Here is a 55,961-nt window from a genome sequence, read left to right on the forward strand (position 1 = left end):
CTCGTGGAATGGAACGTTAAACAATCACACATAAGACTTACATGTCACAGCCATGCTTCCTCAATCAATATTAATTTCCTGATACCCTTTAGTTTACGCATTTTGGAAATAAATACTTCCATGATAATAATCGTAGTAATGGGGAATAAAATTTTGTGGTCTTTGATATTATCCAACTCAAAGACAATGAAGCGTTTATGCAGCAAATCAAGTTCCTTGTCGGAGTTCAGCAGGTAGTCGTATTCGCCCCCTTTGTAGTAAGGTTCTAATACATTCAGGAAGTTGTCTATATCGAAATCCTTTTCCCGGACGTTCTTTTCTTGCAGGTGCGCCCGGTAGTCATTCCTCACATATTCATAGAATGTATTGAAGCAGGGAGTAACCGAACTATCCTTAGTAATCAGTTCGATATAGGAACTTACGGCGTTTGACAAAGCCACTTCTTCCGCCCGTGTGGGGGCTTCATCGTCCCTTTTCCACAGGGTCAGGATAAGCGTTTTGATACTCTCTTTCTTTTCAATATCGAATACCCCATCTTCAACATAGAAAGGATTAAACGCTATCGGGTTTTCAGTGGTATAGGTAAAATATATCCCATCTTCCCCGTGCGTTTTCCGGTTAATCATTTCACATAGACCTAAGTAACTATTTCCGGTATCAACCAACAGGACGTGCGCATTTTGTTCGTAATACTGGCGCACCATGTGATTGGTAAAAAATGACTTGCCGCTACCACTCGGCCCAAGTATGAACTTGTTGCGATTGGTAATGATACCTTTTTTCATGGGTAGGTCTGAAATATCAATATGCAACGGCTTTCCTGTGACCCTATCCCCCATCTTGATACCAAAGGGAGAAAGCGAACTTTTGTAGTTCGTTTCTTCGGTGAACAGGCAAAGAGCCTGTTCGGTAAAAGTGTAGAAACTTTCTTCCGCCGGAAAGTCCGCCTGATTGCCGGGTATGCCCGCCCAAAACAAGGTCGGTGTGTCGGTGGTGTTATGACGTGGCTTGCACTCCATAAGTGCGAGCTGTGACCCCACATCATTTTTAATGTGTTTGAGTTCGTCCCGGTCGTCACTCCATGCCATGATATTACAATGGCATCGCACGGAGATAAGCCCCTGTGAATGTGCTTCGTTCAAATATTCCTCTATCCAAGCCTTGTTTATCTGATTGGCACGGCTGTATTTGGAAAGCGAGTGCATATTGCGAGCCATCTTTTCAAACTGTTTCAGGTTCTCCGTATGGTCGTCAATGAAGATGTACTGGTTATAGATATGGTTACAGGAGAGCAACACGCCCACCGGAGAAGCAAAAGATAATCTGCAATCGCTCCGGTCGGTGGATAGCTTTTCATAGCGGGTATCAGTTCCCACCTTGCCCGGCATATCTTCCGCATCCGAAAGAGTATGCAAACAAAGAATATCGTCACCTATCCGCATATCTTCGGCGTTCAGTTGAATATCTTTCAATGTGGTAGTGTCTGTTTGTGAGAGTGAAAAGTATTTTTCCACGATACCCGCCGTTTCCTTTGTCCCGGTGATTTCGTCCGAAGTCAGGCGGGTAAGGGTAATGAAACCGCTATCATTCATAATGCTTTCAAACTGCCCCACCGCTTCGAGGAACTTTGTAACCGTTTCCTTGTCCTTTATCTCTTTGGGGACAAGGAAGCCCCGGCAAAGAGTAGAAAAATTACTCTGCATCCGGCTACGTTCCTTTGTCGTTTTCGTCAGAAACAAATAGCAGGTATGGTTTAAGAACGGTCTTTCATTAAAATGCCGTTCAAAGGAACGGGAAAGGAAACTCAAATCATCCTTTTGGATGTCAGGCGCATAGTTTTCTTTGATGAACCAGTCCTGTTTATGAACGATGCTATAATCGGGCAGCACCTTTACCGCCTTGTTCCAAGCGGAATGTATCGCTTCGTATTCGGCTGCCGTGACGGTGAACAGTTCCGGCAGTTCCACCCGGAACGCCACCGTTATGTCGGCATCTTTGGAAACGATACAGCCGTTTTCCACCATGAACAGTGGAAACTTGTTTTCCAGCGTAGTAGCTTTTAATATATTTCTCATTTCGATGCTTGTTTTAAATGGAATAATCGGGATATGGCTTTTCGGTTGATGATATGGAAAGGGTGGCTTTTGCGTGCGGACAATTTCATTAACCCGTGTGTCCCGTACTTTTCGTTTAACCGGAATGTGAGCCATACAAGCAGCGTTGCCGAAGTAACGCCGAAGATGATGCACACCCACTGGTTAATGCCTACCATGTACATGATGATGAAAAGCACGAACAGGGCTAACAGCCCGCCCGCAAAAATGAAAAGATACTGACTTTTCAACCCTTTAAACTCAACTGGCTTGCCTATCCCCCTGTTAATCGGATAGTCTGCCATAGTCCATTTCTTTAGAGGAAGAATGAACGTAGGATAGTGGCAGCGACAATCAAAAAGATACAAGCACCGAACCACGAAGCCGCCGTTTTACTGGTGTCAGGGTCGCCCGAAGAAAACTTGCCATAGACTTTCACGCCGCCAATCAAGCCCACCACCGCACCGATGGCGTAAATTAATTTTGTCGCCGGGTCGAAATAGGATGTTACCATGTTGGTAGCTTCTGTAATACCCGCCATGCCGTTACCTTGTGCAAAAGCAGAGGATGCAGCCAATAGAGCGACTGCCGAAAAGAGAACTTTCTTTTTCATTATAAATACATTGATTTTTAAATTGCCGGGCGGTTGGATAGTCCGCCCGGCGGAGTGATTAATAATTGAATTTTTGTGGTTGTGGGGAGTGTTCCCCAGTGTTCAGAAAGGTTTGTCTTAACCGTAATCTCTCTGTTTCATCATCTTATTATTTAAAGTTTACCATTAAAGAAAATCGTTCATGTCAAAGTCTGCCATTTCACTACTTCCGGCAGCCGGGACGGTGGCGGGTACGGGTATCTCATGCTTTTGTAAAAGTTCCGCTACCCGTGACCTGCCCCCGTTAATCTGCTCCACCAGCGAGTTAAACAGGTTTGTTTCCGTCCGGCAGATGGTCTGAACGGCTTGCCGTTCTTCCGTGTCGGACGCTTGTTTTACCTGAATGACCTGTACCATTTGCGCCAGTTCCCCCAGCGTGATACCCTGCGCCATTTCAGGCTCACCGCCGCCCATGTAACAGGCTATTTCTTCCGCTTCGATTTCATCGGGCGAAACGTCCGTTTCTTCTGCATCTTCTGTTTCATACTCCATTTCAAACTCGGTTTCAATCGCTTGCGGAGCAGGCGTTTCTTCCACCGTTTCACCGCTTTGCGGGACAAATATAGAAGCATTATCAACCCCTTTTGAAAGGTGTCCTAAGATGTCCCCGTTTGTCCTCATTTGTCCCACCCGGTAACGGCTTTCACCTACAAGACAATCCCCGTTTCCGGTTTTCACGGTCGGTTTTTTATCCGGTTGTTCCGGCTCTCTTTTCTCGCCCGTGAACCATGTTCCCAAGCTATCCCGGTATCGCCATAAGAGAACGGCGTAATACAGGAGTGTTCCGATAATAAACCATTTCAACATATCAGAACGGCTTTTCAAATTTGCTTTCGTACAGTTCGTTTATCTCGTCCTGAAACTGGTCGAAATGCCGGAGCAGGATATTTTCTACATAGCTGCTGACGGTTGCCTTGCGTCCGCCGATAACGGTTACTATCTTCATTAGCTTTTCGTGGGTGGTACGGCTGACATATAACGGTTGGCGGTCGGTCAAGTCCACCCGCATGAAATAGGTTTCCCGGTAATCGCCCGGAGTGTTCTTTTTCCGGCGGGCAGGTTCTTTCACCGCCTTTTCTTCCTTTGGTTCTGCCTTGATTTCTTCCTTATCCACCGTTCCCTGCTTATCCGGTGTTTCCACCGCCACCGATGGCGTTTCCTGTTTCTTCACGGGCAAGCCCTGTGAAATACTCTCTTTCATAAAATCCTCGTCAATTTGCGGTTTCCCGCCGCTTTGCTTTGCCATATCGTTACAGTTTAATAAGGTATGCGATTTCGGTTATCAGTTCTTCCATGTTGCTGCCTTTTACCAGCCGTTTGTCTGCCGGGAACAGCGTAGAACGGAACACAGTTTTGCGTTGTGCGTCCAGTTCTTTCTTGAACCGTTTTGTGTCCGGGATAAATACTTTCATAAGCGGTAGTTCCAGTTCCCCTATGGTCTGTTCATACAGGGTGTACAGGTCTGTTTTTTCTCTGCCATCTACCATGTTCCAAAACAGGTGCAGCCCTTTCAGTCGGCACGCTTCATTCTTTACCAGCAGTTTATGAATTGCCACCGCAAAGGAAAGGCTACTTTCCAATACCACCCGGTCGGCGGCTATGGGAGTGAAAATATAATCCACCCCTGAAAGGGAGTTTATAACACCCTCACTGTTCACCGTTCCGGGCAGGTCGAAAAAGACCACATCATAATCCATCCCGGCAGACGCAAGATATTCATCCGCCGTTTTAATCGCTTCGTCCGGTGAACTGCAAAGCACCGGGTAGGCTTTCTTCCCCAGTGTTTTGAACTGGTTGAAAGCAAGCTGTTTGTAATAATCGTCACCGTTCACCTGTTCGGCATCCCGTTTGCGCATGGCACTGATACTGTGCTGCGGGTAGTCGCAATCCACGACCGCCACGTTATACCCTTTCAGGTAATACAGGTAACTTGCCACCAAGACGGTGAATGTTGTTTTGCCGACCCCGCCCTTTTGGGTGGAGAAAGCCACATACAAGGTTTCTTTCTTCATTGTAATAATTCTTTTTTGTGATACATCTTTATTTCATTCCATCCGTACAGATTAACGGATGGTTTTCTTTCGTGCCATGTTGAAAGCTCAAAAGCCGGAATGACTTCTTTTTCTCTTTCCTTGTTTCTTGCTATCTTTCTACAAAGGCAGGTTGTTTTCTTCCTTGCTTTTTTGTTTTCATTCATTCCACAAAGACAGCTTGTTTTCTTTGCAGACCGTTTGCTTTCCCGATTGCAAGCCTGTTTCCTTTCAATCATTCCATCCGGTTTGCTTTCCTGCTTTCTTGAAAGATTGCAATCTTGAAATCTTGTTTTCAAGTTTTCAAAACCGCTTTCTTTCCGTCCGCTTTCCGTTACATATTTCCATCTATCCATATTGCTATCTTTCTGAAATCCGGGACAAATAAACGTAGAAAAACAACCCCTTTCGAGATGTGTCCTCAAATGTCCCCGTTTGTCCTCATTTGTCCTATAACCCGCTATTTCACAGCATTTTTAATACCCGTTACTTTGCAACCGAAAGGTATCGGTCAGGCTAACCAAGCCCCCGCCGCCGGGAGCGTTCCAATATCCGCTAACTCCAATCCGTCCGTAGGCGGATTTTTATTTGCACTGGCAAATAGCAAGGTGTGTTCTGCGCTGCTTGAAATTCTTTCAGCAGCTTTGAACGCCTTGCCCGGACGAAGCCGGGATAGGGTCACTCCGAAGTCGTAACCCTTTAAAAAAATGTAGCATGAAACAGAAAAATGAAAATGCGCCCCGTCCGGGTGGCGCAGGACGCAAGCCCAAAGCAGACCCGGCAGTGTTCCGGTACTCTATCAGCTTCAATGCGATAGACCACGCCCGCTTTTTGGCATTGTTCGACCAGTCCGGTATGCGCACCAAAGCGCATTTTATCACCGCCCGTATCTTCGGCGAACCGTTCAAAGTGATTAAAATCGACAAGGCGGCGGTAGAATATTATACCCGGCTGACCGCCTTATATTCCCAGTACAGGGGTATCGCCGTGAATTATAATCAGGTGGTAAAGGCTCTCAATACCAATTTTTCAGAGAAGAAAGCACTCGCATTTCTCTATAAACTGGAAAAGGCAACGATAGAACTTGCCGACCTGAACCGCCAAATTATTGAATTGACCCGTGAATTTGAAACAAGATGGTTGCAAAAATAAGTGTGGGTAGTTCCCTGTTCGGTGCGCTTTCCTACAACCAAAACAAGGTGGATGAACAGCAGGGAAAGGTACTTTTAAGCAACCGGATGTTTGAAAGCGAGGACGGAAATTTCAGCATCCGGCGATGTATGGAATGTTTCGATATGCACCTGCCCGCAGACCTGAAAACGGAAAAGCCGATTATCCATATCTCCCTGAACCCGCACCCGGACGATGTGCTTTCAGACAGCCAGCTTGCGGACATCGCCAAAGAATATATGGATAAGTTGGGGTACGGTAATCAGCCGTTTATGGTGTATAAGCACGAAGATATTGCAAGGCATCATATACATATCGTTTCCATCCGGGTAGATGAAACAGGCAAAAAGATAAACGACAAGTTCGAGCATATCCGCAGCAAACAAATCACCCGTGAACTGGAACAGAAATACGGGCTGCATCCGGCAGAGAAGAAACAGGCAGCAGACCGCCCCGAACTTAAAAAGGTGGATTACCGGGCAGGGGACGTAAAGCACCAGTTAGCCAATACGGTGAAAGCCCTTGCCAGCAGCTACCGTTTCCAAAGTTTCACGGAATACAAAGCGTTGCTATCTATATATAATGTACAGGCGGAAGAAGTGAAAGGGGAAGTGAACGGCAAGCCCTATAACGGCATTGTCTATTCGGCAACCAATGACAAGGGAGAAAAGCAGGGAAACCCGTTCAAATCTTCCTCTTTGGGTAAGTCGGTAGGTTACGAAGCCATCCAGCGACACATCAAGAAATCCGCAAAGGACATTCAGGACAAGAACCTGAAAGAGCGTACCCGCCGGACGGTTGGGGCAGTAATGAAATCCGCCCATAATCGTAAGGAACTGGAACAAGAACTGAAAAAGAAAGGTATAGATGTTCTTTTCCGGCAGAACGATACAGGCAGGATATACGGTGTAACATTCATCGACCACGAAAACCGTACCGTCCTGAACGGTTCACGGTTGGGAAAAGACTTTTCCGCCAATGTGTTCAATGACCTGTTTTCCGGCTCCCGTACTTTGACGGGAAACAGTAAACAGGAAACGCAGGAACAAAAACCGGAATATAACCCGACCGGACATCTTGAAAATACAGGAAAAGCCATTGCGGGACTGTTCAGCCTGTTATCCGGTGGGGACGATACGCCACCCGACAACAGCCAAGTTCCACCACCCAAGAAGAAAAAGAAGAAGAAACAAAGACGTATTTAATAACTATAAAAATTTCAATTATGCAGAATGAAGATGATTTAAGAGGACTTGCAAAGGTCATGGACTTTATGCGGGCAATCAGTATTTTATTTGTAGTGATAAACATATACTGGTTTTGTTACCAGTCGTTCCGGGAATGGGGTATCAATATCGGGGTAGTCGATAAAATCCTGTTGAACTTCCAGCGTACCGCCGGGCTGTTCTCCAATATCCTATATACCAAACTTTTTTCAGTGGTATTCCTTGCGCTTTCCTGTTTGGGAACAAAGGGAGTGAAAGAGGAAAAAATCACATGGAACAAGATTTATGTATTCCTGACAATCGGTTTTATCCTGTTTTTCCTGAACTGGTGGTTATTGGTTTTACCGTTGCCACTGGCGGCAAACACGGCATTGTATATCTTTACCATGACAGCCGGGTATCTTTCGTTATTGGCAGCCGGAGTATGGATTTCCCGCCTGTTGAAAAATAACCTGATGGACGATGTGTTTAATTTGGAAAATGAAAGTTTCGCACAGGAAACACGCCTGATAGAAAACGAATATTCCGTAAATCTTCGTTCTCGTTTCTACTATAAAAAGAAGTGGAACGATGGATGGATAAACGTTGTAGCAATTTTTCGTGCGTGCATCGTTGTTGGAAATCCGGGCAGTGGGAAGTCTTTTTGTGTCGTAAATCAATTTATCAAACAGCAAATAGAAAAGGGCTTCGCAATGTATCTGTATGATTACAAATTTCCCGACCTTTCGGAGATAGCCTACAATCATTTACTTAACCATTCGGACGGGTACAAGGTGAAGCCCAAATTTTACATAATCAATTTTGACGACCCACGTAAGAGCCACCGATGCAACCCGATAAATCCGGCATTTATGACGGACATATCGGACGCATACGAAGCCAGTTATACAATCATGTTAAATTTGAACCGCAGTTGGATAACCAAACAGGGGGATTTCTTTGTAGAAAGTCCTATTATCTTACTGGCTTCTATCATTTGGTTTTTGAAAATCTATCAGGGTGGAAAGTATTGTACATTCCCGCACGCCATTGAATTTCTGAACAAGAAATATGCCGACACGTTTACAATTTTAACCAGTTATCCCGAACTGGAAAACTACCTTTCACCGTTCATGGACGCATGGGAATCCAATGCGCAAGACCAGTTGCAAGGGCAGCTTGCAAGTGCTAAAATCCCACTTTCAAGAATGATTTCACCTGCCCTGTATTGGGTAATGACAGGGGATGATTTTTCACTGGATATAAACAATCCGGAAGAACCTAAAATTTTGGTGGTAGGCAATAATCCCGACCGTCAAAATATCTATTCCTGTGCTTTGGGACTGTATAATTCCCGTATCGTGAAGCTGATAAACAAGAAGCACCAGCTAAAATGTTCCGTAATCATTGACGAGTTACCGACCATCTATTTTCGGGGACTGGATAACCTGATAGCAACGGCACGAAGCAACAAGGTAGCGGTCTGTTTGGGCTTTCAGGATTTCAGCCAGTTACGCCGGGATTATGGGGATAAGGAAAGCAAAGTTATCGAAAATACGGTAGGTAATATTTTTAGCGGTCAGGTGGTTTCTGAAACGGCAAAAACGCTTTCAGACCGTTTCGGAAAGGTCTTGCAGAAACGCCAAAGCATGACTATCAACCGGAATGATAAATCAACCTCAATCAGTACGCAGATGGATAGTTTGATACCGCCCAGTAAAATATCTAACTTAACGCAGGGTATGTTTGTGGGTGCGGTTAGTGACAACTTCGATGAACGCATCGAGCAAAAAATATTCCATGCGGAAATTGTGGTGGATAACGAGCAAGTGAAACGGGAAACTGCCAACTACAAGAAGCTGCCCCAAATTATAGATTTCAGGGACGAGGACGGGAACGACCGGATGCAGGAAGAAATACAGGCGAACTACAACCGGGTCAAGCAAGAAGTCCAGCAGATTGTCACGGACGAAATGGAACGGATTAAGAACGACCCCAATTTGCAGCACTTAATAAAAACAGAAGAATAGAAGATTTTTCAGACAAACGGCAGCTTTTTACAGGCTGCCGTTTTTATTGGCAGGGACAAATAAGGACAAACAGGGACTAATGAAGCCACCTATTCCCAAAGCCTTAAATATACTCTATTTCATCCTTACTTTTACTTCCGAAAATTTATTTACTCACTAAAATTCAAAACATTATGGATGTAAACACAGCCAGCCAATCCACCACTGACGAACAGATGATGGATATTCTTCTTGTACTGGATAAGGAGAAAAAGACAATCAGCGCAGTAAAAGGCGTAGATGAAAACGGGGAACTCCAAACCGTACCGCCGGAGAACAACAGTGAACTTTTGAAATTCGACCGTCACGGTGATTTCTTTTCCAACTTCTTTTCCAACATGATGAACCAGTTGAAGAACCCGACCCGTTTTAACTTCTTCAAAATCCCAAAGATTGAACTTCCCAAAATCGAGCCGATAATCAGGGATAATTTCAATCATCCGACACCTGAAAACGAAGCGGGCATAGAGCGTTACCGGGTGACACCTGAAACCGTGAAGCAGGAAGCGAAGAAAGAACAACAGGAAACCCAAGCCCAACAACCACAGCAGCCAGCCAAAGAAGCGGGAGCAATGGCGCAAACACCGCAGCAACCCGACAAAAGCAAGTATGTGATTGACCCGGATAAAGTGGACTGGGAAGCCTTGAAGAATTTTGGTCTATCCAAAGAACAGCTTGAAAAGGCAAAGGCTTTAGAACCCATGTTAAGGGGCTACAAGTCGCCCGGAGCGTTTACCATCGCCGGAAACTACAATTCAGCCATTATGAAACTGGACGCACGTTTATCTTTCCGGCACGACAAAGACGGGAATGTAGTTTTGGCGATACACGGCATCCGACAAAAGCCGGAACTTGAACGTCCGTTCTTCGGACATGAATTTTCCAAAGAAGATAAAGCCAATCTTCTTGAAACGGGAAACATGGGACGGATAGTAAACCTGAAAAACTATATCACGGGAGAAATGATACCCTCTTTCGTCAGCGTGGATAAGGTAACAAACGAACTGGTTTCCATGCGTGCAAGCAGCGTCCAAATACCCGATGAAATAAAGGGTATCAAACTGAACAAGGAACAAAAGGAAGCCTTACGGGAAGGAAAAGGAGTATTCCTTGAAAATATGATTTCCAACCGTAAAAATCCCTTTTCCGCAACTGTTCAGGTCAATGCCGACAAGAAAAGTCTGGAATTTATCTATCCCAATGCCAAACAGTCACAGGAGCAAGGGCAGAAACAGACGCAGCAGAACAGCCTTGTCACCAGTGACGGTGTAACCATTCCCAAAAGCATTTCAGGAATAGAGCTATCCCGCCAGCAACAGCAGGATTTACTCAATGACAAGACCATCTATGTTGCCGGGCTGAAAGACAAGCGAGGGGTCGAATACGATGCTTATATTCAGGTGAACCATGATAAGAAGAAGTTAGGCTTTTACAGTGACAATCCCAGCTTTGACCGTTCCGCCGTGAAAGAGATTACCCCCGCCAGCAAGAACCGCACACAGGTAGCGGTCAATTCGGAAGGCAAGACCAACGAAGCTACCAAGAAAGTGAAAGAACCCTTGAAAAAGGGTCAGGACAAGCCCACTGAAAAACAAAAGACCAAGCAGGATAAAAAGGAGAAGCAGGAGCAGACGGACAAACCCAAACAGAGCAGGGGACGCAAAAGATGATAGCGGTATTAATCCTTATCCCGGTTGTCGGTTTCGCCCTGTTTACCCTTGTCTGTTACAAAACAGACTGGGAAGCCATAGACGAGCAGAACCGACAATATTATATAGATGGCTATCACATCTATTATGACCGGAAAATCCTAAGACAAAAAGAAGTGGAACAATTAAAATCAAAATTAGAATGATTGCAGTAATCGGAGAAAAACCAAGCGTGGCAAGGGATATTGCCCGTATTTTAGGAGCGAGTGAAAAACAGGATGGCTACCTTTCAGGTAACGGGTATCTCGTTACCTGGGCGTTCGGCCATCTTGCCGGTTTGGCAATGCCGGAAGCATACGGCATACAGAGTTTCCGCCGGGAAAGTCTGCCCATCATCCCGGATAGTTTTCAACTTACACCCCGACAAGTGAAAGCGGAAAAAGGGTACAAGGCAGACCCCGGCGCATTGAAACAACTAAAGGTAATCAAAGATGTATTCGACCAGTCGGATAAGATAATTGTCGCTACCGATGCAGGGCGCGAGGGAGAACTTATCTTTCGCTACATCTACCAGTATATCGGATGCAACAAGCCCTTTGTCCGTTTATGGATAAGCAGCCTTACCGACAAGTCAATCCGTGAGGGACTGCAAAACCTGAAAGCCGGCAGCCTGTATGATAACCTTTTCCTTTCGGCACAGGCACGCAGCGAAGCAGATTATTTAATCGGCATAAATGGTACACAGGCTTTAAGTGTGGCAGCCGGACAAGGCATTTTTTCTTTGGGACGGGTACAGTCGCCCACGTTGGCGATGATATGTACCCGCTTTTTAGAGAATAAGAACTTTATCCCGCAAAAGTATTGGCAACTAAAATTACAGACAACTAAGGACAATGTAGCTTTTACGGCACTATCCACAGAAAAGTACGATATGCAGCAGCCCGCCATCGACACGCTGCAAAGGATAAAGGAAGCGGAAACGGTACAGGTGAAAACCGTAGAGCGTAAGGAAGTAAACCAAGAACCGCCATTGCTCTATGACCTAACCACGCTCCAAAAAGAAGCGAATACCAAATTGAATTTTTCCGCAGACAAAACCCTATCCATCGCACAAAAGTTATACGAGGGTAAACTAATCAGCTACCCCCGAACCGGAAGCCGTTATATCTCACAGGACGTGTTCGAGGAAATCCCGGAACGTCTTGTCAATTTGGAACAGTACACCCGTTTTGGCGGATATGCCGCCGGGATGAAAGGCAAAGCCTTAAATTCCCGTTCCGTGAACGATGGCAAGGTAACAGACCATCACGCCCTGATTGTGACGGAAAACCTGCCCGGCAAACTGGAAACGGACGAACAGGCAATCTACGAACTGATAGCCGGACGGATGTTGGAAGCCTTTTCTGAAAAATGCGTCAAAGACGTTACCAGTGTAACGCTGGAATGTGCAGGGTCGCTTTTCACGGTCAAAGGGTCTGTAATCAAGTCCGCCGGATGGCGTGCCGTATTCGGCGAGAAAGAGGACGGAGAAGATAACGCCACTTTACCCGCCATGCAGGACGGAGATAGTTTACCGCTTTCCGGCATTGAATTGTTGGAGAAACAGACCAAGCCCAAACCGTTACACACGGAAAGCAGTTTGCTTTCTTCAATGGAAACAGCAGGAAAAGAACTGGAAAACGCCGACCTGAAAGCCAGCATGAAAGATACGGGTATAGGCACACCCGCAACACGGGCAGCCATTATCGAAACGCTGTTTTCCCGCCAGTATATCGTTCGGGAGAAAAAGAACCTTGTCCCGACCGAAAAGGGACTTGCCGTTTATAATATCATCCGGGACAAGAAGATAGCAGACGTTGAAATGACGGGAATGTGGGAAAATACGCTTGCCAAAATAGAAAGCGGAGAAATGAACCCCGACACGTTCCGCAAAGGCATCGAAGTTTATGCACGGCAAATCACGGCTGAACTTTTGGATGTTCAACTTTCTTTCGCTTCGGGCAGTGGTTGTATCTGCCCGAAATGCAAGAGGGGACGCATCCTTTTCTATCCGAAAGTCGCCAAATGTTCCAATGTGGATTGTTCCGTTACCATCTTCCGCAACAAGAGCGACAAGCAGCTAACGGACAAACAGATTACTGAACTGGTGACTACCGGGAAAACCGGGCTAATCAAAGGCTTTAAAAGCAAGAACGGCAAAGTCTTTGATGCTTCACTTGCCTTTGACGAGCAGTTTAATGTTACTTTCGTGTTCCCTGACAAGAAAGGCAAACCGAAGAAATAAGACGGAAATAGTTATATTTGCCACAGAAAGTTTCATTATAGATAGATTTATAATTGAAATTTTTGTGGTTGAAGCACCCGGAGGGACACCGGGTGCTTTTTTAAATCATTCTCCTTTATACTGGTAGGTCAGGTAAACGACCTGATTGTCTATCACCCGGTGTCCGGTCAGTTCCCACTTCGACCCGAAAGTCTTTCCTATAAACTTGATACCGTCCCCAAGCATGACCGGAACGATATACAGCGTTATTTCATCCAGCAGGGACGCTTCAATCAGCGAGGTTATAAACTTACCGCCGCCAATGACCTGAATATCGGTTTCCGAACTTGATTTAAGTTCATTGATTGCCCGTAAGGGTATATCGGTAAGAAAGGTTACATTCTCCTTTTTCGTCACATTGGTGTCGTAGTGGGACACTACAAAAGTCTTTTTACTTTTGTACGGCCATCCGCCCCAACGTTTAAAAATCATGTTATAGGTATTCACTCCAGCAAGAAATATACCGGGTTGTTCATAAGCTGCCGAAATTTCCTTTTTAACGTTTTCCGGCATCCAGTCCAAATCATTATCTTTTCGGGCAATGAAGCCATCGAGAGATACGGCAATACAAGTTTTTAAATGTTTCATAAGTTGGTATCAAACAGTTTTTAGTTATAAACTGTTCGCCAGTACGTCTAAAAAAAGCGTGAACTCACACTATTCCAACGTAGAGGCACTGGTACGCCTAAGAGAAGAAACAGGCAAGCCCACGCTATACAGAAGTATAGCATGAACATTGCGCATAAATCTCTTCTCTTTGAAAATTACCAGTTTTCTACGTTGAGACGTTCTGCGAACGCTATGTTATATATAAAAGCAATCGGCTTTTCAACCTATGCTGTTATTGTCTTATGAAACTGTTGCAAATATACTGAAAGTCCCGGATATACCCGAACAGGAAAAAGAAAATCCTGTTTTATCTCACGACAAAACAGGATTAAAAGCTATTAGAAAAGAAAAAATTAGTCGGTTTTTTCACGGATTAACTTGTGTACGTCCGTGGCACGGTAATAACATCTACCATCCAACATAAGGAAAGGGAGTATTCCTTTTTTTCGATAACGGGTCAGTGTTCGAGGGGCTACTTTCAGAAGCAAGCATAAATCCTGATTATCCAGTAGTTCTTCACCATCCAAACAATTACGTCCTTTTATCACCCGGTCTATTTTCTTGTCCTGCATATCGAACCTATCCATGATACGCTCCATCCATGCGGTAAAATCGTCTTTATCTATATACATAAGGCTACCTGATTAAATTAAACCAATCATAAAATAACTTTGGTTGGACGGGTCTTTAATGATAATATCCCGTTCCCGCATGAAACGAACATAGCTTTTGGCAGTACGTTCTTTCACGTCCAAAACCTGCTGCAACTGTTCGCACAGGTCTATATAGGTAATATGTGTCTGCCGTCCAAAAATATCACGGGCAACGCATACCAGTTCCTTTTCCTTGCGTTTCTCTTTTTCCTCTCGTGGCTTTTCCCCTTTATAAAGGTGCATCCCGGCTGCTTTGTCCCAAGCAAAAAGCATCAAAGGAACGTCCAAAGGACTACCGTCACGGACTTTCAGGGCTTTTACCACCGATTGTGTAGGTTCTTCGTCCTTTTCGATGGAAAGGATAGTTGCCGCTTTGCGCTGTAATTCCGAGCCTAAATGCCCCCGGAGCTTCAATCCATTGGGTACGAAATGCAGCACGCAAAGAATACAGGTATTATAAATTCCTGCCAGTCGGTATAGTTCATCTATCACCGCCACACTTTCCGCTTCATCATTGGCACTTTTCACAAGGTCGGCGATACCGTCTATCACTACTAACTGTATGCCCCCATATTGGTAATAGAACTTATCCATACTCTGAACAATGGCGTGCAGACGTTCTTTGCGGGACATCCCCGTCAAACAAAATGCTTTCAGTTCTTCCGGTTTGTCCGGTTGCTTCGCACGTGCCAACAGGTTACTTACATTCTTGAACAGTTGTACTTCGGATTGTTCCGTATCGTAAAGTAATACCGCTTTGCGGTTACTGTTGGCAGTAATTTGTATGCCGAGAGTATCAACTTCCTTATTCGGCTGGCAGATGCAGCCTGCCAACATAGCAGCGATATAATTACTTTTACCTGTTCCCTCGCCACCCGTAATGCCGAACAGGTTTCCTTGTGTCCCCAGTGGAACGTCCCCGGCAGAGATTATCACTTGTGCTTTTACTGGGGGATTATTGAAGTCTATTTCGCACGATTTAAGCATAATCAATGTATCACTATATAGGTTGTCTAAAAATTCAATAAACAGTTTCAGGAAATCTTCACGGGTATTACCCGCTTTAAAATAATCGGAAATATCCTTTTCTTCTTTTGTACCGGAAAGCGGTAAAAGCAGCCGTTTTACTGAAAATTCTTCCAATTGCTTTTCCTGTTTGCGCGCGCTTTCCTTCCCCGTTTTATCGGTATCATACAATAAGATGATGTGCTTAAACCGGAAAGTCAGTTTATAAATCAGGGTAGGGGGAACAGTCACCGTTTCACTATTGAAGCAAATAGCATGGAAACCATGTGCAGCCAATGACATGACATCTTTTTCTCCGCCCGTAATAAACAGTGTATCACCTTTTGCGGGTAGTTGTTCCAAACCGAAACAATAATTATCTCCGAAATTACCGCCATAGAGGAAACGAGTTTTTGAGAATGGACGATACAGTTTTATATATCGTTTACTTTTATATCCGTACATTGGTTCTGTTACGGATGAAGTATATGTGAATGGTGTTCCATCCGCCGTTACACTCTGAAAATCCCGTAGGGAACAGACCTTGTACAGTTCCAATATTTCCGGTGTGATACCATACTGTTGCCAGTACATTAATTCGGCAAGCTGAAATTTCTGTTCCCTGAACTGATAAGGCTTACTTTCTTTTTCAGGTGTTTCTTCCAATATATTATCCACCACACGGCAAGAATTACGGGTAACAGGTATCGGGTTACCTGTTGCCAGTCCTAATCCCAAATCCCGGTCGATGGTTTCCAGTATCTCCACAAAATCCATCGAATTATTGCAGTCCAGCCCTTTAAGTTGTCCCACGAAAAAGAAACAATCGCCGCTATAACTGTCATTTCCAAAGTCTTTCATTTTATAGATACCACTTCGGCGGTCGAAATAGATGTTACAGGACGCTTTATTATCTTCATAAAGCGGATTTAAGAAATTTCTACCTATCCGCCAATTACCGGGTACATAGTGCTTGAACACGGATAGCCCGTTACTTGTCCTTTCTAAGATTTCTTCTTTCCTTAACATATAGGTGGTGGTTGGTTATCAGGTCTTGAATATTCTCTTTATTGCTCTTTATCAGTCGTTCTTCCAGCATCCGTTTTACTTCGCTTATTTTGTAGAAGTAACGCCCCCGAATATTGGAGTAGGCAATAGTTCCAGCCACTCGCAAACGTTGCAGTGTCTTTTCACTGATTTTCAAAAATGTGCAGACCTCGTAACTATCCACCCAAATTTCATCTTCATTGGTACTTTCCGCTTCCGTGTGATTGAATATGTAATCGGCGATAGCGGTAATTTTGTTGTCTAAATCCTTGTAGGCTTTTGACTCGAATGTTATTATCTCCATTTTGCTAACTAATTGATTTGCTGCAAAGTTGAAGCATTTGAAAAAATAAATCTTCCAACCTCTTTCCAAGTTGGAAGATTTATTTTTTTGAGGATTTTAGCCTAAAAACCATCTGTTTTGAGCTGAAAAGTAAGAAAAAATGGGTGAAAACGGGTAAAAACAAAAACAACCAAGTTGGTAGATACTTGGTTGTTTTTGTGCTTTTGTTTTTTATAAGTTGTCGTCTTCATCCATTTTCTTCAGCAAACACTTTATTAGGTTACTAAGAAATGAAGTCCGGTCTTTCTTCCGGTCTTTTATTGTTATATAAGTCCGATAGTAATCCCCTAAATCAACTTTGAAAGATGCTTCTAAATAAGTCATAATCTCTTTAATATCTGCTTTACCATTATTCAAGACACACGCAGCATAAATAGAATATCCAAGTTCTACTAATGCTATCTTTGGAGCAGTCCATCGAAAAGGGTGTTCAGAAAGAAATGCTCGACTTTCTTCAATGATTATTTGCTTATCTACATAATGTAGCCTTTTATTCAAATAAATGCTAAGCATATCATTTGCTAATATTTGTGCTGCTTTGTGGTCGTAGCAAGTTGAAAATTCCGGGTCACGGTCATAAGGGGTACAATTCGGGCATAGTTTAAAATCAATATGCCCCCTTACAAAATAATGATTATCTAAATGTGTCGCTTTGGAACGGTAATATTGATAGAAGTCTAAATTACTTTCAAAATAGGAGGTCAGTTCATCCAATCTGTCGTTGTAGTGCTTCTTTACTACCTCAATGCTACCATTCGGTTTTCTCATTTCAGCGTTATACACATCTGTGAAGTATAATAATCGTCCCAAGACTTCCGGTTTTATATATTTGAAAAAATAAATTTCCTCTTCTTTACTTTCAAACGGATGCTCAATAATAATTGTTCTTAATTCTTCGAGTGATTTTTGTAGGAACTCTACTACTTCAAATATTAAGTCTATTGAAATATTCCAATTATCAATATCTATTTTATCATAGATTACAAGGTCTATGTTCTTTATAAAATTCTCATATTCGATTTCGCTATTCATGTCATATATTCTTCTGTCATTTATATTGCAAATAGAAGTTTATTTTTATATTTTAATATACAATAAATAAATGTAGAAAGTATGTGAGCATACTTCCTACATTAGATAGCCAATTAAAAAATTGTATTAAGTTAGTTTCCTTTCAAACAGAATATTGATGAATGATTTTAGCCACAGCATCCGCAAGAGTTACCTTGATTTTCACTCGTATCATTCTTTTCTGATACTTTGGTTTCGTCCTTTTTCAAATTCTCTGACGGATTTCCATCTTCTTCTACTTCCTCTATTTGCACTCCGCAACTACATTTACAAGGTTTCGGAGCAAATAGAGAGGCAAAAAAGCCTTTCTTCTTATCTTCCTTTTCTTCCATAATTGAACTATTTATTTTTAAGTGATTATAAAAACAGGTTAAATACATAACCTGCGATAACTGCCGTTAAAAAGATAACTGCCACTATCATGCCTACCAGTTTTTTCTTGAATATACTGGCAAGCATACTCATTTCGGGAATAGCCATTCCTGCACCACCGATAACGAGGGCAATAACCGCCCCGATGCTCATACCTTTGCCCATCAATGCTATGCCGATGGGGATAGCTGTTTCTGCACGGATATACAGAGGAATACCCAATACGGCAGCCACAGGTATAGCGAGAGGATTGTCTGCACCTGCTATTTTCAACACAAAATCTTGCGGCATATAGCCATAAATGCCAGCACCGAGAGCAACACCTATCAGTAAATATATCATAATAGGTCTAAGGCTCCCCCACGCATTTATAAAAGCAATCTTTATTTTTTGGCGGAAAGGAAGCAACCTTTTGTTTTTAGGCTGTTCGCTGCCTGAACAATAACTGGGTTTCACCCGAACATTTTTCACATACTTTTGTGCGCCTATTTTTTCGAGAACATATCCAAATGCAACGGAACAGATAAAAGCGATGACAAAATAGAAAACCATTGCCTTAAATCCTACCAAAGCTCCCAACATACCTATAATGATAGGATTGAGTAATGGAGAAGCTATCAGAAAGGACATTGTAGAACCAAATGGAACTCCTGCATTTAGAAAACCTACTGTCATAGGAATGGTAGAGCAAGCGCAGAAAGGGGTTAATGCCCCAAATCCGGCAGCTATGACATTGCCCATAATACCCGAACCTGATAGCTTTTTCCGAATCGTTTCTTCCGGGATATACATCAGTATAATTTCTACGGCTGCGCTGATTAACATAAATAAGGCTATCAACTCAATCGTAATAAATACGAAGTATTGTAATGTGTCTAATAAAGTATTCATAATCTATTGAATTAAAAACTATTTATTAATTAAATGTAGTGTCACAACAGCTTTCTTCCTGTTCAGGTTGTGGCTGTGTTCCGCAACATTTCTTTTCTTCTGGTTGCACTGATTGTGTGTTTGCCGGGCAGCATCCGCCACTTTCATTGCTTTGGACTGTTTGATTTTTATTTCCAATAAACAGAACGAATACAAGTATTGCCACACCTAACCACAAGAAGAATTTTTGGAAAGACTTTGATTTGGAACGTCTTTTCAGATTTGTTTCTGAAACATTCGTTCCACATCCACAAGTTTCTTTTTTGAAATAAACTTGATAAAAGCCAAAGAGTAGGGAGATGATGGCAAAGCCAATAAACCAACCTTTATACTCTGCAAAAAAACTAAGTTGTGACGCTCCAATTCCTAATGTTGCTAATATTCCGGCTAATATAGGTAGCCCACAGCAACTTATTACACCTAATAAAGCAAGTAATGGTGATATTACACTTGCTATCATCGACCAAATTGTTCCTGACTTGCCCATTCTTATTTTACTTTAGGAAACCAACTTCTTGTATTATTGGCTATTTTTACTAACATAAGCATTACTGGAACTTCAACCAATACGCCTACTACGGTAGCCAGTGCAGCACCGGACTGTAAGCCGAAAAGAGAAATAGCCACCGCCACCGCCAACTCAAAGAAGTTACTCGCACCAATCATTCCGGCAGGTGCGGCGACATTGTGGGGTAACTTCCACCACTTTGCCCAACCGTAGGCAACAAAGAATATCAGAACCGTTTGCAGGACAAGCGGGACGGCAATCAAGACAATATGTAACGGATTGTTCAGTATCGTTTCCCCCTGAAACGAAAACAGGATGATAAGCGTTAATAGCAATCCGCCAACCGTATAGTTATCGAACTTGCGGACAAAGACGGTATTGAAATAGTCTATTCCTTTTCGCCGGATAACCGTTACACGGGTTACTATTCCGGCAGAAAGTGGAATGACAACAAACAGTACGACCGAGAGTATAAGCGTGTCCCACGGGATAGAAACGCCACCGACACCCAACAAAAACGCAACGATAGGAGCGAAAGCAACCAATATTATTAAATCATTGACTGCCACTTGCACCAATGTGTAAGCTGCATCCCCTTTGGTTAAATGACTCCATACAAACACCATCGCCGTACAGGGTGCAGCACCTAACAGAACTGCCCCAGCTAAATATTCTTCGGCTAATCCGGCAGGGATTAATGACTTGAAAATAACGTAGAAGAATAGATAAGCTATTCCAAACATGGTGAATGGCTTTATTACCCAGTTCGTCACACAAGTAATGACAATCCCTTTCGGACGTTTGCCTACGTTCTTGATGCTCTGAAAATCTACTTTCAGCATCATGGGATATATCATTAACCAAATCAGGATAGCCACAGGTATAGACACGTTGGCATATTCAAATTTGCTCAATGTTTGCGGTATTGCCGGAAGATATTGTCCGATGGCTATCCCGATAACGATACACAAGGCTACCCAAATAGTCAGGTATCTTTCAAAAAATCCAATTCCTTGTTTCTTTTCCATAATGACTGCCCTTTATTTTAATTGCGGTTTTAATTCTTGCAGGTAAAAATCATAGAAACGCATTCTTATTTCATCCCGTACCCGAAGAAATTCACTATTTATAAACTCCGGTGTCCCGGTCGCTTCTGATGGGTCGTCAAATCCAATGTGCAATCTGTTTTTTACCTTGCCTGTAAACATAGGGCAGCTTTCATTTGCGCTGCCACATACCGTTATCACATAGTCCCATTCGTGCCCTAAATACAGGCTAACGTTTTTAGGGGTATGGTTGGTAAGGTCTATTCCTGTTTCAGACATAACTTTTACCGCCATCGGATTAACCTTTTCAGCAGGTTTTGTTCCTGCTGAAAAGACATCCATGTTTTTATCGAATGACTGTAAGAAACCGTGTGCCATTTGGCTACGGCAACTGTTACCAGTGCAAAGGATTAAAATCTTCATATTCTTATAAGTTTTTCCATTCAATCAGGGCAGTATTGCCCTTTGACAATTCTTCTACTTTCTTAATCCAAGTCAATTCACTTTGCGCTTTTGCTTGCAAAAATGAATTTGCTGTATTTGTCAATGACAAACAGGCATTTACTACCCACCATTTGTTGTTAATCCCGGCACGCTGCAAATCCATTTGTAGGCGTTCTGCTTCAAAAACAGGTGTTGCTTCGGGTAAAGTGACTATTACTACTTCCGTTTCCTGTGGATTGCGTAAACGGGGTAATAAATTGGCTACTGCTCCGGTTACTTCTCCCTGTGTACGTTCTACTTCTTTGTGATAGCTTTGGGTAGCATCCAAAAGCAACAAAGTATGTCCTGTTGGTGCAGTATCAATCACTACGATTTCATTCTCCGCTTTATCTACAATTTCAGCAAAAGCCTTAAATACGGCGATTTCTTGCGTACATGGTGAACGTAAATCTTCCTCTATATATTCCATATCTTCGGCAGTCATGGTTTCGGCAGCTTTGCTACGAACTTCATTCTTGTACTTTTCCAGCACTTCCGCTTCGTCTATATGGCTTACCGTAATACCTGATTTGATGGCAAAATCATAGTTCAGGTGATTTGCCGGGTCAGTAGTGGTAAGATGAACCTTTGCACCGAGCTTTGTTAATTTCAAGGCTATTTCTGTGGCTAAGGTCGTTTTTCCTACGCCACCTTTTCCCATTGTGAACACTACTCGTTTACCGGAAGTATAGAGGTCATTTACCAATTCATCTATACTTTTGCTATCAGTTATCGGCTGATAACGAATTTCATTCGTAATACTATCACTGTATAGCATACGGCGGATATTGGCAATATTGGATAAATTGTAAGAACGCAGAGGAACGCTATACATGGGATATTCAGATAATGCAATAGGCATACTTTGTAACGCCTTTTGCTGCCTGTTATACAGTTGTTGTGAAACATTGTCTGCTTCATCTAATTGCTGTAAAACACCATTTATCACCAATAGCTGATTTTTAATTCCCAATAGTTGTAATTCATGCGAAGAACGGGCAGCTTCTTTCAACGGTGCTATTTCAGGACGGCTTACCAATACTAACCGGGTTGCGCTTGTATCAGACAATGTATCAACCGCCTGTTTATAGATACCTTTCCTTTCTTCCAAGCCTGATAATTGTCCTAAACAAGATGCGCCATGTGTACTTTCACTAATAAATGTACTCCATGCCGATGGAAGCTGCAACATTCGCAATGTGTGTCCGGTAGGTGCTGTATCAAAAATAATGTGGTCGTATTCCTTCGCTTTATCAGCATCGGTGATAAAGTCTGAAAACTCATTAAAGGCAGCGATTTCTACCGTACAAGAGCCTGAAAGTTGTTCTTCCATATTTTGAATAACGCTTTCAGGTAATTGTCCTCTAAAAGGTGCAATCACACTTTCCCTGTACTCTGCTGCTGCCTGTTCAGGGTCAAGGTTTACGACCGTCAGCCCCGGTACTTCTGAAATAGCTGTACCATGTCCGTTTAGGGTTTGATTGAAAACATCTTGCAGGTTAGAAGCCGGGTCTGTACTGATAAGAAGAATTTTCTCCCCTTTATCAGCTAATCCCACTGCCGTAGCGCAAGCAATAGAGGTTTTTCCTACTCCACCTTTTCCTGTGAAGAATAAGTATTTTGTTAGTTCTATATCGGATAAATTAAATGCTTTCATTATTCTGTATATTAATTTGTTCAACGATTATTTAACGGGCATCAAGTCTAAATTAATTCCTGTCCATTCACTCATTTGTTTAGTTGTGGGATAATCTTTAGAAACTGCAATTTCACCATCCACCAAAGTAATAGGCAGTGCTTCTGCACCATTCTTTTGAAGATATTGGTTTACAGTCTTGTTACTTACATAAACTTGCGGTTCGTCCCGCAAATTATGACGGGTAACAACAACACCCTGTCTTTTCAATGTTTCGATAACAACGGCTATCCTCATTAATTCAGGATTAATATTAGTTCCACACAAACCCGTAGGGCAACACATTGCCGGGTCAAAAATTTCTATTGTTTTCATACTGTCTTTTATTTTAATTAATACATTGTTTGTTTATAGATAAAGAATGACCGCATAATAAATTCCTATCGCAATAAAGAGGATAGCAACAATTTTGCGAAACCATTTTTCAAAGATTTGTACTCTGTTATAAAACTTGCCTAATCCGGCAACACTGTACGCCAATATCCAAGCAACAAGGATTACAGGTAGCCCCGTAGCAATAGCATAAATTACAGGTAAAAGATACCCGCCTGTTTCTGCTGCTGACAAAGGTATAAGCATACCGAAATAGAAAACCCCACTTGTAGGACAAAAGGCGAGAGCAAATAAAACTCCTAATAACATAGCTCCCCAACTGCCTTTTGTTTTCTTCTTTAGACCCTCTCCGCCAATATTGACTTTTGGTATATTCAGTTTTATAATATCAAGCATGAATATTCCGATAATAATTAAAACCGGAGCAATCAACATTTCACCGTATTTACTGACTGCCTTTTGAACCATGAACATACTTGCACCCTCACGAAGAATAGGAATAAGAATGAAACCAAGTGCTGTATAAGTTACTATTCTGCCGAATGTATAAAGCAATCCGTTTATAAATATACGGTGATGGTTCTCTATATCCTTACTGATAAATCCTATTGCCGTTATATTAGTAGCCAAAGGACAAGGGCTAACTGCCGTTAAAATCCCTAAGATAAAGGCTGTAATAGCAGGAATAGAACTATTGTCTAATAGTGATTGAAGAAAGTCCATCTTACAATGTTTTTAGTAATTCGTCAATCTTGTTTTTTATTCCCTCTTTAAATTTATCCGGTTCATTTCTTGCATTGGAGAAACTAAACTCCGTCATGTTATTTACATTCTCTTTACTGTCTTTCCAGCCATTCACAAACAAAGACGACCATGTAACTTCGTATTTATCTGCAATTTGCTCATTTTCCTTTTTGGATATATCTATCACCTTGAAGATGATTTTACCGTCCGCCTGTTCTTTGGAATAAAGGCTATCTAAAAGAGCTACCGTATTGGCTTCTATTGCCCGGCAGGTTATGCAACGTTGTGCACCGTGAAAATATAGAACTTCAACACGGTTAGTTTGATTTTCTTTTGCTATGCTGGTTTCTGTTTTATTCTTTGAACCATTACCACAGGAAATTAAAACGATTGTTGCAATCAGTAGATAAAATAACTTCTTCATAGTAAATAATTTATTTAGTTATCAATTCTTTCACTTCTGATAAGGATAATCTTTTTCCGGCAGATATGACTTTACCATCAATAACCAAAGCCGGGAGACTTAAAATATTATACTCCATGATTTTTAATAAATCTTCTTCCTTAATTAGAGTTGCATCGCAGCCCAGTTCTGAAATAGCTTGTTTTGTGGTTTCGTACAATGCCTTACAGCTTGAACACCCAGTTCCTAATACTTTGATTTCCATTTTCTATTCAATTATAAAGTTAATATACTAATCGTAATTCGTAGAACTACGAACATCATTCTCAAAAAAAGGTGCTGTTATCCACAGCACGATGTACCCGTACATTTACAATCACCCAAAAATGCAGCAAATAATTTACGGGCAAGTTCCCAATTCTCTCGGTTGATACAATACCGAACTTTTGGTGTTTCTATTTCCCCCTGAATTAACCCTGCATCTTTCAGTTCTTTTAAATGCTGCGAAACGGTTGCTTTAGCAATGGGTAGTACTTCGTGAATATCTCCGAAGAAACAACTTTCTTGTTTAGCTAAGAAACTAAGAATTGCCATTCGTGCCGGGTGACCCATAGCTTTAGCAAAACGAGCCATCTGTTCCTGTTCCTCTGTGTACTGCTTAGTTTTCACTTATATATCTCCTTTCTTGTTTGTTGTTCGCAAAACTACGAACTATTTTTAAATTGGCAAAATAAAACAGATGATATTTTTTAGATTAAACATTTTTTAGGTGCAAGGTGCAAGTATATATCTATATATATAGCTTGCACCTTGCACCTACATGGTATCTTTTATATTCAGGCATTTGCGTAATTCGGAAAAGAGTTGTATCTTTGAACCCGTGAGATAGGCAGACAAACAGCGGACAAAGCCGGACAAAAGCGTTAATAAAAATCGTTACTGTTTCGTTACCTATTTGAAATATTGGAAAATAAAAGACTGATTTATAGGCGGTTGGGTGTTTGGGTTCAGTACCCTATCTCTCCGCTGAAAAACGGAAGTCCTTGCAAGTTGCTTGCAGGGATTTTTTGCGTTTAAGACATTGTGTCCCCGGATTGTTTCGGGCAATCCGGGAATACAGGAGGGGAAGTGTTTATCTCCTCCGTCTTATATCTTTACCGCTTTCTCGAACCGTTTCTCAAGACATACGCTGAGGTCGGTGGTGACAAACTGCCCGTTGTGGAAAAGCGTGAATATGGTGGCCGGGGTGGGGGCAGCCTGTGCCTGCTCCAGCGTCTCCAGTTTGATTATTTTCAGCGGGATTCCTTTGCTTTGGGCTACATCTGCCAGCGAACCGAGGACGTGGTATTCTGTGTACGGGCAGCGGTTGGTGAAGTAAACGACCAGCCCGTTTTTCTCCTCGCATTCCCCACTTTTCGTGCAGGCCTTGAAAGAGGGCTCGGGCGCATCGGACATCAGTTTCAGAACCAGCAGGCTGAAACCGTTGGGGAGTTTTTCCACCGTCTGGAAACCCTGGCGCAGAAGCCATTTGGTGTCGCTCATGAAATGGAATTTGGATGTACCCGCTACGGTGACCAATCCTGCTTTTCCCTGCGACTGGGCATCGTCGATGGCGGATTGCAACAGCGCCTTGCCGTGTCCGCATCCCTTGTATTGTCCGGATACCCAGAAACAGTTGATCATCAGATAGCCGGGGGCGTTGACGGGAACCCAGGCCTTTTCGGCGGGGACGTATTCGATGAATACCTTGGCGCGTTCGTCAAGACGGCGGAAAACATATCCGTTGTCGAATTCTTTCCTGAGCCATTCTTTTTTCAGCTCATAGCCTTCCTTGCATTTTTTGTCGGAGAAGGCGCAACAAATATGTTCCGTTCCGATGTTTTCTTTTGTCAGGGTGATGTATTTTGTTTTCATCATACTATTATTTTATAGGTATATAAATTTAGCTTGTTGCTGTGTCATTGTTTTTTAGGTGTAATGGATGTACTCTTAGCCATCCCATGTGTCCTCTTTGTTTTTCATAATTTATTCCATGTTTGTGGGATAGGTAATCTGTTCTTTTGCCCGGTTTGTTATCTCCCGGATGAAATCGGTTTTTGCATCGGTGTAGCCGTCGCGATCGTGTTCGTATAGCTTTTGTAGTTTGACCTTTAACTCACCGTAGACCTTGGCCGTATTGGGATGGGCGAGGAGATAGTCGCGGAAATAAGGTTCGTCCCAGTCGCCGGAGTATCTTATGTGGAGATGGAAGGCTTGATCTTTAAATCCTTCGGGCGTATATCCTTTCATAAACATCATGTGGGGAGGCGGGTTGTCGGGTTTGTGGCAATAGATGTAACCTGCTGACTCGATAGTCGGGATGAGGCGGACGGGATCGGTTTTCTGCTGTATCTCCAGCAAAATGTCGATCGTCGGTTTGGCTGTCAGACCGGGGACGGCAGTGCTTCCGATATGGTTGATACGGACGATGTTTTCCGCTCCGATGGTTTTTATGAGCAGCTCTTTTTCTGTTTTGTAACGTCCGGGCCACTCCGGGTTATGGGGCGACAGTATAATAGGGAACAGTTGCCAAAGTTCCTCATTGCTCATTTCGTTCAAGTCCTTTTTTTTCATGATGTTCGTTTTTGACAGGTTACTCCGGTTCGTCCGTATCCAGGCAAAAAGGATGGCCGGCGGGGTCGATCAATGTGCGGGAAGTTTTGAAATATTGCTCACCGGCAAGGCGTGCTCCCAGGCTGAGGGCGTGGCGGACGGCTTCTTCGAGGTTGTCCACATAGAAATCGAGGTGTAGCATTTGCCCCTGTTTCCCTGCCTGCCAGGGCCAGACGGGCGGTTCGTATTCTTCAATCTCCTGGAAGGCGATGACCATACCGGCGGGCGAAGTGATGGCTGACCAACCGTTTGCCTGCGGGTGTGTCCACTCCCAATTCAGAAGCTGACTGTAAAAACGTGCCATGATGCCTGCATCTTTGCAATCGATGACGACGTTGATTTTGCTGATTGTAGCTTTCTTTGTTTCCATGTTCCCAAAGATAGAATAAGTTTTTGATTTGTAAGAATGGAGAGGGATAATTCCGCTTTGTGGGAAGAAAGGGCTATCTTTGTGCGATAAAAATAAGCAGAAATTCCGATGTTTAAGAAACTTGTGGCGATAGAGCCTGTAAGCCTGATTCCATCAGCAGAAAAGAAATTGCAAGATTTTGCGAAAGAAGTTATTATGTACGACGATATACCCTCCGGCGATGAGGAGGTGGCAAGCCGTATCGGGGATGCGGACGCTGTTTTGTTGAGTTACACCTCGCGGATTGGGAGGGCGGCACTGGAAAAGTGTCCGAACGTCCGGTATATCGGGATGTGTTGCTCGCTTTACTCGCCGGAAAGCGCGAATGTCGATATTCGCTATGCGAACGAACGGGGTATCGTTGTCACCGGTATCCGCGATTATGGCGATGAAGGGGTGGTGGAGTATGTCATCAGCGAACTGGTGCGTTGCCTGCATGGTTTTGAGCAGGAGGCGTGGGACGACATCCCCCGTGAGATTACCGGGATGAAAGTCGGTATCGTAGGACTGGGTAAGTCCGGTGGCATGATAGCGGATGCCTTGAAGTTTTTCGGGGCTGATGTTGCCTATTTCGCCCGGAGCGAGAAAGAGGCGGCACGCGGGAAGGGCTATCGTTTCCTGCCGCTTGGCGAACTGTTGTCGCAGAGTGAAGCCGTTTTCTGTTGCCTGAATAAGAACACTGTCCTGTTGCATGAAGCCGAATTCGGGCAGTTGGGCAATAAAAAGATACTGTTTAACACCGGTTTGTCTCCGGCCTGGGACGAGGCTCCCTTCATGAAATGGCTCGAAGGCGACAATCTCTGCTTCTGCGATACCGCCGGAGCATTGGGAGACAGCCACCTGCTGAACCATCCGCATGTACGTTGCATGCAAGTCTCGACAGGACGTACGCGCCAGGCTTTTGATCGTCTGAGCGAGAAAGTGTTGGCAAACCTTTCGGCCAATTGCAAATAAACAGAGTTGGAATAGGTAGCACGCGAATAATCACTGAAAAATATTAATTATCAGTGTTTTATCCGCGTGCTCTATATTTTTATATAGTTTTGACAACCTGGCAGGGATTCCCGACCGCCAGACTGTTGGAGGGTATTGACCGGGTGACAACGCTTCCGGCACCGATTACGCAGTTATCGCCGATAGTAACGCCGGGCAGTACGATTACTCCGCCACCAATCCAGACATCGTTTCCTATCGTAATAGGCAGCGCTCTTGTACGAAAGAACAGCTCTCCCGAGTTTTCATCCCAGTCTTCCACAAATCTCTCGGACGCACTTACCGGGTGGGTTGCAGTGTAGAGTTGCACGTTGGGAGCTATCAGGACGTTATTTCCTATCGTTATATAATTGTTGTCGAGGAAGGTACAGTTCATGTTGATAATCACTTTATCCCCGATAAAGATATGTTTGCCGCATTCGCAGTGGAAGTTTATATCGACTCTCGAGTGTTTCCCGACGTGACCGAATAGCTCATGCAGCAAAGTTGTCCTTGTTCCGCTGTCTGAAATGTCGGTCGAATTGAATTCCGCAAGCAACCGTTTGTTACGGACGATCATATCAAACACTTCTTTATCCAGGCGGTTGCAATATTCTCCCGACAGGAATTTTTGATAGTTGGTTTCCATAATGACTGTTTTTTCGGTAAGGATTGTTTATGAACCTTTTAAAAGACGATGGGTGAGGTGATGTTCAGCAGCGTATTCACTACCGACCAACCGGCTATCTCCGCTGTCGCGCTGTAGACGTCGATTACGGCGTGTACCTGGTCGTTCCTGATCTCTACCCGTTGTGTATCGCCTGTAAATCCGGGGGTGGACTGCATTGTAACCTGCATGTTCCCGGGGCCTACCGAAGCCCGTGAGGCGGCAACAGTGACATTGACCTTGGTCGGGAAGAGCTTGATGGCTTCTGTTGCACTTCCGGAGAAGACGGTACGTTGTTCCGTTTGCAGCGACTCGTCGTAAACGGGCGTGCCTTTCAGGGCGTTGGGGCCTTTCTCATTGAAAAACTTCGCGGTGGCATTTCCCATCAGGGAAGCCGTCCGTAACACATCGAAACCGCCGGTTGCTCCGGAGGCCAGGTAGACACGCGTGCTGTGTGCCTTAGCTGTTTCTGAGACTTCGCGGTAGAAGTCGTCGTCGGCAAGCGCTCCGATAGAAAGGGTTACGATTGAAGTACCGTTTTTCAGGGTGGGGATAGCCAATTCCCTCATGGCGGCAGGTGAGGCAGCTTCCACCAGGTAATCGGGTTTCAGCGCCAGCAAATCCGCTATGGTTGTACACGCTAGACAAGGTTTTCCCTGTTCCTGCATCCGGGCGGCCATGCTTTCGGCCTTCGACACCGTACGGGAATAGACACCAACTAAATCATATTCAGGCAAAATGCCTTTGATAACGGCTTCGGCGACGATACCGCCCAGCCGTCCGCATCCGACAATTACTAATTTCTTCATGAGGGACAAAGGTACTTGATTTATGTGTTGCTCTTATCTTCTTCTTGAAATAAAAAAAATAAAGGAGGGAGTGTGGGAAACACCTTATTTCTTCATTGGGAAAAATGTTAACCCATTAATACATTGCTTTTCGCCGACTTCCTTAAACCCGAGACTTTTGTAGAAAGGTACGGCATAAGAGGAGGAGTTGACTGTCATTTTCAACGCAGGATTGTCGGCCATTATGTAGTTGAATAGCTTTTTCCCTATGCCTTTCCTGTGATGCTCCGGTTTGATGAAGAATAATGAAATATGGTTGTTTTCGTTCTTTATTCCCATGATACCGATGAGCTCCTGATTTTCGAAAGCTCCATAGATTGTCAGTTTGTCCATGTACTGATTATCGAAAATGGAACTCTTAAAGGCTTCCACCCCTTCATCGTTAAAGTCAGCTTGCCCGCTATGCAGATATACTTCGAGCGATAGTTTCGAGGCGGTGCTGTATTCTTGTTTTTCGAGTTTGCGTATCATGTTGGTAATGAATTTAATGGAAATGGAGGTAATGTTACAAAAGTTTTTTCAATTTGATCAGGGCGGATACCTGATTTGCATTGTTTATCCATTTTTCGATCTCATAGGGTTTGTATCCCAGCTTTGTATATAGCAGAAGCCCCTTTGTATTGGTGTCGAAACAGGATAGGTGGAGCTCGGAAATATTATATTTTTCTTTGCCAATATGTTCCATCATTGTTATCAGAGAGGAAGCAACCCCATGATTACGAAAGTGTGGGCTTACGATTACATTTCCGATAGAACAATAATGATTTTCCTTGACTTCGTAAAAGTTTGCAAAGCCTGCAATTTCGTTATTGAGCAAGATAACGGTAGCATCAAACCGATTTTTTATCGCATTTTCGAGCTGCTCCACCGTCAGAGGATAATCGGCTTTCGGGAACATGAAGTATAATTCTTGTTCATCCTGGGGGAAATTGCAGATTGTTTTTAAATCATTTTCTTGAACATTACGTATCTTTATTTCCATGTGATTAGTTAGTATTTTTTGAGGGTACAGACAGATTTGTTTATTTTAATCCTTTCTTGAAAAGTATCATTGACAAGGCATCTTTCACCTGTTCTTTTTCGGTGATGACAACGCTCATAGGGATGAGTTTTCCACTGGGTTTCGTCCGGTAGAATTCCTCTTTGATGCTTTCCGTAATTTCCATGTCGGCGATACGGTCCAGATGCTTTTCGGTGAAGTAGGAGGTGGTCCTGAAGTAGTTCTGGTAGACAACCAGCCACGCGAGGTTTTTCTTCTTCGACAGGACTTTGCACAACCAAGCTTTCCCGTCGTTGTAATAGTTCCATTCGAGTGTCAGGCCGGCGGCTTCAGCCGATGCGCTGAACGCTTCGAATGCAGGGAAACTAGCCTCCAGAACGTCGGCAAGTACTTCATTAGTGGGGAAGATGTTTTTGTCTTTTAAAATAGGAAGTTCCATAATGTTGTGTATTTCAGTGTGAAAAATAAAGTTTATTTTGTAGGTATATCTTGCAAATCAAAGAGTCAATATCTTATCTCCGTTTTTGAGATATTCGGTTAGCGGAGCTCCCATATATCTGACGGTAACTCCTAGTTTCTCAATTACAGGTTTCACTCCGAACCTTTCGCAGCAGTCCTGGCAGGCTTCAACGGTGACACCCGTTTGAAGCATTTCCAGAATTTCCGTTTGAACCTGTGTGTCCTGGGCGGCTAACTTTACGGAAGCTCCCCAAAGAATCACATTCACTTCCTGCCACCAGCCTCTCTTTTTGGAGTTGAGGGTGTACATGGCTAACATATTGAATATGGTGTCTTTATTGTCGGTTGTCCAGAGAATGTTTAATTTGTCGTTCATGGTAAGATGATTTATTATAGGCTTATCCCTGTTCGCAAATGTATATAAAAGAAATAGAACTAAATATTACTTGATGGATAATCTCTGTTTTTTATTAGAGTTATTTCTGAATATTGGAAAAATGTTTTGATATTTGGAAAATAGTGGGTAGCTTTGTCGCAAAGAAGTAATCATGAGAATAATCACATTTGCTACTCTGAGGGAATATTCTAAGAAGCATGCTGACGCAGATGTTCCTTTGAGAGATTGGTACAAAAAGACGGAAAAGAGTGACTGGTCATGCCTGGCAGATATAAAGCAAACGTTCAATAGTGTTGATTATGTGGGTAATGACAGGTTTGTTTTCAATATTAAGGGCAATGAGTATAGATTGGTTGCGATAATCTTGTTTGCCGCCAGGAAGGTTTTCATCCGCTTTATCGGCACACATAAAGAATACGATAAAATAGATTGTTCCAAAATTTAGGATTTTGTATTCGTGAGACACACGTATAAACTGTAAGTAAATTATGGCAAAGATAAAAGATAAAAAACAGTATGATGCGGCCTGTGCAAGAATTGAAGAATTGCTGAAAGTTGTAAGTAATAACACTCCTACGGATGACAAGAATTACCTTGAGTTGGATTTGCTGTCTGATTTAGTCGCTGATTATGAAGAAGAACATTTTCCTGTGGAAACTCCGTTGCTGGTGGACGTTCTTAAACTTCGTATGTATGAAATGAATCTTACTCAAACTAAGCTCTCGGAACTGTTGAGCGTGAGTCCTTCCCGGGTTAGTGAGTATCTTTCCGGTAAATGCGAACCTACGTTGAAAGTTGCCAGAGACATAAGCCGGAAGCTGAATATTGATGCTAATATTGTTTTGGGGGTATAGCTTTTATTATAAGTGTGGAAATAAAATCAGTATTGTTGTTAATTATTCTCCCCCTCCTGACATACTGTTGTCACCTCCGCCCCATACCTTTGCCCCATAGTTCGAGTATAAACATTAAAAAGCTACGAAGATGGAATTAAAATTGTATTATTTAGGAGAGGTTTCCGGGATGACGAAAGAGCAGGTGGAAGAAGCGGAAAAGTTTATCAAGGGATTTGAATACGGCATCATCGCCACCTGCAATGCCGAGACAGGCCCGCGTCTTTCGGCCTTGAACAACCTGGCTGGACAAACATTGCAGCAACTCCATTTCGCGACAGAAGCCACCACGCAGAAATTAGCGAACCTCCGTCAGGATCCGCGCTGCGAAGTGATGTACGCTACGTTGGAAGGCGGCCAGATGCAGATTGCGGGTAAGGTCGAGATTGTCACCGACGTGGAACTGAAGCGCGAACTTTGGCAAGACTGGATGAACGAATACTCCCCCGAAGGCCCTACCGGCGACGGCATTTGCATCATCCGCCTGATCCCCCAATCAATCCGGGCGATGATTTGCTAATCGTTCGACAGATACCCGGAAAGTTGATATCTTTGTAAAAAAATCAACTGAAGAAACACGTACAATGAACCGTCTGGAACGAATATCCGCTATCCTGGTCAAGCTGCAATCCCGCCCTGTTGTCACGGCAAGCGAGATTGCAGAGCAGTTCGGAGTAAGTCTCCGGACGGTCTATCGCGACATACGTGCGCTTGAAGAGTCCGGCATCCCTGTCGGTGGCGAGGCCGGGGTAGGGTATTCGCTGGTGGACGGTTTCAAGTTGCCGCCCCTGATGTTCAATACCGAGGAGGCTCTCTCTTTCTTGGTGGCGGAGAAACTTGTCAGCCATCAGACCGACGGCGATACCTACGGACTGTTCCGCAGTGGCATGGATAAGATACGTGCAGTACTGAAAACAGCCGAAAAAGATATCCTTCACCATTTCGACCAGTACATCCGGATTTCGGGGAGTTACAGCGCACCGCCTGCCATCCCCGGAAATGTCCTTCAGCCGCTTCTGAAAGGCTTGTTGAATAAGAAGCAATTACTGATGACCTACCGTGCCGGCTATAACCACCAGGTCACCGAACGGACGGTCGAGCCTCAGGGCATGTTTTTCTCGAGAGGCATCTGGTATGTCCTCGCCTGGTGCAAGTTGAGGAGGGATTACCGTACTTTCCACCTGGGAAGGATTGTCCATCTATCTTTGACCGAAAACGATTTTGAGGAAGCACATCCTCCGCTGAACGAACTGATAGAACAAGTCTATTATTCCGAAGTCGATATCGAGGTGAAACTTCGTGTCCACCGCGATGTCGCACGCGATACGGAAGTCTCCAAGTACACTTACGGACTTTACGACGAGCAACCCGACGGAGAGTATTACCTCCAGAAATACCAGACCTATTCGCTCGAAGCATTCGGTCGCTGGTATCTCTCCATTGCCGACCGCTCCGAGATTATCGGGCCGCCCGAACTCAAAACGGTCGTCAGGGAGTTGATTGCGAAAATCAAGCTGTAACGCCGTCCTTCCGGCGATTTACTGCCCGGCAGTCTGCCGGTTCGTCAGTATCTCGTCCATGTTTCCGACCGCCCAATTTACAAGGGCTTCGATATGTGGCATCAGAGTTGTGCCCAGTTCCGTGAGGCAGTATTCCACGCGGGGCGGCACTTCGGGGTATACTTTGCGGTGCACCAGGCCGTCGGCCTCCAAAGTCCGGAGCGTGACGGTCAGCATCCGCTGTGAAATATCGTCGATGGTCTTGTGAATGTCGCTGAAACGCATCGTGCCGTTCACGCTCAAAGTAGTCAGGACAAGCATCGACCATTTGTCGCCCAGCCGGCTGAGCACATCCCTTACCGGACAATTTCCTGTGGGGTGAAAATTTTTCATTTTTTTCCTTTTTCTATCAAGCTGAAATTCAATAATAGTTACCTCTGTGTAAGTAGCTTATCCCGGAGTGCGTTCTTGTTTGTTTCGCACGGAACGTCTACATTTGCTGCACAAAGGTAATAAACTTACGAAAGGTAACTATTGTTTCACTTAATAATTACAATTATGTCAAAAAGAGTAGCAGTTTTAGCAGTAAATCCGGTAAACGGATCAGGTTTGTTCCAGTATCTGGAAGCATTTTTTGAAAATGGAATTTCTTATAAGGTATTTGCTGTTGCCGAAACGACAGAGATTAAGACTAATTCGGGTATTAAGCTGACGGTGGACGATGTGGTAGCCAACCTGAAAGGGCATGAGGACGAGTTCGACGCTTTAGTGTTCGGTTGTGGGGATGCCGTTCCTGTGTTCAGCGAAAACGCCGGAAAGCAGTACAACCAGGATATGCTGGCTGTCATCAAAGCCTTTGGTGATAAAGGAAAGATGATGATAGGCCATTGTGCAGCTGCGTTGATGTTTGAAATTGCAGGTGTTGCGAAAGGCAAGAAAGTAGCCGTACATCCGCTGGCAAAACCCGCCATCCAATCCGGACTGGCCACCGACGAAAAATCTGAAATAGACGGAAACTTCTACACCGCCCAGTGCGAAAATGCCATCTGGACGATGCTGCCGAAGGTGGTTGAGGCACTGAAATAAGAATAGTTTTTATATTGTCCCTCAATTTGGGGGACAATTCTGTTTTTTTCCGAACCGAAACCCTCTTTCCGCAATATACACCCCGCTCAGGATAAACACTGAACCGATCAGGGCAACGACCGTGATAATTTCATCAATCACGATGGCCGAAGTGATCAGCGTCACCAGCGGAACGATATAGATATAATTTGCCGTACGGAACGGCCCCAGCTCTTTTACCGCCGTGTTCCACATGATGTAGCAAAGCATCGATGCTATCACTCCCAGAAACAGCAGGTTAGCTGCCACGATCGGGTTGAAGAGGATCGTGGTATCCGTATTCAACGGATGAATCAGAAACATCGGCGTCAGCGTGACAAGCCCGTAGAAAAACACTTTCCGCGTAATCAGCAATGTCGGATAACGGTTCCCCATCTGTTTCAGTATCAGGCAGTAAAACGCCCACATCAATGCGGCAATTAGCGTAAGCATATCTCCCAGCGGATTGATTTTCAGCAGGAAACTACCATTGAACACCACAAACGCTACGCCGATCAAGGCCATGACCGAGCCATATATCAGGTTTGGCTTTATCTTTTCCTGCCGATAGAAAAGCAACGAAAGAAATGCCGTCAGGATAGGAGCTGTACAGATAATCAGCGACACATTCGAGGCCAGCGTGATGCCTAAAGCCGTGTTTTCAGTAATAAAATAGATTGATCCCCCACAAAGTCCGGCGGCAACGAACATAAGCTCGTCTTTCTTACTCCGGGCAAACAACACCTTCGGCGAGATAAACCAGATACATATATAAGCCAGCGCGAAACGGTAAAAGAGGATGTCGACCGGCGAAAGCCCGTGGTGGATCAGTACTTTTGTCGATACGAATGTAGTACCCCAGATAATAACCGTTATGATCGCGATCAGGTGATACCAGTAAGTCAGATTTGTTTTTGCCATGTTGTCGGTAAATTTCTATTAATAATTCAGGAAAATCGTACTGCAAATATATGTATTTAGTAAATCAGTTCTGATGATTTGTTGAAAATAAGGAATTATTCCTATATTTGGAGTGAATACAGGACGTTGTATGTTTTAGGAATAACTTTGATAACGAAAATAGGAAAAAATACTATGGCTTTACTGGATCAGATTGATATTAAGATTTTACAAGCGTTGCAGAATAATGCAAAAGTGAACATGAAAGAGTTGTCGGCGGAACTGAATATCTCGAAAACTCCTGTTTACGAACGGGTGAAACGGCTGGAGGAAGAGGGGTATATCAGGAATTATGTTGCGCTGGTGGATAATAAGAAGGTAGGACTTCCGCTGGTGGTCTTCTGCAACGTTTCGCTGGCGGTACACAACGATGAGCATATCCAACGTTTCAAAGCAGAGATACAAGAGATTGATGAGGTGATGGAATGTTATTCGATCGGCGGTATCTATGATTTTTTTCTAAAGGTAGTTGTTAAAGACCTGGCCGCATACGACCAGTTTGTCTTTAACAAGCTAACCAAAGTAAATGGCATCGTAAAGATGCAGAGTTCCTTCGTGTTGAACGAGATCAAGCATACGACCGCCCTGAAGGTCGTGCCGGGGGAGTGACATTGATAATTTGCTGTTTTTACCAAGAAAAGAGTTTGAATAGAATCCATGATAGCATAACTATGGCTATGATAGCAGCTAAAGCAAATAGTTTTATTCGTGAAATGTAGGTTTGTTCGTTTTTTTCACGTTCTTTCAATTGTTGGTTGATCTTTTCATATTCTTCGACACTGATGTTTGGGATATGGGAAGAATATTTGGTACGCATATCTTTTCCCTTCCCGCGAAGCTGGCTGAGCTTTTCGCGATCTTCCTTATTTCTTCGTATCATATCGAAAACATGGCCGGCAAAACTCATAAGCTTATAATTAAGGATGAATATTCAACTGCATAACAAAGAACGGAAAAAAATAGGTCAAGACCATAAATGTTATGCAAATTATTGTGTATTTATTTGTAATTGACAAAATGTAATAAAATATATTGCTTATTAAGCATAAGGATTTTATTATTCGATTATTTGTGACGAGTGCGCTGGTTTAAATCTATCTTACAGAATGCTTGTGGATACAAAAATTAACAGTTGCTTCCCGATAAATGCTTTTTCATTTCGTTTTAAAGGAATTTGAACTTCGTTTAAAACGAACAAAAAACTTGTTTAAAACGAAATGGAGGTTTGTTTTAAATAGGATAATGGTTAATAAGTGTTTAATTGAGTCTTCCTGGAAGTCATTTTATACTAAAATCGTATGTTGAATAACATTTTTATTTTCTGTAGCATAGTAAATAAGCATTGCAAATAGATTGACAAATTTGCTTCGTATGGGAGATCTTATTGCTTGAGTGATTCGTTCTATTCTTTTTTAGTCTTATAATGTCACTTTATTGGGCTTTATCTGAATGAAGTGTTATTTGTTAAGTCGCGGACAGTTGCATGAAAAAAGACAGGTATTGATTAGTCTACGTACAGCCCCTTTAAGAATGGGGTGAATTGACAGTTTGCTAAATACGGGAAGGCTGTTAAGAGATGGCAAAGATACTGGCACAGGTCGCCGGGCAGTATGAATAAAACAAGTTAAACGCCTGATGTGTTACTTATATATACAGGTCTTTATCTGTAGGATGTAATTACTGTTTAATTATCTGATGATGATGAAAATGCGGCTTAGTCCTGCTTCTTATATAGTCTTTCTTGTTATGCTGTTTGTCTTTTCTGCGGATATGACGGCCTCTGTCTTACCACGGGTGGGCGAAGGTGATTCTCTTGTCCGAAAATCCATTTACCCTCCTTCTGCCACGCGCAAAAGCGATTTGTATAATAAGCTGTGGGGCGAGCATTACCGCACACTTTATTCTCTCCTTATTACCGTTCCCGCCGTTACCTTGCAATCGCTGTGGGGAGGGGTGAAGGTGGTTGAACAGGCTGCCGATTTTCAAGGATTATTGCTTGAAAACAACCAGCAACAACTCTGTCTTTTGAAACCGTTAGGCGGATATACCACATTTATCGAGTCGAAATTCTTCCAGGAAGTCTATAACAAGAAGGTATTTAAAAATACTTACCTGGATCAGTTTATCGGGGATGCCTATACGATAATCAATCCCTATACCTTTATTTCCGCCGATTATCTGGCACGCTCGTCGGGGTTGAGTTCAAACAATTCGCGGATATTTTACCTGCCGGAACATTCGACCCGCGATACGGTTGCCAACGGGACGTCTATCGAAAATAAGTTGGTTAGTGTTATTGATGTACCGGATTTCAATACCCGTCCGAATATTCTCCTGACGGAAGAATTGTTGGATACCATACAGGCCAACAAGAATTTTCAGGTAGATCAGGTGCTTTATATCCGTGAACGCCTGCTGGATATGCTGATAGGCGACTGGAATAAAATACCTGAAAACTGGAACTGGCTGGGCCGCTCCGAAGGAGACAGCATCCTCTATGCTCCGATAGTCATAGACCGTAACCACGCTTTTACGAAGGTAGACGGTGTTTTGTTCAAACAAATGCTCCGTGTGCTGGGATTGGGTTTCATCGTCAATTACGACGCTTCCCCGAAAAGTGTCCGGAAAGAGAATACGTTGGGCTTTGCTTTGGATATGGCGTTGACTTCCCAAAGCGACGTTTCCGTATGGACCGGACAGGCGCGATTTATCCGGCAGACGCTTACCGACTCTATCATCGACGAGGCTTTTTCAAGGCTTCCCAAAGGAATAGAAGACAAAGAAATTAAACGGATTACCCGGATAATAAAGGAAAGGCGGGAGAAGCTGGAGGTGATAGCAAAAAATTATTTTGCTTCGTTGCAACAAACTCCGGTGCTGACGGGAACCAACCGTTCAGACCGTTTCGTGATCGACCGCCATAACCCGGACAGTCTGTTCATACAGATGTACGACCAGCAGACCGGGCAACGGGTGTTCGACCGGAAATACAGCCGGAAAAAGACAAAAGAGATCTGGCTCTACGGCCTGGAGGGTGACGACCGTTTCGAAGTAAGTGGCAGGGCAAACAAGGAGGTGCCTGTTTTCCTGATTGCCGGGAAAGGAAAGAATACCTACCGGATGGAACCGGGTCACCACATACGTGTTTATGAATATGAGTCGGGGAAGGCAACCCTCGATACCGTGCCCCATGTCAAAAAGGTATTTTCGGATATCCCTGAGATTCATCAGTACGATTATAATAAGATAAAGCATCATAAGATGTCTTTCACTCCCTGGGGAATTTACGACTCGGACAAGGGATTCAGTCTCGGAACCTTCTTTACCTATACGATGTATGGTTTCAAACGTTCGCCCTTTACCTATCAGCACCGTATCGGGTACAACTATATACAAGGATTTGTCTATCAAGGAATTTTTCCGTCTTATGACGGGAAGAAATCGTTTAATATAGATGCAACGATCAGCTCTCGGAGGAACTTTTACAATTTCTTCGGCTTCGGAAACAATACGGACGGCTATAAGGATGCAAAGAAGAATTACAACCGCGTGCATATCCGCCAGTTCAAATTATCCCCTTCCTTCCATCTGGATTTCAGCGAAAAAGAGAGGTTGGTCGTGCAAGCCTCCTGGGAAATGTTTAAAGCCAAGGAAACCAACGACCGTTTCATTAACCAGTTTTACCCCGAGGACCATCGTGTCTTCAAAACCAACCTGTTCATCGACCTCGGACTTTCCTTCCATACGGAAAAAGAGATATGTTCCTTCATCCCCAAACTGGGAGGGACGCTTACCGGAGGTTGGAAGATGAACCTGAAAGATGCAAGCCGTAATTTCCCTTACGCCGAAGCATCGATGGAGCTGGATGTAAAGATAACCGACCGCCTTACCTGGGCTACGATGGCGAAAACCCAGCAGCTTTTCAATAATAAGTATGAGTTTTACCAGGCAGCATCCACCGAATTGCGCGGTTACAGGGACAATCGTTTCATCGGGAAGCAATCTTTTTACCAGTATTCGGACATCCGGCTGGATATGGGGAAGTTGAAGAATCCGTTTACTCCGCTGAAGTACGGTGTCTTTGCCGGGTTCGATTACGGGCGTGTCTGGTTTCCCGGCGAGCAATCCAAAAGATGGCATACGTCCTACGGGGGAGGTATCTGGCTGACGTTGATTAATAAGATTACGACGAAATATTCCTGCTTCGGTTCAACCGACAGTTTCCGTTTTATGTTTGAGTTGGGGCTGGGATTTTGATAATTGAAAATTAAAAATTAAAGGTTAGTTTTCCGGAGATATGCCTAAACAAACCCATTTGCCGGTTGTTTATTAAATAGTACATAAAATTAAAACAACTTAGGTAATGGATGCTAATAGTGAAAAGAAAATCAAGGTTCTTCCCAACGGGCCTTATGAAGTGATCGGGGATATTCCCCTGAACCAATTGCGTTATGTAAACGATCGTAAAGGCGCTTCCACCGGTTATAAGGAAATACAGAAGTATGCTCCGGAAGGCGTATATCATCTGTGCCGTTGCGGCGGTTCGCATAACAAACCGTTCTGCGACAGGACGCATAAGAAAAACGGCTTTAAAGGAGATACGACCGCCAGCCATGACACATACGATGGAATGTCTGTCCTCTACGAAGGGAAGGTGATCGATATGCTGGACGCCGAAAGTCTTTGCGCCGTGGCTCGTTTCTGTGATACCCACGGTACGTCCTGGGAACAAGTAGAAGAGGGCGACTCGGCCGAAACGATTGAAATCGTGAAACAGCAATGCGCCAACTGTCCCAGCGGACGTCTCACTGCCGTCACGAAAGATGGAAAACGTATCGAACCGGAACTACCCGAAGGCATCAGCATCCTCGAAGACGTGGCTCTCAGCGTTCACGGCCCTATCTGGGTGAAAGGTGGTATTCCGGTAGAAGATGAGCACGGACGAGTTTATCCTGTCCGCAACCGTGTCACTTTGTGCCGTTGCGGTTTGTCGCAGAATAAACCGTTCTGTGACGGAAAGCACATGCGTAACCAGGGAGAGCTGGACGATTAAAAAAAATAGCTGCCGACCTTTTTCCGAAAAGCATGCACCCTCTTGGTAAAAAGCATGTATCCTTTCCGGAAAAACGTCGGCAGCAATCTTTCGACCGATACCTACCGGTTAAACTTTTCCTTTGATAAACTGATTGCCGATCCAGTACGTTGCCTGTTCAGCCGTGAACTTCAGAATGCAGTACTCCGGATCGTCCACCCCTTTGGGAAAGTGCTCATAGAACCAATCCACCCAGAGGGCTTTCTTTTCTTCCACATCGCTTACCACTTCGATTGTGCCGGTCAGCGTAACGCTGTCGTGCCCTTCGTAGAAAGCGACTCCGGCTTTCGGGTTTTTGATAAAATCTTTTGTCTTCTCCGAGCTTGTTCCCGTTGAGAACCAGATCGTATCGATCCCCTCTGTTTTAATCTTCGACAGGACGACCGGACGCGGACAGCCCCGTTCGTCGATGGAGGCAAGGGTTAAGACTTCGCATTTATTCAGCAAATCGATCGCTTGTTGTTTGATTTTTTCCATGTTCTGATGTATTAATTTTGTTCGGCAAACATAAAGGAAACTTCCCGCTTCCTGTTGTAAAAAATCGACTTTCTTTATTCTATGTAAGTAAGCGGATCGTCTTCCGGTATCGGCAAAGCCATGAAAGCAGAGGGGTTGCTCCCCGATAACTTCTTGAATTCCTTGATGAAATGGGACGGATCGTAATAGCCGCAGTCGATAGCCAATTGCTGCATATCTTCCCCCTTCATCTGTCTTAATACGCGGGTTGCATACCGGAACTTGGTGATTCTGCTGAACTCTTTGGGGGTATAGCCGGTGATGTGTTTGAACTTGCGCTCGAAATGCCGTTGCCCGATGTACAATTTGTCCGTCAATTGCTGTATGGGCAGCATCCCGTTTGCCCGGACGATCAGATCGGTAGCCCGGATGATCTGCGGGTCTACCGGCAGGAGTCCTGGCAGGTGGGCGATAAGATGTCTATCTATTATATGTATGCGTTCTTGCAAAGACTCCTTTTCGCATAACATTTCTGCAAAATGATCGTCGAAAAGGACGTTCAACTCGGACGCATTGACCCTCGTGTCGGTAAACTCGCCTAAAGGCATCCGGGCAAAAGCCGCCAGTCCGCAGGGAGAGAAGCGCACACCCATCATATGAAGGCGGGTAGAGCGGGTCACCAGCTCCGAATAAACCCGCATCGGACCGACAAAATAGAAACGGTAAGGCTGCATCAGCATCTCTCCGTTCAGGGGTTGCGACGGTTCCTCGATAGAAAAGATAAAGTCCGTGCAGCCGTCGGGTAGTATCTTATAGCGCATATCGTATTCGGTTTCACCCTTGAACTCCCAGTATTTGTCAATATAGGGGGTAAGCAGTTGGCATGGAGGATATTCCTGATACATAACGGTCTACACGGTTTTATAGGTTTCGCCGGATACTCAATCCTTTTTCCAGCGTTTTTTTCGACATACCGCAACTTTGGCAATAAATAGGGTTCATACTCTTAAATTTATTTATAAGGTTCTTAAATTAGGACAAATATAGAATTATTTTTCAGATTTAAAATAATACCTTTGGAGACTTTAAATTTTATAGACCATGGTAAATAGAAGAAATTTCCTGAAAAGTGCTTCTTTTCTAACTCTTGGAGGGTTAGTAGCCGGAAAGGCAGAAGCGTTACAGGCAGCCACTCCCGTTCGTACGGAAACGACAGCCAAAAAAAGTATCGGTTTGCAGATTTATTCTTTAGGAGGCGAGTTAACCAAAGATGTTCCTGCCGGAATGAAACAACTTAAACAGATGGGTTATTCTACCCTTGAACTGGCAGGTTACAATAATGGCAAGATCAATGGTGTCGATATGATGGAATTCAAGAAGATGGCAGAAGATGCCGGATTGAAGATCACCAGTTCCCATGTGAATCCTCCGACAGGCGAGTACACGCCGGATACCCGCAATACAATTATGGAATATTGGAAAAAGACGGCAGACGATCATGCCAAGTTAGGTGTGAAATATCTGGTTCAGCCCGGACAACCACGCACCCGTAGTGTGGAAGAGGTTGCTTATGTTTGCGATGTATTCAATGAAGCTGGAAAGATTGTCAAAGCAGCTGGTATTCCGTTCGGTTATCATAATCATGATTTTGAGTTTGCCAAAGTAGTTCCGGGAGGTACGGGAGCTGTCTTTGGTCGTCATAATAAAGGCGAAAAAATCTATGATCTTTTTTTGAAAGATACGGATCCTGATCTGGTATTTTTTGAAATGGATGTGTATTGGACAGTGATCGGGCAGAATGATCCGGTGGAATATATGAAGAAATATCCGGATCGTATTAAACTGTTGCATATTAAAGATCGCGCCATTCTGGGACAATCCGGCTTCATGAACTTTGAAATGATTTTCAAACAGGCGTATCAGATTGGAGTGAAAGAATATTACGTGGAACTGGAAGGTATGCCGGATGGTCGTACCCAGTTTGCTGGGGTGAAAGGTTGTGCAGATTATCTGTTGAAAGCAAAGTTTGTAAAGTAAGTAAAGTCTCAATTATATATAAGGTACGAATGAAAGCCAGTCTGTTGCAGGACTGGCTTTTTTGTCGGGATATAACTTCTGTCATCTGCCGGTTTGTTAAGGACTACCCGGCAGTCAGTGTCGTAAACCCTTTAGATGCTTCTCTTTTTATCATATTCCTTATTCGTATCACAGCTGTGAAACAGAAGAAATCCAACTGTGATACAAACGGAATCCATCTGTGAAACAAAAGGAACACAGTTGTGATATGCAATAGGAGTGTGGTGTGGAAAAATTCCCCATTTCCCCATTAATTCCCCACCACACTTCTGCGGTAGAGTAAAATAGGAAATGGTGTGGAATGGTTTTTTATTATCTGATAACTAGTTTGTTAGTGATTGTTTTTCTATTTCTTGCTGTTTTTGGCACGTCATTTGCAGTGTAAGTAGGTGTTAGGGAAACAAACAAGTTTCCCTCTATGAATATGATGATGAAGTTTAGAATTTAGAATAAGTGTAAGTATCTATCTCCCGATATTGTTTTCTAATATGTATTAGATTAGCAAAAACTTATCGATTGATAAAAGCCGTTCCGCCTGAGAAGGTAGAACGGCTTCTTTTATTTTATAGTTGCAGGGAGTTGGATAACTTTTCAAGCCATGCAGGCAGCATGTTCAGGTGGTTGATGCGCTCTTCTATATAAGAAGGGGCGAACAGGTTTATTTGTAAATCCTTGCATTTCTCCCGCAGGTTGTCTTCTACCGGGTAATAACTGGCTAAAACGGCTAAAGAAATATCTCCGCCATATGTTTCGCGCACCGCATCAATCTTATAAATATCATTTTGGGTGACCTGTCCTGATTTACATTCGATAAAGATTAGTTTCTGTTGGTTGTTCAGCAGTACATCTACTTCATTCTTTGTCCTAGGATTGTTTCCCTCTGTCTGAAACAGGACGCTTTGCCATACCTCTGGGCTGTTGGGACGTTTTTGGCTCCATGATCTGACTTTGTGTGCTACCAGTGTTTCCCACCAGCGTCCTTTGAAAAACAGCATGCAGGCGTTCGGTGTCGTTAGCCTGAGCAACACACGGTTCTGTTGGGCAACAAGAAAAGTACCTTGCCTCTGTTTGAAACGCAGACCGTTTTTGAAAACACGTGATGCCGGAAGGCGTGACAGCTCCCTGTTACAGAAGATGTTGAAGAACTTCTGTATCATGGTATGCTCTTTCGGATATTGTTCGATGAACTGTTTGATCAGGCCGGAAGCCTGCACGTCGGTATCACTCAAGTGTTTGGCGTCCTGATATTCTGTCAGGATATTTCCGCTCAGTCCCAGTATCTCCTTGTTATCCAGTTGGCTTTGCATCGGGTATTTCTCAAAGCTGTCCAGTCGGATCAGTTCGCCTAATTGTGACAGGTAAAAGGCTGGGACGCTGTATTCTTTTGCGATGGTGAAAGCTGCGAATGCCATTACTTTGGTACCTTCTGACAGGTTGTAGGCAAATTCGGCGGAAGGATACGTTTGGTGTATTTTGCGGCAAACGTTACGGACATGTTCTCCGTCGTATGGTTCGGTCCGGTATAATGTCCGGCGGATGCTGTCGGGAAGGAGCGGAAATAGGGGAGCTGCCACCTCTTTTGTCTCATTCGTGCAAAGCAAATGCACATGGTCGGGTCCGAATTCTTTGATTCCGTGATAAACGGAGGTTATATCTTTGCCAAGTAATATGATCTGATGTTTCATGTTTTAAATCATGTATTAATTAAGGTTCTAAATGTAGTATTAATTTCGATATAATTCATATCTTCGTTGCCTAATCAATCGCTGTATATATAGCAAATGGAAATTTTTATTATTATCGGCCTTATCTTGTTGAACGGTATTTTGTCTATGTCTGAAATTGCTCTGGTGTCTGCCCGCAAGGCCCGGCTGGAACTGGATGCAAAAAGAGGTAATAAATCAGCGCAAACAGCCTTGAAGCTGGCTGGAGAACCCGACCGGTTTTTATCAACTATCCAGATCGGAATTACGCTAATCGGTATCCTGACCGGTTTGTATTCAGGAGAAGCGTTTGCCTATAACCTGGCAGAAGTGGTGCGTCATGTGCCTGTGCTGGAGCCTTATGCACTCGGAGTATCTAAAACAATAATCGTTATAATTGTGACTTACCTGACTTTGATTATGGGTGAACTTGTTCCGAAGCGTATCGGTATGGGGTATGCCGAACGGGTTTCGATGTTGGTCGCTAAACCGATGTACTTTTTATCGAAGCTGGCTTTGCCTTTTGTTTGGTTATTGTCGAAGAGCACTTCCCTTGTTATAAAAATTACCGGAATTAAAGCAAACGAAGAAAATAAAGTAACGGAAGAGGAGATCAAGGCGATCGTCAAAGAAGGCTTTGACGGCGGTGAAGTGCAGGAAGTGGAACAGGACATCGTAGAACGTGTGTTCAACCTGGGAGACCGAAATGTCGGTTCGATCATGACACACCGGAGCGATCTGGTATGGCTGGATGTCACCGACAGCATTGAGAAAATCCGTGAAAAGGTACAGGAAAACCTGTTTAATATATATCCGGTAGCTTCCGAGAAGTTTGATAATATCAAAGGTGTTGTTTATCTGAAAGACCTGTTCGGCCGGATTGACGAACCAGATTTTTCGTTGGAAGAGGTGATACGCCCCGCCCAATACCTTCCCGAGAACCAGAGTGTGTATAATGCTTTGGAACAGTTTAAGGAAGCACGTGTTAAATATGGTATTGTTACGGATGAATTTGGAGGAATCCAGGGAATTGTCACACTGAAGGATATTATGGAAGGGCTGATCGGACAGGTTCCGGAAGTGGGAGAGGAGGCCGAGATCGTGCAGCGTGCCGATGGCTCCTGGTTGGTCGACGGACAGTATAACTTCTATGATTTTCTGGAGTATTTCGATATGGAAGATCTGTATGCCGAACACGATTATAATACGTTGAGTGGTCTGATCCTGGAAATTCTTGAACGTGTTCCGAAGACCGGTGAGACGCTGACCTGGCTGACCTTTGAATTTGAGATCGTAGATATGGACGGTGCACGTATCGACAAGGTGCTGGTGAAGAAGATCGATTGATAATCTTTGTACGAAGATTAAATAGTGGAAGGATTCAATACCTATATAGATCTGCTGGATTGTTCCGGGCTAACAGGCTTCTTCTATAAGAAGGGAGAAAAACGTATTCTCAAAAGAAAAGAGTTTTTTCTTCGTCAGAATGATAGTTCACTTTATGCAGGCTATGTTGAGAAAGGGGCCTTCCGCCTTACTCGTATTGGCGACAATGGTAAAGAGGCGGTGGTCGGATATTCGTTTGAGAAAGAATTTATTTGCGACTATTCCTCTTTTCTTAAAAGAACAACCTCTATCGTTAATATTCAGGCTACAACAGAGAGTGTTGTATATGTCGTTTCGTTATCTGATTATTTGGAATATTTAAATACAGGACCGGAGGAACAACGTTTTAGGCATAAAGCAGCAGAAGCTTTGTTTGAAATGGTATATATGAGGTTGTTAGAAACTTATTGCGACACTCCCGAGCAACGTTATGTCAAGTTAATGCAGCGTTGTCCCAACCTGAAAGAGAAGGTTCCGCTAAAAGAAATTGCTTCTTTTCTGGGTGTAACCCCTGAAACCGTAAGCCATATACGAAAAAAGTTATCATACCCGGAAAAGTCTTGAAGCAATTCAAGGCTTTTCTTGTTTATAATGCCTAATATTGCATCTTCGAGGATGAGGAAATCAAATGATCTGTGGAGATGAAGACTTTAAATTACCTGTTGATACTTATAGCGATAGCTGCTATTGCTGTTAGTTTTATCGTTATTGAAACTGATAACAAACTGATAGCTTTATCGACAGCATCCGTTTGTATAGCTGCTTTATTCGATAGAGGAATATATCGTATTCCCTTCTTGATAGTGGCCTTAATGTTATTAGCTGCGAGTTCTATGCATGCAGGTTATGCAATTTGATGAATATGGTTAATGGGTTGACTGTAATATTGTTAGTGCTGCTCTTGGATATAGCTGTGATCTGGAGTGTAATTCATTCTGTCCGGCAGCAGAAGTATAAATTGCTGTATATCCTGATTATCCTTCTTATTCCTATATTGGGAGTTGCAATTTATTATTTAATTAAAAAGTAGTATTAATATGAAAGCATCTAAACTTATTATGTTGCTCCTTGCATTGCATTGTATATTATATTGTAACGCACAAACGATAGAAAGAGAAAATGGCTGGTATTATATAATGGAAGGGAGGAAAGACAGTATCTCAAAAGAATCAATTATAACAGTCAAAGATTTTGCCTTTCTAAGATTGGATTCTTTCTCATACTCGGATAATAGAATGATGTATATGATTGTTGGGACTATAAACCAATCCCTAGTGAGTCGATGGGCAGACGCTACGGAAAGATCTATCGGCAAACGAATTTGTTTTGTTTTTGACAATAAAGTGATCACAGATCCGCAGGTAAATGCACGGATAGAAAGTGGTACTTTCTCTATTTCTACTTATAAAGGGTATGATCTGAAAACTATGTTTCGGCGAATCAGGGAAGAAATGGATGTAGAAGAGGAAAGAATTCACTGTTTGGAAAAAGGCGACTTAACCGATATCCTTGGATATAAGAAACTGGAAAGAGCTTTATTTGAGGAATTACAAAAGCCTAACTTTAGTAGTTGTGCCGAAGATTATATGAAATCTGAAGCATATCTGAATTATAAGACTTTCATTGGTAAAAATCCGGACTATATTGAGAGGCTGTTTCAAAGTTTTCTGTTCAAAAGTAGTCCTCAAGGATTGTATGGTTATTTGATAGACGACATAATAAAAGAGAAATATCCCGATGCTCCAAGTATCAGAGGGAATTTTAGAGAAGGGACAGGCAGCAAAGATTATGATATACTGACCTTAGAAGATTATCAAAAAACAATCCGGAAATTAATGGATATTGAGAGAAGCAAGAACAAAAGCGAGCTATCCCGTTAGGGCTTCAACCGGACCGGCAAAACTCTTATGCGAAGCTGGTTTGAAAAGCTCCCTTCTTTTGTAATCAAAATAAGGGACTTTTGTATTCAAAACATATATGTTTTAATGACGAAACATATATGCTTTGAAAAAGCCTTCAGTATAGTTTTTCTCCCCTTACAATTCTTTGATCTTATGGAGCACCTCCATTTTTCCGAAGAGGATCAGCTTGTCATTGGCTTCCAGCACCAGATCATCGGTCAGTGGGTCGACCACATAGTATTCTGTTTGTTTCAATCCGATCAGGTTTCGTACTTCTTTGGCTCGTTCTACTCCGACCAGGCGGATACCGAAGTTCGTTTGGAAGTCGATCGTCTTTAGCGTCTGTCCGACTAAAGCTCCCGGTGTCTTTATTTTATACAGATGATGTGTTTCCGTTACCTGATACCAGCGCTGGAACAGGTCGCCCAGCAAACTCTGGGAGGCATAGGTTGCTGCATAATCCTGTTCCGGACGAATGATTTCCGATACACCGATCGAGCGGATCACCGTTTCATGAATGGGAGAGATCGAACGGACGATCAACCTGCTTGCATCCAGGCTCTTCAATAAGGCGACAGTCTGTACCGACGTTCCGAAATTCTTGCCATAAGTAACGAAGATGGCATCCATTTCGCTCAACGGCAGTGTATTTAGTGCATCCCTGTCAGTCGTATCGAGGCTGACGGAGCCGGAGATCGTTTGTTTTACGGCCTCCACTTTATGCAGGTTCAGATCGACTCCGATCACTTCGTCGCCGATACGGGTGAGATTTTCCGCGATGGCGCGTCCCAGATTTCCTAATCCTATAACCAGAAATTTCATAAGGCATTACTTATTACATTAATATATTTTCCTGGGGATATGTGTAATCCCTCTTTTTGTACTCTCTCATAAAGCTGACCATGAATGTCAGTACCCCGATACGTCCGATTAACATCGTACAGATGATAATCAACTTCCCGGCCATGGAAAGCATAGGGGTGAAGTTCAGGCTCGATCCCACCGTACTCAAAGCCGAAACAACTTCGAATGTAAGTGTAAACACCGGTGTCCCTTCTTCCGTATAAGACAATATCCAGACAGCCAGCGAGGCAAAGATGAAATAGAAGACAATCGTTGCGAAAGCCCGGCGGATAGTGGCGGGAGATATCTCGCGTTTACGAACTTCAACCTTTTCCTTTTCACGGGAAACATTCAATGCTGTGGCAATAGCTACAAAAACGGTCGTTACTTTTAAACCGCCACCGGTCGACATCGGAGCCGCCCCGATAACCATCAGGATAAGGGTCAGCATCAGCGTTACCGGACGAAGCGCATCCATATTTGCCACGGTGAAACCGGCCGTTCGGGGTGTCACGGCACCGAGCAGCGAATCAGCCAGCTTCCCTTTCAGAGGCAGGTCGGCCAACGTATTATTCATCTCAAAGAGGAAATAAAAGAACATGCCTCCGACGATCAGGACCAGCGTACTTATTACTACTATATATGTATGGATATTGATGATACGGGGTGTATGGATATAATGTTTCTGTTGTCCGATAGCTATCATAAAAGTGTTAACGATGAAATGCCTTAGCAATTTCAGATAATTGAAAACGATCGGGAATCCCAGGCCACCGAAGATAATTAATAGGGAAATCCATACATGCAGATTGTAGTTGTGGGCCACTATCGGATCACACATATTGCCGCTCAGTGTGGAAATACCGGCATTACAGAAGGCGGAAACCGCATGGAAGATAGCGAAGAAGATGTTATCCTGCGTAGTGGCTCCCGGCAATACGCCTCTGATATCCATATATATAAAGTAGGCCCCGATTCCTTCGATAAAGAAAGTAACGAACAAAATATTCAGGATAACGCGGAACAACCCACCGATACGGTCTTCGTTCAGCATATCTTTCAGAACCAGTTTGCTGGTGAAAGAAGAATGCCCCATGAAAGAAAGGGCAAAGAAACTGGTAAAAGTCATTACTCCGATTCCGCCGATTTGTATCAGGATCATAATGATAACGTGCCCGATATGTGTAAAAGTAGTCGCTACGTCAACCGTAGTCAGTCCCGTTACACAGACAGAGGTCGTTGCCGTGAACAACGCATCGACAAAATGAATCGGGCGGGTTGTCGCGTTCGGCAGCATCAGCAATCCGGCTCCGATCAGGATCACAAATATGAAACTCAGCAGGAACAGCAGTGACGGCTTGATACGTGTTTGCATAAGCGTAAAAGTCTGCCGTGACAGATGGATCATACTGAGCAATAACATCAGCGTATAGACAAACAACGGCTTAGACAGGAAATCGAGGTATGGCAGTGACTGCTGAATCACCTCTCTGAAAAATACCTTTGCCGACAAAACGGCAAACAGCAGGAAGTAAATGCCGATATCCAGATATAGGAGCTTTTCCTGTATGATCTCACCGAACCGGACGATGTAGCGTAGCGTGATACCGATAAAAAATGCCAGTAAAATATAAATACGGCTCAGATATAAATGGTGTATGGTTTCGCTTGTCTGCTGGAACCCGAACTGGTAGATCAGTACGAATAAGGAAGCGATAGATGCCAGAAGAATGAGGCCTTCCGCGAATATATTCAGGATGCCTTTCATGTTCGCCCAGTACATCCGGCATGTGAACTGTATATGTTTTATGTCCATTTTCAAGTATAATCTGTGGCAAAAGTATTAATAAAAGTAGTTGGAGGACAGAATAGTTCAGAAAGTTTAGATAAAGCATGTTAAAAAGAGAAAGATCAACGGTTTATCTCAATATTGTTTTGTTTACATTATGGGGGATAAATGTTATTGTATGAGGTAAGATAGTAAATTGTCAGATAAATAAGCTGTTATAAATATTGAAAAAATGATTCTGTGTGTTTTGTATATTGGATAAATGTTTATATTTGCAACTGTTTAACGTAATATTATGGAAACACATATGGAAAATAACAAGATGCTTTACTCGCATGTGTCTGTTGATTGCGTGCTGCTGGGCGTAAACGAAGATAAACTATGCGTGCTGCTTATAGAACGGCAAATGGACAATAGCGATGAGAAACGTTACAAGCTTCCCGGAAGTCTGATTTTTGAAAATGAAGATCTGGATACGGCAGCTCATCGTGTATTTAATGAGGCTACAGGTTTGAAACGCGTTCCTTTAAAACAATTCCGCAGTTTTGGCTCTCCCTCGCGTACAAAAAACAAAGATGATATGCAGTGGCTGGAAAACGCCATGAAGCTGAAGATCGAACGGATCGTAACCGTAGCTTATCTGGCATTGAGTAAGATCGGACGGAAGTCGAACCCGACCAATAAATATAATTCACTGGCCTGGTTTCCTGTCGACGCACTGCCTTCTTTGCCGTTCGACCATAAAGAAATCATCGAGGCCGCTGTGGAGGAAATACGTGAGTGGGTTGAAAAGGAGCCATCCATCATTTTCGATTACCTGCCTTTGAAATTTACAGCCTATCAGTTGCGTCGTACGTACGAGATCATATATAATAAGGAAATGGATGTCCGTAACTTCCATAAGAAAATGGGGTCGCTGGAATATATCGTACAGACCGACGAGATCGAAACAGGAGTTGCCCACCGTGCCGCCCGCTATTATCGTTTCGACAAAGTGAAGTATAATAAGTTGCATTCGAAATTTAATAAGAATTAATCAGTAAAGATATGTATTTGTTAGGTTGTGACATAGGTAGTTCTTCTGTGAAGGCCTCGATTGTAGATGCCAGTTCGGGATTAACTATCGGGGCGGATTTCTATCCGAAAGAGGAAGCGCCTATTAAAGCTGTAAAACCCGGTTGGGCGGAACAGGAACCGGATGATTGGTGGAAGTATCTGAAAGAAGCCATTAAAGGAGCGATTGCGAAAGCCGGTATTCAGGGAACCGATATCAAAGCGATCGGTATCTCTTACCAGATGCACGGACTTGTGCTGGTCGATAAGAAAATGGAGGTGTTGCGCCCTTCTATCATCTGGTGTGACAGCCGTGCCGTACCTTATGGAGACCGTGCGTTTAAAAATATAGGGGAGAAGCAATGCTTGTCCCACCTGTTGAATTCGCCGGGTAACTTTACCGCATCCAAACTTGCCTGGGTAAAAGAGTTTGAACCGGAGTTATTCCGTTCCGTTCATAAGTTCATGCTGCCGGGTGATTTTATCGCCATGCGGATGACAGGGGATATCGTAACAACCGTATCCGGTTTGTCGGAAGGTATCTTCTGGGACTTTAAGAACGAACAGGTTTCTGAAGACCTGATGAACTATTTCGGATTCAGCAACGACCTGATACCTGAGATACGTCCGACATTCGGTTTGCAGGGGGAACTGCTCGGTTCCGTTGCAACAGAACTGGGGTTGAAGAAGGGGACACCTGTGACTTACCGTGCCGGTGACCAGCCAAACAATGCTTTGTCGCTGAACGTATTGAATCCGGGTGAGATTGCTGCAACTGGTGGTACTTCCGGTGTGGTGTATGGTGTAAACGGAAAAGTGAATTTCGATACCTTGTCGCGGGTAAATACCTTTGCCCATGTAAACCATTCTGCGGATCAGACAAGGTTGGGCGTATTACTTTGTATCAACGGGGTAGGCATTCTGAATTCCTGGGTGAAGAAGAATGTGGCGCCCGAAGGAATCAGTTATCCGGAGTTGAACGAACTGGCCGCCGGTATCCCTGTCGGATCGGAAGGACTGTCCATTCTGCCGTTTGGTAATGGTGCTGAACGTATGTTGCAGAATAAGCAGATCGATTGTTCGATACACGGCCTGAATTTTAATATTCATAGCAAAGCCCATATTGCCCGTGCTGCACAGGAGGGCATCGTGTTCTCTTTCAAATACGGAATGGATATCATGAACGAGATGGGAATCGATATAGATGTAATCCGTGCCGGTAGTGCCAATATGTTCCTGAGCCCGGTCTTCCGTGATACTTTGTCGGGTGTGACCGGAACGGTGATCGAGCTGTTCGATACAAACGGTGCCGTAGGTGCTGCCAAGGGAGCTGGTATCGGTGCCAGTATCTATCAGTCGGCCGAGGAAGCATTTGCCTCCTTGAAGAAGATAGATGTGATTGAACCCGACGGCCTGAAGGCGGATAAATATTGTGCAGCTTACAGCATATGGAAAGAACGGCTGGATAAGCTGATGTGTGAGAATAACATACCAATGTAATATAAATCATTAAAACAATTAATTTCATGGACTTTTATAAAGGTGAAAAAGAATTCTTCCCGGGAATAGGAAAGATTCAGTTTGAAGGACGCGATTCAAAGAATCCGATGGCATTTCATTATTATGATGAAAACAAGGTGGTAATGGGTAAAACATTGAAAGACCATCTTCGTTTTGCGATGGCTTACTGGCATACATTATGTGCCGAAGGCGGTGACCAGTTTGGCGGAGGAACAAAATCATTCCCCTGGAATGCAGCTTCCGACCCGATCAGCCGTGCCAAATATAAGATGGATGCAGCTTTCGAATTCATGACTAAATGTAGCATTCCTTATTACTGTTTCCACGATGTGGATGTGGTGGACGAAGCTCCTACACTGGTTCAGTTTGAGAAAGACTTGCAGACAATGGTGGAACATGCCAAAGGCTTGCAACAGGCAACCGGAAAGAAACTGTTATGGTCTACCGCCAACGTATTCAGTAACAAACGTTATATGAACGGTGCTGCAACCAATCCTTACTTCCCTGCACTGGCTTGTGCCGGAACACAGATTAAGAATGCTATCGACGCTTGTATCGCTTTAGGTGGCGAGAACTATGTATTCTGGGGTGGTCGTGAAGGTTATATGACCTTGCTGAATACAGATATGAAACGTGAAAAAGACCATCTGGCTATGATGCTTACCATGGCACGTGACTATGGCCGCAAGAATGGTTTCAAAGGCACGTTCCTGATCGAACCGAAACCGATGGAACCGACAAAACATCAGTACGACGTAGACTCGGAAACGGTTATCGGCTTCCTGCGCCACTATGGCCTGGATAAAGATTTCGCTTTGAATATCGAGGTGAACCACGCGACTCTGGCCGGACATACATTCGAACACGAATTGCAGGCTGCTGTGGATGCCGGCATGTTGTGCAGTATCGATGCAAACCGCGGCGACTATCAGAATGGCTGGGATACCGACCAGTTCCCGATGGATATTTACGAACTGACTCAGGCATGGCTGGTCATCCTTCAGGGTGGCGGTCTGACAACCGGAGGTACGAACTTCGACGCAAAGACTCGTCGTAACTCAACCGACCTGGATGATATCTTCCTGGCTCATATCGGTGGTATGGATGCGTTTGCCCGTGCTCTGATGTGTGCAGCCGCTATTATTGAACAGTCTGATTACACCAAGATGCGTGCCGAACGTTATGCCAGCTTCGATGGTGGCGACGGTAAAGCCTTTGAAGACGGTAAACTTACCCTGGAAGACCTGCGTACGATCGCTCTCCGCGACGGAGAACCGAAACAGATCAGCGGTAAGCAGGAGTTATATGAGATGATTCTCAATTTATATATATAATTAGTTACAAGGAGTAACTCTTTCCCCTCTGGAGAGGGGATTAAGGGGTGTGTTAAATTTAGTCTTATAACTGGCATTAACACACCCCCTGCCCCCTCTCGAGAGGGGAAAAGTTACTCTTAATCTGGTAAACATGAAAAACAACAACAGTTATATTTTTGGTATTACCCTCGTTGCTACCCTCGGAGGGTTATTATTCGGATATGACACGGCAGTTATCTCCGGAACAGTAGAATCACTACGGAAATTTTTTATTGAACCTTACGGATTACCGCTCGACCAGGCCAATTCTCTGGAAGGGTTTGTTGTCAGCAGTGCGCTGATCGGTTGTATCCTGGGTGCCTCTTTTGCCGGGTGGGTCAGCCAGCGTTACGGACGTAAGCCGACGTTGATCGTGGCGTCTATTCTTTTCTTGCTTTCGGCTATCGGTTCGGCCTGGCCCGAATTCGGTCTGGGATTACCTGGAAGCGGAGATCATACTTACATGTATTTATTTGTGGCTTACCGTATTCT

The 55,961-nt window shown here is 43.7% G+C and carries 65 protein-coding genes and 1 pseudogene (1 of these 66 running past the window's edge); 26 read left to right on the forward strand and 40 right to left on the reverse strand.

The genetic code is table 11. The features are described 5' to 3' along the window. Positions 1-50 precede the first annotated feature (50 nt). The 7 genes and pseudogenes from DWW91_RS11960 to DWW91_RS11990 all read right to left on the reverse strand — a co-directional run. Positions 51-2,075: pseudogene (locus DWW91_RS11960) on the reverse strand (TraG family conjugative transposon ATPase); the annotation flags it as partial. Continuing rightward, on the reverse strand, positions 2,072-2,398 hold the full coding sequence (locus DWW91_RS11965) for a DUF4133 domain-containing protein (RefSeq protein ID WP_032529744.1): 327 nt from the start codon (positions 2,396-2,398) through the stop codon (positions 2,072-2,074). The pseudogene DWW91_RS11960 and the gene DWW91_RS11965, both read right to left, overlap by 4 nt. Before the next feature lie 11 nt (positions 2,399-2,409). Then, positions 2,410-2,706, reverse strand: a complete 297-nt coding sequence (locus tag DWW91_RS11970) for a DUF4134 domain-containing protein (protein WP_007216059.1) — start codon at positions 2,704-2,706, stop codon at positions 2,410-2,412. 165 nt (positions 2,707-2,871) lie between these two features. Next, a complete protein-coding gene (locus tag DWW91_RS11975; RefSeq protein ID WP_122327874.1) occupies positions 2,872-3,552 on the reverse strand; it encodes a hypothetical protein in 681 nt (226 codons plus the stop codon). 1 nt (position 3,553) lies between these two features. Continuing rightward, on the reverse strand, positions 3,554-3,991 hold the full coding sequence (locus DWW91_RS11980) for a DUF3408 domain-containing protein (RefSeq protein WP_122327875.1): 438 nt from the start codon (positions 3,989-3,991) through the stop codon (positions 3,554-3,556). A 4-nt stretch (positions 3,992-3,995) separates the two neighbouring features. Next, positions 3,996-4,757, reverse strand: coding sequence for a ParA family protein (locus DWW91_RS11985; protein ID WP_122327876.1), 762 nt, complete (start codon positions 4,755-4,757; stop codon positions 3,996-3,998). Continuing rightward, entirely contained in the window at positions 4,754-5,131 is a 378-nt protein-coding gene (locus DWW91_RS11990; RefSeq protein WP_118196868.1) for a hypothetical protein, read from the reverse strand. The genes DWW91_RS11985 and DWW91_RS11990 overlap by 4 nt, the downstream gene beginning before the upstream one ends. Before the next feature lie 358 nt (positions 5,132-5,489). Between DWW91_RS11990 and mobA the strand changes: the two genes are divergently transcribed. The 6 genes from mobA to topB all read left to right on the forward strand — a co-directional run bounded on the left by mobA (position 5,490) and on the right by topB (position 13,152). Next, a complete protein-coding gene (mobA, locus tag DWW91_RS12000; RefSeq protein ID WP_117981713.1) occupies positions 5,490-5,927 on the forward strand; it encodes a conjugal transfer protein MobA in 438 nt (145 codons plus the stop codon). Continuing rightward, entirely contained in the window at positions 5,912-7,150 is a 1,239-nt protein-coding gene (mobB, locus tag DWW91_RS12005; protein ID WP_122327878.1) for a conjugal transfer protein MobB, read from the forward strand. The genes mobA and mobB overlap by 16 nt, the downstream gene beginning before the upstream one ends. A 20-nt stretch (positions 7,151-7,170) precedes the next feature. Continuing rightward, the gene (gene mobC / locus DWW91_RS12010) at positions 7,171-9,180 is read left to right on the forward strand and encodes a conjugal transfer protein MobC (protein ID WP_007216067.1); all 2,010 of its coding nucleotides are present in this window, start codon (positions 7,171-7,173) and stop codon (positions 9,178-9,180) included. Between the two features lie 173 nt (positions 9,181-9,353). After that, entirely contained in the window at positions 9,354-10,889 is a 1,536-nt protein-coding gene (locus DWW91_RS12015) for a DUF3945 domain-containing protein (protein ID WP_122327879.1), read from the forward strand. Then, complete coding sequence (locus tag DWW91_RS12020; RefSeq protein WP_117991502.1) at positions 10,886-11,074, forward strand: hypothetical protein; 189 nt, start codon at positions 10,886-10,888, stop codon at positions 11,072-11,074. The genes DWW91_RS12015 and DWW91_RS12020 overlap by 4 nt, the downstream gene beginning before the upstream one ends. Next, positions 11,071-13,152, forward strand: a complete 2,082-nt coding sequence (gene topB / locus DWW91_RS12025; RefSeq protein ID WP_122327880.1) for a type IA DNA topoisomerase — start codon at positions 11,071-11,073, stop codon at positions 13,150-13,152. The genes DWW91_RS12020 and topB overlap by 4 nt, the downstream gene beginning before the upstream one ends. 105 nt (positions 13,153-13,257) lie before the next feature. Here topB and DWW91_RS12030 read toward each other — a convergent pair whose 3' ends face one another. From DWW91_RS12030 to DWW91_RS12120, 19 genes are all read right to left on the reverse strand, one after another. Next, complete coding sequence (locus DWW91_RS12030) at positions 13,258-13,779, reverse strand: dihydrofolate reductase family protein (RefSeq protein ID WP_015532708.1); 522 nt, start codon at positions 13,777-13,779, stop codon at positions 13,258-13,260. A 374-nt stretch (positions 13,780-14,153) separates the two neighbouring features. Next, the gene (locus tag DWW91_RS12035; protein ID WP_005926255.1) at positions 14,154-14,432 is read right to left on the reverse strand and encodes a helix-turn-helix domain-containing protein; all 279 of its coding nucleotides are present in this window, start codon (positions 14,430-14,432) and stop codon (positions 14,154-14,156) included. Between the two features lie 12 nt (positions 14,433-14,444). Beyond that, positions 14,445-16,487 carry a bifunctional DNA primase/helicase gene (locus DWW91_RS12040; protein ID WP_117981718.1) on the reverse strand — a complete coding sequence of 681 codons (2,043 nt, stop codon included), beginning with the start codon at positions 16,485-16,487 and terminating at the stop codon, positions 14,445-14,447. Further along, complete coding sequence (locus DWW91_RS12045; RefSeq protein ID WP_117981727.1) at positions 16,450-16,809, reverse strand: helix-turn-helix domain-containing protein; 360 nt, start codon at positions 16,807-16,809, stop codon at positions 16,450-16,452. The genes DWW91_RS12040 and DWW91_RS12045 overlap by 38 nt, the downstream gene beginning before the upstream one ends. A 210-nt stretch (positions 16,810-17,019) precedes the next feature. After that, entirely contained in the window at positions 17,020-17,880 is an 861-nt protein-coding gene (locus tag DWW91_RS12050) for an RteC domain-containing protein (RefSeq protein WP_011107118.1), read from the reverse strand. A 167-nt stretch (positions 17,881-18,047) separates the two neighbouring features. After that, complete coding sequence (locus DWW91_RS12055; RefSeq protein WP_015532707.1) at positions 18,048-18,251, reverse strand: hypothetical protein; 204 nt, start codon at positions 18,249-18,251, stop codon at positions 18,048-18,050. Between the two features lie 25 nt (positions 18,252-18,276). Then, positions 18,277-19,182 (reverse strand): permease, encoded by a 906-nt coding sequence (locus DWW91_RS12060; protein WP_122327881.1) that lies wholly within the window; start codon positions 19,180-19,182, stop codon positions 18,277-18,279. Positions 19,183-19,207: 25 nt separating this feature from the next. Next, positions 19,208-19,708 carry a hypothetical protein gene (locus DWW91_RS12065; RefSeq protein ID WP_011107121.1) on the reverse strand — a complete coding sequence of 167 codons (501 nt, stop codon included), beginning with the start codon at positions 19,706-19,708 and terminating at the stop codon, positions 19,208-19,210. Between the two features lie 2 nt (positions 19,709-19,710). Then, positions 19,711-20,757 (reverse strand): ACR3 family arsenite efflux transporter, encoded by a 1,047-nt coding sequence (gene arsB / locus DWW91_RS12070; protein ID WP_011107122.1) that lies wholly within the window; start codon positions 20,755-20,757, stop codon positions 19,711-19,713. 12 nt (positions 20,758-20,769) lie between these two features. After that, positions 20,770-21,198, reverse strand: a complete 429-nt coding sequence (locus tag DWW91_RS12075) for an arsenate reductase ArsC (protein WP_122327882.1) — start codon at positions 21,196-21,198, stop codon at positions 20,770-20,772. Positions 21,199-21,202: 4 nt separating this feature from the next. Further along, positions 21,203-22,915, reverse strand: coding sequence for an arsenical pump-driving ATPase (gene arsA / locus DWW91_RS12080; protein ID WP_011107124.1), 1,713 nt, complete (start codon positions 22,913-22,915; stop codon positions 21,203-21,205). 27 nt (positions 22,916-22,942) lie between these two features. After that, complete coding sequence (gene arsD, locus DWW91_RS12085; protein ID WP_011107125.1) at positions 22,943-23,269, reverse strand: arsenite efflux transporter metallochaperone ArsD; 327 nt, start codon at positions 23,267-23,269, stop codon at positions 22,943-22,945. A gap of 33 nt (positions 23,270-23,302) precedes the next feature. Beyond that, a complete protein-coding gene (locus tag DWW91_RS12090; RefSeq protein WP_117981721.1) occupies positions 23,303-24,010 on the reverse strand; it encodes an aromatic aminobenezylarsenical efflux permease ArsG family transporter in 708 nt (235 codons plus the stop codon). A 1-nt stretch (position 24,011) separates the two neighbouring features. Then, a complete protein-coding gene (locus DWW91_RS12095) occupies positions 24,012-24,455 on the reverse strand; it encodes a nitrophenyl compound nitroreductase subunit ArsF family protein (protein ID WP_004292399.1) in 444 nt (147 codons plus the stop codon). A 10-nt stretch (positions 24,456-24,465) separates the two neighbouring features. Next, a complete protein-coding gene (locus tag DWW91_RS12100; RefSeq protein WP_004292400.1) occupies positions 24,466-24,699 on the reverse strand; it encodes a thioredoxin family protein in 234 nt (77 codons plus the stop codon). A gap of 77 nt (positions 24,700-24,776) precedes the next feature. Continuing rightward, a complete protein-coding gene (locus DWW91_RS12105; RefSeq protein WP_118195647.1) occupies positions 24,777-25,103 on the reverse strand; it encodes a helix-turn-helix transcriptional regulator in 327 nt (108 codons plus the stop codon). Between the two features lie 477 nt (positions 25,104-25,580). Then, entirely contained in the window at positions 25,581-26,348 is a 768-nt protein-coding gene (locus DWW91_RS12110) for an N-acetyltransferase (RefSeq protein ID WP_122327883.1), read from the reverse strand. A gap of 111 nt (positions 26,349-26,459) precedes the next feature. Further along, positions 26,460-27,047 carry a GrpB family protein gene (locus tag DWW91_RS12115; protein WP_122327884.1) on the reverse strand — a complete coding sequence of 196 codons (588 nt, stop codon included), beginning with the start codon at positions 27,045-27,047 and terminating at the stop codon, positions 26,460-26,462. Between the two features lie 19 nt (positions 27,048-27,066). Further along, complete coding sequence (locus DWW91_RS12120; protein WP_122327885.1) at positions 27,067-27,456, reverse strand: VOC family protein; 390 nt, start codon at positions 27,454-27,456, stop codon at positions 27,067-27,069. A 108-nt stretch (positions 27,457-27,564) separates the two neighbouring features. On the opposite strand from DWW91_RS12120, the gene DWW91_RS12125 reads away from it, so the two are divergent. After that, positions 27,565-28,449 carry an NAD(P)-dependent oxidoreductase gene (locus DWW91_RS12125; protein WP_007653089.1) on the forward strand — a complete coding sequence of 295 codons (885 nt, stop codon included), beginning with the start codon at positions 27,565-27,567 and terminating at the stop codon, positions 28,447-28,449. A gap of 79 nt (positions 28,450-28,528) precedes the next feature. On the opposite strand, the gene DWW91_RS12130 is transcribed toward DWW91_RS12125, so the two are convergent. From DWW91_RS12130 to DWW91_RS12155, 6 genes are all read right to left on the reverse strand, one after another. Next, positions 28,529-29,116, reverse strand: a complete 588-nt coding sequence (locus tag DWW91_RS12130; protein ID WP_122327886.1) for a sugar O-acetyltransferase — start codon at positions 29,114-29,116, stop codon at positions 28,529-28,531. Positions 29,117-29,154: 38 nt separating this feature from the next. Further along, on the reverse strand, positions 29,155-29,943 hold the full coding sequence (locus DWW91_RS12135) for an aspartate dehydrogenase domain-containing protein (RefSeq protein ID WP_122327887.1): 789 nt from the start codon (positions 29,941-29,943) through the stop codon (positions 29,155-29,157). 84 nt (positions 29,944-30,027) lie between these two features. Beyond that, entirely contained in the window at positions 30,028-30,453 is a 426-nt protein-coding gene (locus DWW91_RS12140; RefSeq protein ID WP_122327888.1) for a GNAT family N-acetyltransferase, read from the reverse strand. A gap of 34 nt (positions 30,454-30,487) precedes the next feature. Further along, positions 30,488-30,964: an N-acetyltransferase gene (locus DWW91_RS12145; protein WP_122327889.1), complete on the reverse strand. Its 477-nt coding sequence runs from the start codon at positions 30,962-30,964 to the stop codon at positions 30,488-30,490. 40 nt (positions 30,965-31,004) lie between these two features. Next, positions 31,005-31,421, reverse strand: a complete 417-nt coding sequence (locus tag DWW91_RS12150; protein WP_122327890.1) for a DUF3788 family protein — start codon at positions 31,419-31,421, stop codon at positions 31,005-31,007. A 57-nt stretch (positions 31,422-31,478) separates the two neighbouring features. Further along, positions 31,479-31,817, reverse strand: coding sequence for a DsrE family protein (locus tag DWW91_RS12155; RefSeq protein WP_010803730.1), 339 nt, complete (start codon positions 31,815-31,817; stop codon positions 31,479-31,481). A gap of 172 nt (positions 31,818-31,989) precedes the next feature. Between DWW91_RS12155 and DWW91_RS12160 the strand changes: the two genes are divergently transcribed. The 4 genes from DWW91_RS12160 (at position 31,990) to DWW91_RS12175 (ending at position 34,251) form a co-directional block, all read left to right on the forward strand. Next, complete coding sequence (locus tag DWW91_RS12160) at positions 31,990-32,283, forward strand: type II toxin-antitoxin system HigB family toxin (protein ID WP_007653100.1); 294 nt, start codon at positions 31,990-31,992, stop codon at positions 32,281-32,283. A gap of 43 nt (positions 32,284-32,326) precedes the next feature. Then, on the forward strand, positions 32,327-32,692 hold the full coding sequence (locus tag DWW91_RS12165; RefSeq protein WP_007653102.1) for a type II toxin-antitoxin system HigA family antitoxin: 366 nt from the start codon (positions 32,327-32,329) through the stop codon (positions 32,690-32,692). A 130-nt stretch (positions 32,693-32,822) separates the two neighbouring features. Beyond that, a complete protein-coding gene (locus DWW91_RS12170; RefSeq protein WP_122327891.1) occupies positions 32,823-33,251 on the forward strand; it encodes a pyridoxamine 5'-phosphate oxidase family protein in 429 nt (142 codons plus the stop codon). 64 nt (positions 33,252-33,315) lie between these two features. Further along, positions 33,316-34,251, forward strand: coding sequence for a YafY family protein (locus tag DWW91_RS12175; RefSeq protein WP_007653107.1), 936 nt, complete (start codon positions 33,316-33,318; stop codon positions 34,249-34,251). An 18-nt stretch (positions 34,252-34,269) separates the two neighbouring features. On the opposite strand, the gene DWW91_RS12180 is transcribed toward DWW91_RS12175, so the two are convergent. Then, positions 34,270-34,623 (reverse strand): helix-turn-helix domain-containing protein, encoded by a 354-nt coding sequence (locus tag DWW91_RS12180; protein WP_007653108.1) that lies wholly within the window; start codon positions 34,621-34,623, stop codon positions 34,270-34,272. Between the two features lie 165 nt (positions 34,624-34,788). Between DWW91_RS12180 and DWW91_RS12185 the strand changes: the two genes are divergently transcribed. Next, a complete protein-coding gene (locus DWW91_RS12185; protein WP_007653110.1) occupies positions 34,789-35,316 on the forward strand; it encodes a DJ-1/PfpI family protein in 528 nt (175 codons plus the stop codon). 21 nt (positions 35,317-35,337) lie between these two features. Here DWW91_RS12185 and DWW91_RS12190 read toward each other — a convergent pair whose 3' ends face one another. Then, positions 35,338-36,255, reverse strand: a complete 918-nt coding sequence (locus tag DWW91_RS12190) for a DMT family transporter (RefSeq protein ID WP_122327892.1) — start codon at positions 36,253-36,255, stop codon at positions 35,338-35,340. A 174-nt stretch (positions 36,256-36,429) separates the two neighbouring features. Here DWW91_RS12190 and DWW91_RS12195 point away from each other — a divergent pair, with 174 nt between their 5' ends. Further along, on the forward strand, positions 36,430-36,903 hold the full coding sequence (locus DWW91_RS12195; protein ID WP_007653114.1) for an Lrp/AsnC family transcriptional regulator: 474 nt from the start codon (positions 36,430-36,432) through the stop codon (positions 36,901-36,903). 19 nt (positions 36,904-36,922) lie between these two features. On the opposite strand, the gene DWW91_RS12200 is transcribed toward DWW91_RS12195, so the two are convergent. Then, positions 36,923-37,174, reverse strand: coding sequence for a hypothetical protein (locus DWW91_RS12200; protein WP_233584475.1), 252 nt, complete (start codon positions 37,172-37,174; stop codon positions 36,923-36,925). 815 nt (positions 37,175-37,989) lie between these two features. Here DWW91_RS12200 and DWW91_RS12205 point away from each other — a divergent pair. Then, the gene (locus tag DWW91_RS12205; protein WP_233584476.1) at positions 37,990-40,551 is read left to right on the forward strand and encodes a hypothetical protein; all 2,562 of its coding nucleotides are present in this window, start codon (positions 37,990-37,992) and stop codon (positions 40,549-40,551) included. 106 nt (positions 40,552-40,657) lie between these two features. Then, complete coding sequence (locus tag DWW91_RS12210; RefSeq protein WP_122327894.1) at positions 40,658-41,347, forward strand: CDGSH iron-sulfur domain-containing protein; 690 nt, start codon at positions 40,658-40,660, stop codon at positions 41,345-41,347. 108 nt (positions 41,348-41,455) lie between these two features. On the opposite strand, the gene DWW91_RS12215 is transcribed toward DWW91_RS12210, so the two are convergent. Together DWW91_RS12215 and DWW91_RS12220 are read right to left on the reverse strand one after the other, a co-directional pair. Next, a complete protein-coding gene (locus DWW91_RS12215; protein WP_122327895.1) occupies positions 41,456-41,863 on the reverse strand; it encodes a pyridoxamine 5'-phosphate oxidase family protein in 408 nt (135 codons plus the stop codon). A gap of 74 nt (positions 41,864-41,937) precedes the next feature. Then, entirely contained in the window at positions 41,938-42,747 is an 810-nt protein-coding gene (locus DWW91_RS12220) for a helix-turn-helix domain-containing protein (protein ID WP_122327896.1), read from the reverse strand. A gap of 196 nt (positions 42,748-42,943) precedes the next feature. Between DWW91_RS12220 and DWW91_RS12225 the strand changes: the two genes are divergently transcribed. Then, positions 42,944-43,879 (forward strand): sugar phosphate isomerase/epimerase, encoded by a 936-nt coding sequence (locus DWW91_RS12225; RefSeq protein WP_007653129.1) that lies wholly within the window; start codon positions 42,944-42,946, stop codon positions 43,877-43,879. A 29-nt stretch (positions 43,880-43,908) separates the two neighbouring features. Next, positions 43,909-44,103 (forward strand): hypothetical protein, encoded by a 195-nt coding sequence (locus DWW91_RS12230; protein WP_122327897.1) that lies wholly within the window; start codon positions 43,909-43,911, stop codon positions 44,101-44,103. A gap of 378 nt (positions 44,104-44,481) precedes the next feature. Here DWW91_RS12230 and DWW91_RS12235 read toward each other — a convergent pair whose 3' ends face one another. Further along, a complete protein-coding gene (locus tag DWW91_RS12235; protein ID WP_122327898.1) occupies positions 44,482-45,603 on the reverse strand; it encodes a Card1-like endonuclease domain-containing protein in 1,122 nt (373 codons plus the stop codon). 96 nt (positions 45,604-45,699) lie between these two features. On the opposite strand from DWW91_RS12235, the gene DWW91_RS12240 reads away from it, so the two are divergent. From DWW91_RS12240 to DWW91_RS12260, 5 genes are all read left to right on the forward strand, one after another. Further along, entirely contained in the window at positions 45,700-46,968 is a 1,269-nt protein-coding gene (locus DWW91_RS12240; protein ID WP_007653132.1) for a hemolysin family protein, read from the forward strand. Positions 46,969-46,992: 24 nt separating this feature from the next. Then, positions 46,993-47,571: a Crp/Fnr family transcriptional regulator gene (locus DWW91_RS12245; RefSeq protein WP_122327899.1), complete on the forward strand. Its 579-nt coding sequence runs from the start codon at positions 46,993-46,995 to the stop codon at positions 47,569-47,571. Positions 47,572-47,648: 77 nt separating this feature from the next. Then, entirely contained in the window at positions 47,649-47,864 is a 216-nt protein-coding gene (locus DWW91_RS12250; RefSeq protein ID WP_007653141.1) for a hypothetical protein, read from the forward strand. A gap of 5 nt (positions 47,865-47,869) precedes the next feature. Next, entirely contained in the window at positions 47,870-48,037 is a 168-nt protein-coding gene (locus DWW91_RS12255) for a PLDc N-terminal domain-containing protein (protein WP_224265813.1), read from the forward strand. Positions 48,038-48,044: 7 nt separating this feature from the next. Next, positions 48,045-48,887, forward strand: a complete 843-nt coding sequence (locus tag DWW91_RS12260; RefSeq protein WP_122327900.1) for a hypothetical protein — start codon at positions 48,045-48,047, stop codon at positions 48,885-48,887. Between the two features lie 156 nt (positions 48,888-49,043). On the opposite strand, the gene DWW91_RS12265 is transcribed toward DWW91_RS12260, so the two are convergent. Both DWW91_RS12265 and DWW91_RS12270 read right to left on the reverse strand, forming a co-directional pair. Further along, a complete protein-coding gene (locus DWW91_RS12265; protein WP_007653146.1) occupies positions 49,044-49,730 on the reverse strand; it encodes a TrkA family potassium uptake protein in 687 nt (228 codons plus the stop codon). A gap of 13 nt (positions 49,731-49,743) precedes the next feature. Beyond that, positions 49,744-51,567 carry a TrkH family potassium uptake protein gene (locus DWW91_RS12270; protein WP_007653148.1) on the reverse strand — a complete coding sequence of 608 codons (1,824 nt, stop codon included), beginning with the start codon at positions 51,565-51,567 and terminating at the stop codon, positions 49,744-49,746. A gap of 268 nt (positions 51,568-51,835) precedes the next feature. Here DWW91_RS12270 and DWW91_RS12275 point away from each other — a divergent pair, with 268 nt between their 5' ends. The 4 genes from DWW91_RS12275 to xylE form a co-directional block, all read left to right on the forward strand. Further along, positions 51,836-52,576: an NUDIX domain-containing protein gene (locus DWW91_RS12275; protein ID WP_007653150.1), complete on the forward strand. Its 741-nt coding sequence runs from the start codon at positions 51,836-51,838 to the stop codon at positions 52,574-52,576. Between the two features lie 11 nt (positions 52,577-52,587). Further along, the gene (locus DWW91_RS12280; RefSeq protein ID WP_007653151.1) at positions 52,588-54,093 is read left to right on the forward strand and encodes a xylulokinase; all 1,506 of its coding nucleotides are present in this window, start codon (positions 52,588-52,590) and stop codon (positions 54,091-54,093) included. Between the two features lie 26 nt (positions 54,094-54,119). Then, positions 54,120-55,448, forward strand: a complete 1,329-nt coding sequence (xylA, locus tag DWW91_RS12285; RefSeq protein ID WP_010803714.1) for a xylose isomerase — start codon at positions 54,120-54,122, stop codon at positions 55,446-55,448. Between the two features lie 133 nt (positions 55,449-55,581). Then, positions 55,582-55,961 carry the 5' end (the start) of a D-xylose transporter XylE gene (xylE, locus tag DWW91_RS12290; RefSeq protein ID WP_007653153.1) on the forward strand. 1,168 nt of this gene lie beyond the right edge of the window, so only the first 380 of its 1,548 coding nucleotides appear in the window; it begins with the start codon at positions 55,582-55,584; the stop codon falls past the right edge of the window.

The organism is Parabacteroides sp. AF17-3 (assembly GCF_003635445.1).
GTDB lineage: Bacteria > Bacteroidota > Bacteroidia > Bacteroidales > Tannerellaceae > Parabacteroides > Parabacteroides goldsteinii.

Coding starts and splice junctions, on each gene's coding strand:
- DWW91_RS12075 (WP_122327882.1), bottom strand. CDS start 21,198: ATGAAGATTTTAATCCTTTGCACTGGTAACAGTTGCCGTAGCCAAATG.
- DWW91_RS12280 (WP_007653151.1), top strand. CDS start 52,588: ATGTATTTGTTAGGTTGTGACATAGGTAGTTCTTCTGTGAAGGCCTCG.
- mobB (WP_122327878.1), top strand. CDS start 5,912: ATGGTTGCAAAAATAAGTGTGGGTAGTTCCCTGTTCGGTGCGCTTTCC.
- DWW91_RS12215 (WP_122327895.1), bottom strand. CDS start 41,863: ATGGAAAAAATCAAACAACAAGCGATCGATTTGCTGAATAAATGCGAA.
- DWW91_RS12160 (WP_007653100.1), top strand. CDS start 31,990: ATGAGAATAATCACATTTGCTACTCTGAGGGAATATTCTAAGAAGCAT.
- DWW91_RS12035 (WP_005926255.1), bottom strand. CDS start 14,432: ATGTATATAGATAAAGACGATTTTACCGCATGGATGGAGCGTATCATG.
- arsB (WP_011107122.1), bottom strand. CDS start 20,757: ATGGAAAAGAAACAAGGAATTGGATTTTTTGAAAGATACCTGACTATT.
- DWW91_RS12115 (WP_122327884.1), bottom strand. CDS start 27,047: ATGAAAAAAAAGGACTTGAACGAAATGAGCAATGAGGAACTTTGGCAA.
- mobA (WP_117981713.1), top strand. CDS start 5,490: ATGAAACAGAAAAATGAAAATGCGCCCCGTCCGGGTGGCGCAGGACGC.
- topB (WP_122327880.1), top strand. CDS start 11,071: ATGATTGCAGTAATCGGAGAAAAACCAAGCGTGGCAAGGGATATTGCC.
- DWW91_RS12135 (WP_122327887.1), bottom strand. CDS start 29,943: ATGAAGAAATTAGTAATTGTCGGATGCGGACGGCTGGGCGGTATCGTC.
- DWW91_RS12090 (WP_117981721.1), bottom strand. CDS start 24,010: ATGGACTTTCTTCAATCACTATTAGACAATAGTTCTATTCCTGCTATT.
- DWW91_RS12145 (WP_122327889.1), bottom strand. CDS start 30,964: ATGGAAATAAAGATACGTAATGTTCAAGAAAATGATTTAAAAACAATC.
- DWW91_RS12050 (WP_011107118.1), bottom strand. CDS start 17,880: ATGAATAGCGAAATCGAATATGAGAATTTTATAAAGAACATAGACCTT.
- DWW91_RS12250 (WP_007653141.1), top strand. CDS start 47,649: ATGAAGACTTTAAATTACCTGTTGATACTTATAGCGATAGCTGCTATT.
- DWW91_RS12065 (WP_011107121.1), bottom strand. CDS start 19,708: ATGGGCAAGTCAGGAACAATTTGGTCGATGATAGCAAGTGTAATATCA.
- DWW91_RS12180 (WP_007653108.1), bottom strand. CDS start 34,623: ATGAAAAATTTTCACCCCACAGGAAATTGTCCGGTAAGGGATGTGCTC.
- DWW91_RS12260 (WP_122327900.1), top strand. CDS start 48,045: ATGAAAGCATCTAAACTTATTATGTTGCTCCTTGCATTGCATTGTATA.
- DWW91_RS12195 (WP_007653114.1), top strand. CDS start 36,430: ATGGCTTTACTGGATCAGATTGATATTAAGATTTTACAAGCGTTGCAG.
- DWW91_RS11990 (WP_118196868.1), bottom strand. CDS start 5,131: ATGGATAGATGGAAATATGTAACGGAAAGCGGACGGAAAGAAAGCGGT.
- DWW91_RS12275 (WP_007653150.1), top strand. CDS start 51,836: ATGGAAACACATATGGAAAATAACAAGATGCTTTACTCGCATGTGTCT.
- DWW91_RS11980 (WP_122327875.1), bottom strand. CDS start 3,991: ATGGCAAAGCAAAGCGGCGGGAAACCGCAAATTGACGAGGATTTTATG.
- DWW91_RS12200 (WP_233584475.1), bottom strand. CDS start 37,174: ATGATACGAAGAAATAAGGAAGATCGCGAAAAGCTCAGCCAGCTTCGC.
- DWW91_RS12045 (WP_117981727.1), bottom strand. CDS start 16,809: ATGGAGATAATAACATTCGAGTCAAAAGCCTACAAGGATTTAGACAAC.
- DWW91_RS12140 (WP_122327888.1), bottom strand. CDS start 30,453: ATGATACGCAAACTCGAAAAACAAGAATACAGCACCGCCTCGAAACTA.
- DWW91_RS12055 (WP_015532707.1), bottom strand. CDS start 18,251: ATGGAAGAAAAGGAAGATAAGAAGAAAGGCTTTTTTGCCTCTCTATTT.
- DWW91_RS12040 (WP_117981718.1), bottom strand. CDS start 16,487: ATGTTAAGGAAAGAAGAAATCTTAGAAAGGACAAGTAACGGGCTATCC.
- DWW91_RS12205 (WP_233584476.1), top strand. CDS start 37,990: ATGATGATGAAAATGCGGCTTAGTCCTGCTTCTTATATAGTCTTTCTT.
- DWW91_RS12020 (WP_117991502.1), top strand. CDS start 10,886: ATGATAGCGGTATTAATCCTTATCCCGGTTGTCGGTTTCGCCCTGTTT.
- DWW91_RS12155 (WP_010803730.1), bottom strand. CDS start 31,817: ATGAACGACAAATTAAACATTCTCTGGACAACCGACAATAAAGACACC.
- DWW91_RS12255 (WP_224265813.1), top strand. CDS start 47,870: ATGGTTAATGGGTTGACTGTAATATTGTTAGTGCTGCTCTTGGATATA.
- DWW91_RS11985 (WP_122327876.1), bottom strand. CDS start 4,757: ATGAAGAAAGAAACCTTGTATGTGGCTTTCTCCACCCAAAAGGGCGGG.
- arsD (WP_011107125.1), bottom strand. CDS start 23,269: ATGAAAACAATAGAAATTTTTGACCCGGCAATGTGTTGCCCTACGGGT.
- DWW91_RS11975 (WP_122327874.1), bottom strand. CDS start 3,552: ATGTTGAAATGGTTTATTATCGGAACACTCCTGTATTACGCCGTTCTC.
- DWW91_RS12175 (WP_007653107.1), top strand. CDS start 33,316: ATGAACCGTCTGGAACGAATATCCGCTATCCTGGTCAAGCTGCAATCC.
- DWW91_RS12185 (WP_007653110.1), top strand. CDS start 34,789: ATGTCAAAAAGAGTAGCAGTTTTAGCAGTAAATCCGGTAAACGGATCA.
- DWW91_RS12170 (WP_122327891.1), top strand. CDS start 32,823: ATGGAATTAAAATTGTATTATTTAGGAGAGGTTTCCGGGATGACGAAA.
- DWW91_RS12030 (WP_015532708.1), bottom strand. CDS start 13,779: ATGAAACATTTAAAAACTTGTATTGCCGTATCTCTCGATGGCTTCATT.
- DWW91_RS12235 (WP_122327898.1), bottom strand. CDS start 45,603: ATGAAACATCAGATCATATTACTTGGCAAAGATATAACCTCCGTTTAT.
- DWW91_RS12165 (WP_007653102.1), top strand. CDS start 32,327: ATGGCAAAGATAAAAGATAAAAAACAGTATGATGCGGCCTGTGCAAGA.
- DWW91_RS12130 (WP_122327886.1), bottom strand. CDS start 29,116: ATGGAAACCAACTATCAAAAATTCCTGTCGGGAGAATATTGCAACCGC.
- DWW91_RS12125 (WP_007653089.1), top strand. CDS start 27,565: ATGTTTAAGAAACTTGTGGCGATAGAGCCTGTAAGCCTGATTCCATCA.
- DWW91_RS12270 (WP_007653148.1), bottom strand. CDS start 51,567: ATGGACATAAAACATATACAGTTCACATGCCGGATGTACTGGGCGAAC.
- DWW91_RS12210 (WP_122327894.1), top strand. CDS start 40,658: ATGGATGCTAATAGTGAAAAGAAAATCAAGGTTCTTCCCAACGGGCCT.
- DWW91_RS12150 (WP_122327890.1), bottom strand. CDS start 31,421: ATGGAACTTCCTATTTTAAAAGACAAAAACATCTTCCCCACTAATGAA.
- DWW91_RS12100 (WP_004292400.1), bottom strand. CDS start 24,699: ATGGAAATCAAAGTATTAGGAACTGGGTGTTCAAGCTGTAAGGCATTG.
- DWW91_RS12240 (WP_007653132.1), top strand. CDS start 45,700: ATGGAAATTTTTATTATTATCGGCCTTATCTTGTTGAACGGTATTTTG.
- DWW91_RS12060 (WP_122327881.1), bottom strand. CDS start 19,182: ATGAATACTTTATTAGACACATTACAATACTTCGTATTTATTACGATT.
- DWW91_RS12120 (WP_122327885.1), bottom strand. CDS start 27,456: ATGGAAACAAAGAAAGCTACAATCAGCAAAATCAACGTCGTCATCGAT.
- DWW91_RS12015 (WP_122327879.1), top strand. CDS start 9,354: ATGGATGTAAACACAGCCAGCCAATCCACCACTGACGAACAGATGATG.
- DWW91_RS11970 (WP_007216059.1), bottom strand. CDS start 2,706: ATGAAAAAGAAAGTTCTCTTTTCGGCAGTCGCTCTATTGGCTGCATCC.
- DWW91_RS11965 (WP_032529744.1), bottom strand. CDS start 2,398: ATGGCAGACTATCCGATTAACAGGGGGATAGGCAAGCCAGTTGAGTTT.
- DWW91_RS12110 (WP_122327883.1), bottom strand. CDS start 26,348: ATGAAAACAAAATACATCACCCTGACAAAAGAAAACATCGGAACGGAA.
- DWW91_RS12095 (WP_004292399.1), bottom strand. CDS start 24,455: ATGAAGAAGTTATTTTATCTACTGATTGCAACAATCGTTTTAATTTCC.
- arsA (WP_011107124.1), bottom strand. CDS start 22,915: ATGAAAGCATTTAATTTATCCGATATAGAACTAACAAAATACTTATTC.
- xylA (WP_010803714.1), top strand. CDS start 54,120: ATGGACTTTTATAAAGGTGAAAAAGAATTCTTCCCGGGAATAGGAAAG.
- DWW91_RS12220 (WP_122327896.1), bottom strand. CDS start 42,747: ATGTATCAGGAATATCCTCCATGCCAACTGCTTACCCCCTATATTGAC.
- mobC (WP_007216067.1), top strand. CDS start 7,171: ATGCAGAATGAAGATGATTTAAGAGGACTTGCAAAGGTCATGGACTTT.
- DWW91_RS12230 (WP_122327897.1), top strand. CDS start 43,909: ATGAAAGCCAGTCTGTTGCAGGACTGGCTTTTTTGTCGGGATATAACT.
- DWW91_RS12225 (WP_007653129.1), top strand. CDS start 42,944: ATGGTAAATAGAAGAAATTTCCTGAAAAGTGCTTCTTTTCTAACTCTT.
- DWW91_RS12190 (WP_122327892.1), bottom strand. CDS start 36,255: ATGGCAAAAACAAATCTGACTTACTGGTATCACCTGATCGCGATCATA.
- DWW91_RS12265 (WP_007653146.1), bottom strand. CDS start 49,730: ATGAAATTTCTGGTTATAGGATTAGGAAATCTGGGACGCGCCATCGCG.